This window comes from Candidatus Methanoperedens sp., assembly GCA_012026795.1.
Classification (GTDB): Archaea; Halobacteriota; Methanosarcinia; order Methanosarcinales; family Methanoperedenaceae; genus Methanoperedens.
Map to the genome: position 1 here is coordinate 1 of VEPM01000029.1, position 52,337 is coordinate 52,337.

The 52,337-nt window shown below is 40.1% G+C and carries 55 protein-coding genes and 2 tRNA genes; 31 read left to right on the plus strand and 26 right to left on the minus strand.

Going from position 1 to position 52,337, the window contains the following annotated elements:
- Together FIB07_13625 and FIB07_13630 are read right to left on the minus strand one after the other, a co-directional pair.
- On the minus strand, positions 1 to 590 hold a 590-nt coding region (locus tag FIB07_13625), incomplete at its 3' end, for an IS256 family transposase (protein NJD53895.1).
- Complete coding sequence (locus tag FIB07_13630; GenBank protein ID NJD53896.1) at positions 533 to 943, minus strand: hypothetical protein; 411 nt, start codon at positions 941 to 943, stop codon at positions 533 to 535. The genes FIB07_13630 and FIB07_13625, both read right to left, overlap by 58 nt.
- Before the next feature lie 492 nt (positions 944 to 1,435).
- Between FIB07_13630 and FIB07_13635 the strand changes: the two genes are divergently transcribed.
- From FIB07_13635 to FIB07_13645, 3 genes are all read left to right on the plus strand, one after another.
- A tRNA-His gene (locus tag FIB07_13635) sits at positions 1,436 to 1,511 on the plus strand.
- A 123-nt stretch (positions 1,512 to 1,634) separates the two neighbouring features.
- On the plus strand, positions 1,635 to 2,504 hold the full coding sequence (locus FIB07_13640; GenBank protein NJD53897.1) for a hypothetical protein: 870 nt from the start codon (positions 1,635 to 1,637) through the stop codon (positions 2,502 to 2,504).
- Positions 2,505 to 3,013: 509 nt separating this feature from the next.
- Positions 3,014 to 3,850 (plus strand): integrase, encoded by an 837-nt coding sequence (locus FIB07_13645; GenBank protein NJD53898.1) that lies wholly within the window; start codon positions 3,014 to 3,016, stop codon positions 3,848 to 3,850.
- A gap of 45 nt (positions 3,851 to 3,895) precedes the next feature.
- Here the strand turns inward: FIB07_13645 and FIB07_13650 are convergent, their stop codons facing one another.
- Positions 3,896 to 4,183, minus strand: a complete 288-nt coding sequence (locus tag FIB07_13650) for a hypothetical protein (protein ID NJD53899.1) — start codon at positions 4,181 to 4,183, stop codon at positions 3,896 to 3,898.
- 529 nt (positions 4,184 to 4,712) lie between these two features.
- On the opposite strand from FIB07_13650, the gene FIB07_13655 reads away from it, so the two are divergent.
- Both FIB07_13655 and FIB07_13660 read left to right on the plus strand, forming a co-directional pair.
- Complete coding sequence (locus tag FIB07_13655; protein ID NJD53900.1) at positions 4,713 to 4,961, plus strand: hypothetical protein; 249 nt, start codon at positions 4,713 to 4,715, stop codon at positions 4,959 to 4,961.
- On the plus strand, positions 4,961 to 6,403 hold the full coding sequence (locus FIB07_13660) for a menaquinone biosynthesis decarboxylase (protein ID NJD53901.1): 1,443 nt from the start codon (positions 4,961 to 4,963) through the stop codon (positions 6,401 to 6,403). The genes FIB07_13655 and FIB07_13660 overlap by 1 nt, the downstream gene beginning before the upstream one ends.
- 2 nt (positions 6,404 to 6,405) lie before the next feature.
- Here FIB07_13660 and FIB07_13665 read toward each other — a convergent pair whose 3' ends face one another.
- Entirely contained in the window at positions 6,406 to 7,197 is a 792-nt protein-coding gene (locus FIB07_13665; GenBank protein NJD53902.1) for a GTPase, read from the minus strand.
- A gap of 17 nt (positions 7,198 to 7,214) precedes the next feature.
- Here FIB07_13665 and FIB07_13670 point away from each other — a divergent pair, with 17 nt between their 5' ends.
- Positions 7,215 to 8,093: a 4-hydroxybenzoate octaprenyltransferase gene (locus FIB07_13670; protein NJD53903.1), complete on the plus strand. Its 879-nt coding sequence runs from the start codon at positions 7,215 to 7,217 to the stop codon at positions 8,091 to 8,093.
- 19 nt (positions 8,094 to 8,112) lie between these two features.
- Here the strand turns inward: FIB07_13670 and FIB07_13675 are convergent, their stop codons facing one another.
- On the minus strand, positions 8,113 to 8,589 hold the full coding sequence (locus FIB07_13675; protein NJD53904.1) for a hypothetical protein: 477 nt from the start codon (positions 8,587 to 8,589) through the stop codon (positions 8,113 to 8,115).
- A 770-nt stretch (positions 8,590 to 9,359) separates the two neighbouring features.
- On the opposite strand from FIB07_13675, the gene FIB07_13680 reads away from it, so the two are divergent.
- From FIB07_13680 to FIB07_13690, 3 genes are all read left to right on the plus strand, one after another.
- Positions 9,360 to 9,659, plus strand: coding sequence for a ribonuclease P (locus FIB07_13680; protein NJD53905.1), 300 nt, complete (start codon positions 9,360 to 9,362; stop codon positions 9,657 to 9,659).
- Between the two features lie 18 nt (positions 9,660 to 9,677).
- A complete protein-coding gene (locus FIB07_13685; protein NJD53906.1) occupies positions 9,678 to 10,220 on the plus strand; it encodes a DUF2179 domain-containing protein in 543 nt (180 codons plus the stop codon).
- A 62-nt stretch (positions 10,221 to 10,282) separates the two neighbouring features.
- Positions 10,283 to 12,346, plus strand: coding sequence for a thioredoxin domain-containing protein (locus FIB07_13690; protein ID NJD53907.1), 2,064 nt, complete (start codon positions 10,283 to 10,285; stop codon positions 12,344 to 12,346).
- Between the two features lie 5 nt (positions 12,347 to 12,351).
- Here the strand turns inward: FIB07_13690 and FIB07_13695 are convergent, their stop codons facing one another.
- The 5 genes from FIB07_13695 to FIB07_13715 form a co-directional block, all read right to left on the minus strand.
- On the minus strand, positions 12,352 to 14,022 hold the full coding sequence (locus FIB07_13695) for a PGF-pre-PGF domain-containing protein (GenBank protein ID NJD53908.1): 1,671 nt from the start codon (positions 14,020 to 14,022) through the stop codon (positions 12,352 to 12,354).
- A gap of 536 nt (positions 14,023 to 14,558) precedes the next feature.
- The gene (mqnC, locus tag FIB07_13700; GenBank protein ID NJD53909.1) at positions 14,559 to 15,656 is read right to left on the minus strand and encodes a dehypoxanthine futalosine cyclase; all 1,098 of its coding nucleotides are present in this window, start codon (positions 15,654 to 15,656) and stop codon (positions 14,559 to 14,561) included.
- Positions 15,657 to 15,660: 4 nt separating this feature from the next.
- Complete coding sequence (locus FIB07_13705; protein NJD53910.1) at positions 15,661 to 17,145, minus strand: dihydropteroate synthase-like protein; 1,485 nt, start codon at positions 17,143 to 17,145, stop codon at positions 15,661 to 15,663.
- 22 nt (positions 17,146 to 17,167) lie between these two features.
- Positions 17,168 to 17,827 carry an NAAT family transporter gene (locus tag FIB07_13710; GenBank protein ID NJD53911.1) on the minus strand — a complete coding sequence of 220 codons (660 nt, stop codon included), beginning with the start codon at positions 17,825 to 17,827 and terminating at the stop codon, positions 17,168 to 17,170.
- Positions 17,824 to 19,098: a bifunctional hexulose-6-phosphate synthase/ribonuclease regulator gene (locus FIB07_13715; GenBank protein NJD53912.1), complete on the minus strand. Its 1,275-nt coding sequence runs from the start codon at positions 19,096 to 19,098 to the stop codon at positions 17,824 to 17,826. Before FIB07_13715 ends, FIB07_13710 begins: the two co-directional genes overlap by 4 nt.
- A 251-nt stretch (positions 19,099 to 19,349) precedes the next feature.
- Between FIB07_13715 and FIB07_13720 the strand changes: the two genes are divergently transcribed.
- The 10 genes from FIB07_13720 to FIB07_13765 all read left to right on the plus strand — a co-directional run bounded on the left by FIB07_13720 (position 19,350) and on the right by FIB07_13765 (position 26,674).
- Positions 19,350 to 19,634 carry a 4Fe-4S dicluster domain-containing protein gene (locus FIB07_13720; protein ID NJD53913.1) on the plus strand — a complete coding sequence of 95 codons (285 nt, stop codon included), beginning with the start codon at positions 19,350 to 19,352 and terminating at the stop codon, positions 19,632 to 19,634.
- An 18-nt stretch (positions 19,635 to 19,652) separates the two neighbouring features.
- Positions 19,653 to 19,880: a heavy-metal-associated domain-containing protein gene (locus FIB07_13725; GenBank protein NJD53914.1), complete on the plus strand. Its 228-nt coding sequence runs from the start codon at positions 19,653 to 19,655 to the stop codon at positions 19,878 to 19,880.
- 85 nt (positions 19,881 to 19,965) lie between these two features.
- Positions 19,966 to 20,103, plus strand: a complete 138-nt coding sequence (locus tag FIB07_13730; GenBank protein ID NJD53915.1) for a hypothetical protein — start codon at positions 19,966 to 19,968, stop codon at positions 20,101 to 20,103.
- A 66-nt stretch (positions 20,104 to 20,169) separates the two neighbouring features.
- Positions 20,170 to 22,311, plus strand: coding sequence for a cadmium-translocating P-type ATPase (gene cadA, locus FIB07_13735; GenBank protein NJD53916.1), 2,142 nt, complete (start codon positions 20,170 to 20,172; stop codon positions 22,309 to 22,311).
- A gap of 22 nt (positions 22,312 to 22,333) precedes the next feature.
- Positions 22,334 to 22,969 (plus strand): class I SAM-dependent methyltransferase, encoded by a 636-nt coding sequence (locus FIB07_13740; protein ID NJD53917.1) that lies wholly within the window; start codon positions 22,334 to 22,336, stop codon positions 22,967 to 22,969.
- 390 nt (positions 22,970 to 23,359) lie between these two features.
- The gene (locus tag FIB07_13745; GenBank protein ID NJD53918.1) at positions 23,360 to 24,076 is read left to right on the plus strand and encodes an SAM-dependent methyltransferase; all 717 of its coding nucleotides are present in this window, start codon (positions 23,360 to 23,362) and stop codon (positions 24,074 to 24,076) included.
- A gap of 9 nt (positions 24,077 to 24,085) precedes the next feature.
- Complete coding sequence (locus FIB07_13750; protein NJD53919.1) at positions 24,086 to 24,421, plus strand: winged helix-turn-helix transcriptional regulator; 336 nt, start codon at positions 24,086 to 24,088, stop codon at positions 24,419 to 24,421.
- 2 nt (positions 24,422 to 24,423) lie between these two features.
- A complete protein-coding gene (locus tag FIB07_13755) occupies positions 24,424 to 24,741 on the plus strand; it encodes a DsrE family protein (protein ID NJD53920.1) in 318 nt (105 codons plus the stop codon).
- Between the two features lie 17 nt (positions 24,742 to 24,758).
- The gene (locus FIB07_13760; GenBank protein ID NJD53921.1) at positions 24,759 to 25,922 is read left to right on the plus strand and encodes a 2-hydroxyacyl-CoA dehydratase; all 1,164 of its coding nucleotides are present in this window, start codon (positions 24,759 to 24,761) and stop codon (positions 25,920 to 25,922) included.
- Positions 25,919 to 26,674 (plus strand): 2-hydroxyglutaryl-CoA dehydratase, encoded by a 756-nt coding sequence (locus FIB07_13765; protein ID NJD53922.1) that lies wholly within the window; start codon positions 25,919 to 25,921, stop codon positions 26,672 to 26,674. The genes FIB07_13760 and FIB07_13765 overlap by 4 nt, the downstream gene beginning before the upstream one ends.
- Positions 26,675 to 26,695: 21 nt before the next feature.
- On the opposite strand, the gene FIB07_13770 is transcribed toward FIB07_13765, so the two are convergent.
- Genes FIB07_13770 through FIB07_13780 form a run of 3 tightly spaced genes read right to left on the minus strand, consistent with a single transcriptional unit; the run spans position 26,696 to position 29,522 of the window.
- Complete coding sequence (locus FIB07_13770; protein NJD53923.1) at positions 26,696 to 27,895, minus strand: hypothetical protein; 1,200 nt, start codon at positions 27,893 to 27,895, stop codon at positions 26,696 to 26,698.
- The gene (locus FIB07_13775; protein NJD53924.1) at positions 27,885 to 28,697 is read right to left on the minus strand and encodes a hypothetical protein; all 813 of its coding nucleotides are present in this window, start codon (positions 28,695 to 28,697) and stop codon (positions 27,885 to 27,887) included. Before FIB07_13775 ends, FIB07_13770 begins: the two co-directional genes overlap by 11 nt.
- 18 nt (positions 28,698 to 28,715) lie before the next feature.
- Positions 28,716 to 29,522, minus strand: coding sequence for a PLDc_N domain-containing protein (locus FIB07_13780; protein NJD53925.1), 807 nt, complete (start codon positions 29,520 to 29,522; stop codon positions 28,716 to 28,718).
- A 90-nt stretch (positions 29,523 to 29,612) separates the two neighbouring features.
- Here FIB07_13780 and FIB07_13785 point away from each other — a divergent pair, with 90 nt between their 5' ends.
- Positions 29,613 to 30,332, plus strand: a complete 720-nt coding sequence (locus FIB07_13785; protein NJD53926.1) for a winged helix-turn-helix transcriptional regulator — start codon at positions 29,613 to 29,615, stop codon at positions 30,330 to 30,332.
- A gap of 19 nt (positions 30,333 to 30,351) precedes the next feature.
- Here the strand turns inward: FIB07_13785 and FIB07_13790 are convergent, their stop codons facing one another.
- A complete protein-coding gene (locus FIB07_13790; protein NJD53927.1) occupies positions 30,352 to 31,044 on the minus strand; it encodes a hypothetical protein in 693 nt (230 codons plus the stop codon).
- A 32-nt stretch (positions 31,045 to 31,076) separates the two neighbouring features.
- On the opposite strand from FIB07_13790, the gene FIB07_13795 reads away from it, so the two are divergent.
- From FIB07_13795 to FIB07_13820, 6 genes are all read left to right on the plus strand, one after another.
- Positions 31,077 to 32,087: a hypothetical protein gene (locus FIB07_13795; GenBank protein ID NJD53928.1), complete on the plus strand. Its 1,011-nt coding sequence runs from the start codon at positions 31,077 to 31,079 to the stop codon at positions 32,085 to 32,087.
- A gap of 195 nt (positions 32,088 to 32,282) precedes the next feature.
- Entirely contained in the window at positions 32,283 to 32,678 is a 396-nt protein-coding gene (locus FIB07_13800) for a sporulation protein (protein NJD53929.1), read from the plus strand.
- A 34-nt stretch (positions 32,679 to 32,712) separates the two neighbouring features.
- Positions 32,713 to 33,321 carry a DUF2953 domain-containing protein gene (locus FIB07_13805; GenBank protein ID NJD53930.1) on the plus strand — a complete coding sequence of 203 codons (609 nt, stop codon included), beginning with the start codon at positions 32,713 to 32,715 and terminating at the stop codon, positions 33,319 to 33,321.
- Positions 33,322 to 33,393: 72 nt separating this feature from the next.
- Positions 33,394 to 34,173 (plus strand): hypothetical protein, encoded by a 780-nt coding sequence (locus FIB07_13810; GenBank protein NJD53931.1) that lies wholly within the window; start codon positions 33,394 to 33,396, stop codon positions 34,171 to 34,173.
- 114 nt (positions 34,174 to 34,287) lie between these two features.
- Positions 34,288 to 35,586, plus strand: coding sequence for a DUF1015 domain-containing protein (locus FIB07_13815; GenBank protein ID NJD53932.1), 1,299 nt, complete (start codon positions 34,288 to 34,290; stop codon positions 35,584 to 35,586).
- A gap of 142 nt (positions 35,587 to 35,728) precedes the next feature.
- Positions 35,729 to 35,941, plus strand: coding sequence for a hypothetical protein (locus FIB07_13820; GenBank protein ID NJD53933.1), 213 nt, complete (start codon positions 35,729 to 35,731; stop codon positions 35,939 to 35,941).
- A gap of 57 nt (positions 35,942 to 35,998) precedes the next feature.
- Here FIB07_13820 and FIB07_13825 read toward each other — a convergent pair whose 3' ends face one another.
- Together FIB07_13825 and FIB07_13830 are read right to left on the minus strand one after the other, a co-directional pair.
- On the minus strand, positions 35,999 to 36,658 hold the full coding sequence (locus tag FIB07_13825; protein NJD53934.1) for a class I SAM-dependent methyltransferase: 660 nt from the start codon (positions 36,656 to 36,658) through the stop codon (positions 35,999 to 36,001).
- A gap of 58 nt (positions 36,659 to 36,716) precedes the next feature.
- Positions 36,717 to 36,790 (minus strand) — tRNA-Val (locus FIB07_13830).
- 99 nt (positions 36,791 to 36,889) lie between these two features.
- Here FIB07_13830 and FIB07_13835 point away from each other — a divergent pair.
- Complete coding sequence (locus FIB07_13835) at positions 36,890 to 37,132, plus strand: hypothetical protein (protein NJD53935.1); 243 nt, start codon at positions 36,890 to 36,892, stop codon at positions 37,130 to 37,132.
- 110 nt (positions 37,133 to 37,242) lie between these two features.
- Positions 37,243 to 38,151 (plus strand): hypothetical protein, encoded by a 909-nt coding sequence (locus FIB07_13840; GenBank protein NJD53936.1) that lies wholly within the window; start codon positions 37,243 to 37,245, stop codon positions 38,149 to 38,151.
- 35 nt (positions 38,152 to 38,186) lie between these two features.
- Here FIB07_13840 and FIB07_13845 read toward each other — a convergent pair whose 3' ends face one another.
- Positions 38,187 to 38,609 carry a CBS domain-containing protein gene (locus FIB07_13845; GenBank protein NJD53937.1) on the minus strand — a complete coding sequence of 141 codons (423 nt, stop codon included), beginning with the start codon at positions 38,607 to 38,609 and terminating at the stop codon, positions 38,187 to 38,189.
- A 166-nt stretch (positions 38,610 to 38,775) separates the two neighbouring features.
- Between FIB07_13845 and FIB07_13850 the strand changes: the two genes are divergently transcribed.
- Positions 38,776 to 39,333, plus strand: a complete 558-nt coding sequence (locus FIB07_13850) for a CBS domain-containing protein (protein ID NJD53938.1) — start codon at positions 38,776 to 38,778, stop codon at positions 39,331 to 39,333.
- 270 nt (positions 39,334 to 39,603) lie between these two features.
- Here the strand turns inward: FIB07_13850 and FIB07_13855 are convergent, their stop codons facing one another.
- A complete protein-coding gene (locus FIB07_13855; protein NJD53939.1) occupies positions 39,604 to 40,893 on the minus strand; it encodes an isopropylmalate synthase in 1,290 nt (429 codons plus the stop codon).
- A 146-nt stretch (positions 40,894 to 41,039) separates the two neighbouring features.
- On the opposite strand from FIB07_13855, the gene FIB07_13860 reads away from it, so the two are divergent.
- Positions 41,040 to 41,438, plus strand: coding sequence for a pyridoxamine 5'-phosphate oxidase (locus FIB07_13860; GenBank protein ID NJD53940.1), 399 nt, complete (start codon positions 41,040 to 41,042; stop codon positions 41,436 to 41,438).
- 139 nt (positions 41,439 to 41,577) lie between these two features.
- On the plus strand, positions 41,578 to 42,507 hold the full coding sequence (locus FIB07_13865; protein ID NJD53941.1) for a histone deacetylase: 930 nt from the start codon (positions 41,578 to 41,580) through the stop codon (positions 42,505 to 42,507).
- A gap of 492 nt (positions 42,508 to 42,999) precedes the next feature.
- Here the strand turns inward: FIB07_13865 and FIB07_13870 are convergent, their stop codons facing one another.
- The 8 genes from FIB07_13870 to FIB07_13905 all read right to left on the minus strand — a co-directional run bounded on the left by FIB07_13870 (position 43,000) and on the right by FIB07_13905 (position 50,503).
- Positions 43,000 to 43,353, minus strand: a complete 354-nt coding sequence (locus FIB07_13870; GenBank protein NJD53942.1) for a hypothetical protein — start codon at positions 43,351 to 43,353, stop codon at positions 43,000 to 43,002.
- 18 nt (positions 43,354 to 43,371) lie between these two features.
- Entirely contained in the window at positions 43,372 to 44,931 is a 1,560-nt protein-coding gene (locus FIB07_13875; GenBank protein ID NJD53943.1) for a hypothetical protein, read from the minus strand.
- On the minus strand, positions 44,924 to 45,382 hold the full coding sequence (locus FIB07_13880) for a hypothetical protein (protein ID NJD53944.1): 459 nt from the start codon (positions 45,380 to 45,382) through the stop codon (positions 44,924 to 44,926). Before FIB07_13880 ends, FIB07_13875 begins: the two co-directional genes overlap by 8 nt.
- 368 nt (positions 45,383 to 45,750) lie before the next feature.
- Positions 45,751 to 46,077: a hypothetical protein gene (locus FIB07_13885; GenBank protein NJD53945.1), complete on the minus strand. Its 327-nt coding sequence runs from the start codon at positions 46,075 to 46,077 to the stop codon at positions 45,751 to 45,753.
- A 4-nt stretch (positions 46,078 to 46,081) separates the two neighbouring features.
- The gene (locus tag FIB07_13890; GenBank protein ID NJD53946.1) at positions 46,082 to 47,404 is read right to left on the minus strand and encodes a hypothetical protein; all 1,323 of its coding nucleotides are present in this window, start codon (positions 47,402 to 47,404) and stop codon (positions 46,082 to 46,084) included.
- 542 nt (positions 47,405 to 47,946) lie between these two features.
- The gene (locus FIB07_13895; GenBank protein ID NJD53947.1) at positions 47,947 to 48,144 is read right to left on the minus strand and encodes a hypothetical protein; all 198 of its coding nucleotides are present in this window, start codon (positions 48,142 to 48,144) and stop codon (positions 47,947 to 47,949) included.
- A gap of 1,083 nt (positions 48,145 to 49,227) precedes the next feature.
- On the minus strand, positions 49,228 to 50,355 hold the full coding sequence (locus FIB07_13900; protein ID NJD53948.1) for a winged helix-turn-helix transcriptional regulator: 1,128 nt from the start codon (positions 50,353 to 50,355) through the stop codon (positions 49,228 to 49,230).
- A gap of 4 nt (positions 50,356 to 50,359) precedes the next feature.
- Positions 50,360 to 50,503, minus strand: coding sequence for a DUF2080 family transposase-associated protein (locus FIB07_13905; GenBank protein ID NJD53949.1), 144 nt, complete (start codon positions 50,501 to 50,503; stop codon positions 50,360 to 50,362).
- Positions 50,504 to 52,337 lie beyond the last annotated feature (1,834 nt).

The window sequence follows — 52,337 nt, forward strand, 5'->3', positions numbered from 1 at the left end:
TCCACATTTATTGCAAAGACGACATATGCTGTTTTCTTGATAACATGACCATCCTGGTTAACATTGAATACGATACCATCAAGGTAGATGATAGGATATAGTTCATTCAATTGCCTGCTCTGCCACTCCTTTGCAATTGGCAGGATCTTGTCAGTTATTCTCGTTACCATTTCGGCAGATACATCAAGGCCATATATTTTATTCATATGAGATTGGATATCCCGGTTGCTAACACCCTGAGCAAATAGAGAAGTGATCATCCCTTCAAGCTCGCTTGATATTGTTCTTTCATGTTTTTTGACAATGATGGGCTCAAATACGCCATTTGTGTCCCGTGGGATATTCAGTTCCATATTTCCAAATTGACTTTTGACGGTCTTTTTAGAATGGCCATTCCTGGAATTGTCAGTGTTCTTGTTTTTCCAATCATATCTGGAATAGCCAAGTTCATTGGTTATTTCTTCTTCCAAAGCTTCTTGAAGAACGCCTTTTATCTCGGCAATAAATGCATTCTCGATGCTTTTTCCATCTTTCAGATTATTTTCCCTAAGCCATTCTCTCGCTTGTTCTCTTGTAAACAATTTTGCCATTTTGCTCGACTCCTATTACTTTCTTTCAAGTTAATAGAAGTTTCAACAAAATCGGTTACACTCCCAGATATCTTATTAAATAAACTCTTTACTGAGGGGTGAACTCTCTGTTCAACATCTTTTCGTATCATGGTGGCTAATTGTACATTTGGCTTTTCTAAAAGAAGGGCTGACACTGCTACTTCGATGGCTCCTATTAGATGGGAGTCTGTTGCTCTCTCAATATCTGGCAACAGAGTAATTAATCGACCTAGTTCGTTCTGAATGGTGTCGTCAAGCTCCTTTTGAGTATTAGAGTTCACTTTATTGATCAATTGCTCAATTCTTTCGGAAATATTTTCTTTCTCTCTCATGTTTCTTTTTCCAAATTAAAGACGGACTATGCATTCTAATTTGCATTTGCATCGTGTATATATCATACCATTATAGGAGTAGTATACGCACCTATCACACATTTATATCCATTGTACTAATAAATTTTTTCTTTGATGTGCGCCTAAATTAGAATCGAAGAAAGTAGTTCTGTATTCCATCGTCTATGAGAGCATGAGAATAAGCGCGTGTTGCAGTCACCCCAAATCCCGTACAAATGTTACGAGGTCTGTAGATACGTTTTAACTATATATGATCTTATTGAATAATATAGTCTTAATTTATCAAACCCAAAAACTTACGATTATGCGTTTAATTCTATACAATATGGATTATATTGTATCACGCCAAAATTACCAATACGAATTGAAACCCCCCTAACATCCCCCATAATACTAAAAAGAGAATTATGGAACAAAACCTTTATCATTTACCGATACAATTACGGGATGCCCCCATCATTGAATCAATGTGCCTGGGTGGGGTAGCTGGTTATCCTATGGGACTGTGGATCCTACGACCCGGGTTCGAATCCCGGCCCGGGCCCCATTGTTTTTATTTAGAGCCCTGCATATGTCCGGATATAATATTTTAAGAATTCCCAGGCCAAAAAAACAATATATTTTCATTTTACTGGCAGTAATAATTTTATTTTTTATTTTGGGCAATAGCATGTTTAAAACACAGGAAATCCCGGAAAAACCAGAGCCATCGGTTTCAATAGGTTGTGACAGGGTATTATGGAAAGATACGGAAGAATTACTCGAAGCGACGATAAAGAACATAGATAACCCCTCTTTTGAATGGGAATCAGACGGCACAAATATCGGTAATGGCCAGAAAATTTTACAAAAATTTAAGGTTGGAGAGCATTTAATATTGCTCAATGTGACTTTTAATAACCAGACTCTCAATGCAAAAAAATCCATTATTGTCATTGAATCAGTTAATGGTGTTACTCTTCACGAATATGCAGCTTCAAAAAACCAGTGGGGATTCCAGATCATGTTCAAAGGAAAAAATATGGGAGTAAATGGGGTAATGGTTTCTGTAGATCCATTTCCTCCTTCGCAAGTAAATGCTTGCGGTGCAGTTTCAACAAAAGCACTTTATTCGGGAAATCATACCTGGAAGGCTGAATATCGTGGTGCTGTGATAGCATCCGGCACTTTCTATATCAAGGAAGCAAGCGAATTAAAGATCGACAGAATTGAAATCGCGCCCAGTTATTTTGCTGGTAGTGATGTTAAGGCAAAGATCATTCTTATGAACACAGGGTCTGCTGCGATCGCAGGATTCGAGACTAAGACGATTGCAATAAATAATGATTATGCCTGGATGGGAGATAAGGCGAAAAGAGAATATTCTAATCAATATAATGCAGATATCAAGCCTGGTGAATTATATGAACTCCCGATACAGATGACAATTCCAGAAAAAGTAAGTGGAATAAGACCGTCAGGAAAATATACTATAACAGTTAATTTATTATTACAGGGAAAGACGGTGGATACAAAAATTGTTACCACGCAAGTCAAATAGGTCATAATCTGGTCTATTAGTGCCTATCCGAAAAATCAATAAATAGTATATTTCCGAATTAACCGAGAGCACAGAGAGCACGGAGACGTACTTAAAAAATCTCTGTGCTCTCTGTGACCTCTGTGGTTTTGACTTTTCGGATCGGTTCTTAGTTCCTTTACGCAATTTTGTATGTTAATTTCCGTAACGGTATTTTTGCTCCGAAATCCCGTTACGGAAATTATACTGCAGATTCCCGTTACGCAATTGTCTAATTTACTTTCCGTAACGGGAAGTAAATACAACATTTTTATTTAAACCTCTTATTTTAATTTATAGGACACGTTCTATAATCTGGCAGAGATTAATCTATCCAGGGAAGTAATTACCAATCAAATATTTTGTTGCTTAAAAATTATTTGCGATTTTGAGGCAAAAAGTACCAAAAAAAAGGCAAAACAGCAAAAAGTGTATATAATGTTGATTATACGCAGTTTTTATATACCTGAAATGCCAAAAATAAGGGTATTATGCAGGATGAACTTCCAATACCATTGAAGAAACTTGAAACCGAGTTAAAGCTAAGGGGATTTTCCAGGCAGACCTCGAAGATGTATCTTTTCTATAACCGTAAGTTTCTTGAATTTATTAAAAAGAATCCGGAAGAAATAACAGACGAAGATATCAAGGAGTTCCTCGCATCAAAAATGTCAGATGATTCATTATCAAATTCCTCGATCGCGCTCATAAAAGCATCTCTTAAATTCTTCTATTCAGAGATGCTCGGGAAAAATATGTCTTTGATAAAGACGCCAAAAGCAACGAAAGAATTGCCAGTAGTATTGAGCCGCGAAGAAATAAGAAAACTTATCGACAATACGGAAAACATAAAGCACAAGCTTTTGATTGAACTCCTTTATTCCACAGGGTTAAGGCTTTCTGAATGCACAAATCTACAATACTCAAATCTTGATCTGAATGATGGTATCGGCTGGGTGCGCCTGGGAAAAGGAGCAAAGGACAGGATATTCATTATTTCAGAATTATTCAGGAAAGACCTTCTGGACTACATGGAAAAAACAAGGGCCAATGGCAAAGGATACATTTTTTCTGTAAATGGCAGGAAAATGTCGCCACGTGGCCTTCAGCACGCTATAAAAGTATCTGCTTTGCGCGCTGGAATCGAGAAACCGGTGCATGTACACACGCTCCGGCATTCTTTTGCCACGCATCTTCTTGAGAACGGCGTGGATATACGAAAAATCCAGAAGCTTCTCGGGCATTCGAATCTACAAACTACCCAGATATACACCCAGGTATCTTCAGATGAAATAAAGAAAATCAAAAGCCCGCTGGATATGCTGTGATTTTATAAAAAAATAAATAAAATTAAATAATATAATTTTATTTCATTACCATTTTATTTCGCCCCGGCTCTCATGCATCAATCTTTCTTTCTCTTTATTAATTTCCATTTCCCTGCGAGCAATTGCTTGCATTGCTTCACTCGGTTTGTAATTTACACTGATCCTGTGCTTCTGCTCTTTCGAATAAACAATATAGCCATAGCAAAGGAAGACCGCTGTTGCTATCGGGATAAGGAATACCCAGCCGGTCACAAAACTCATAAAAGCCAGACCTATCAATGAGGTAAAGCCATATTTCGGCTTTTTACTCTTGAACTTTTCATTTGTATTCATATTGAGCACCTTTTCTTATTATAACTTTCTTCTCTGAGGTTATAATCATTTCGTATAGGTACGAACAACTATATAATTTAATTTACATTGAATTGCGTAACGCAATATTTAAATTGATTCGCGTAACGGATTTAAAATATATCATTTAAAGGATCAGTTAGATAAAAATTTCCCATCCAATATGTAGGTTAGTGGGCAGAAAGGGGGATTATGGTGGTATATAAAAAAATTTCTCTGCCCACTACAATTCGCATATATACGAACAATAGTATTTATAGTTTACGGTTCTTGTAAACATGAGCATTTATTCTAAATAGGAGGTAGTGGGCTTTTGGGATTTATGGTGTATGACATCGAAAAAAAATTTTTCTCTGCCCACTACAATTCGTATATATGCGAACTAAAGTATTTATAGTTAACTGTCATAATTATAATGAGCATTAATACATGGACAGGATATCTCTGTCTGGAACAGGCTAAAATACCGTGACGGCATCTATATATATTCCCGTAACGCAATTAGCATAATATGACTGAACGTAAATATACCCGCTGGAAAAAATGCCTTATATGTAACGATTTTGTGAAACTCATGTTCCCGGAGGATGCAAGGGATATGCTCATGATTTACGAACCCGTAGAAGGAATGAGTGACGAATCCGGCAACTGGAAGAAAAAACAGATGGGATATATACACCGGTCATGTCTTTTAAAAGCTGCATCAATAAAGCCTAAATCCAATGAAGAAAGAAACAGCGGTATTTCAGAGGGCATATAGTGGCATTTAAGGATTTACGGGAATTCATTGAAATTCTCGAAAAACGGGGACTTCTGAAACGAATAAAAACAGAAGTAAGTGCTGAGCTTGAGATCACTGAAATTCTTGACAGATGTGTTAAAAAGAATGGCCCTGCACTTCTGTTTGAAAATGTAAAAGGCTTCAGGATACCTGTATTTGCCAATGCATTCGGTACAATGGAACGAATGTGCCTTGCACTTGATGTAAATGATCTTGATGAAATCGGAGCAAGGATACGCAAACTCATGGAATTTGAAGCCCCATCAGGGTTATGGGAAGGAATAAAGAAGCTTCCTGAGGTTGTTGAACTTACATCATTTGCCCCAAAATACGTAAAATCAGGCCCATGCAAGGAAATAATTCTTAAAGAAAGGTTTTCACTTGATGACCTTCCCATATTGAAATGCTGGCCGGAGGATGGCGGGCGCTTCATTACACTTCCTCTTGTATTCACAAGGAACCCAAAAACCCAAAAGCAGAACGTGGGAATGTACAGGATGCAGATCTATGACGGAAAGACCACAGGCATGCACTGGCATATCCATAAACACGGCGCAAGGGATTACGCTGATTCGGCAGGAAACGGAAAAATCGAGGTTGCGGTTGCTATCGGGGCAGATCCTTCTGTTGTATATTCGGCAACTGCGCCGCTTCCCGATAATATCGATGAGATGATGTTTGCAGGATTCCTGCGCAAAAAGAACGTGGAGCTTGTTAAATGTGAAACAGTTGACCTTTATGTTCCTTCACATGCCGAAATTATCCTTGAAGGATATGTGGATGAAAAAGAGCGCCGCACAGAAGGGCCTTTTGGCGACCACACAGGATATTATTCACTTGCAGATAAATTCCCGGTGTTCCATGTAACATGCATTACACACCGCAAGAATCCGATCTACCATGCGACCGTTGTGGGAATACCGCCAATGGAAGACGCATATCTGGGGAAAGCAACCGAAAGGATCTTCCTTCCTCTCATGAAAGCCCAGCTTCCTGAAATTGTCGATGTGAACCTGCCTGTTGAAGCTGTTTTCCATAACCTGTGCATCGTGTCAATAAAAAAGCGGTATCCCGGGCACGCAAAAAAAGTCATGTTCGCACTCTGGGGAATGGGGCAGATGATGTTCGCAAAGACCATAATCGTTCTTGATGATGATGTAAATGTGCAGGATATGAGAGAAGTTCTCTGGGCAACGACCACGCGAATGGACCCTGCAATGGACGTTACGATAATCGATAAAGCGCCGACTGATACGCTTGACCATGCTTCGCCCCTACCCAACCTTGGCTCAAAAATGGGAATTGACGCCACGCGAAAAGGACCGGGAGAAGGATTCAACAGGGAATGGCCTGATGCTTTGAAAATGGATCCGGCAGTAAAAGCACGGGTGGATAACATCTGGAAAGAACTTGGATTATAAAATTAATCCTTGCCCAGGTCTTCCCCTCCATGATATATCTGCTGCACTGTATTGTATATGTCTTCCATGCCTGATCCATAAGTCGAAGAAACCGGAATAATATTCTGGCTTGCCCCAAATGATTTGAGCGCTGAAAGGAATTCAATACTTAGCTGGCTTTGCATCGTAGGTACCTCCTTATGGATATCATCTTCAAGATCCATAATATTCCTGCTCCAGTTAATTATTTTCTCGCGTTCATCATCTTTTAGCAGATCTGATTTTGGAAGGATATTCAAGAATGGGACATTGAACCTCATCTGGACAGAAGCAGCCTGGAGCATCAATGAAATAAATCCGGATGGCGTTTTTGAAATTATGGGATCATACAGGAAACCGATGATCGACTGGTCGGCACCAAGAGCATCAATAAGGAATTTCCCGGACTGGCGAAGAACAAATAGTTCCATCTGCCCTGGCGTGTCAAAAATGACATAATCGGAATCATAGCTTTCAATTATCTCTTTCATCTCATCAATATTCAAAGTAAGAAGATCTGCTGCAATGATCTGGGCTCCGTTTGGCCCGACCCCGTATTCCTTTATTACATCGCCCAGTCTTACCCAGTCACGGATATCCACATCAGGGGCATAAGGGGCATTTTCAATGCCTGGATCAAGATTTACCGTAATTGCATCAAAATCCTGGTCTTCCATCCATCCGAAAAAAGCGTTCGTAAGTGAAGACTTGCCGCTTCCCGCCGAGCCGATAAAATAAAGATTGATCATTGCTATCAGGTAGTAAATACAGGTCAAAAGAGAAAAGATTTTTGATGTTAAAAAAATTGAAATTATATGCAAATTTTGTTGTGTTGAAGCATACGCTTTTTGCCATCCCTTTTGCTTATCTTGGCGCAATCCTGGCAAGTAAAGGTATTCCTGAACTTGGGGTTTTGTTTTGGGTCGGGCTTGCGTTCCTGGGGGCGCGAAGTGCCGCGATGGCGCTGAATAACCTCATTGATAAGGATATTGATGCAAAAAACCCGAGGACAGTAAATCGCGAGCTGCCTGCTGGCAAGATAACATTATTTGAAGTATGGGGATTAATAATCATATCCTACTTTTTCCTGTTTTACTCTGCCTATAAATTGAATCCACTGTGCCTTTTGCTTGCGCCCATCATTCCTGTTACCTCAATAATATATCCATATCTTAAAAGGTCTCTTCCGATATCGCATTTTGTCCTGGGCATGAACCTTGGTTATGCGCCTGTAGGAGGATGGCTTGCAGTAACGGGAATATTTAAGTTCCCATTCGGCACACCAGAAATTGCCATGCTTCTGCTTCTATTTGCTGTTACATTCTGGGTAGCGGGTTTTGATATTATTTATTCGCTCCAGGATATTGATTTTGATATCAGGAATAAGCTGTATTCCGTGCCAGCTGTTTTCGGTGTAAAGAGGGCGCTTGATATGTCATTTTTATCGCATATTCTGATGCTTATACTTCTGATAGCATTGATGTTCGTGCTCAATCTTGGGGTTATTTTCAAAGTGGGGCTGATTATTATTGCTGCTCTTATATGGTATGAGCATACGCTTGTTAAAGCGGATAACTTTACCAATGTTCCTGTGGCGTTCTTTAATGTGAATGCGGCAGTGAGTTTGAGCATGCTGGCATTTACGGTATTGGATATATTGATACGTTACTAAAGAATTCGATTAGAAGATTTTAAATCTCTTCATTTGTTTTTGTTTCATATTTTGATAATGATGGTATGTTATCTTTAACAAAAGTATAATATGTGAATCTTCCTTCCTTTCGTTTAATAAAATGACCCCTTTCTTGTTCTTCAATTTTTTTCATTGCATTTTCGATTTTACTATATAAGCTATAATATGCTTTTTTCCATTCCTCTTTACTGAGGTTTGGATAGAATTTTTTTCGAACCAATTCTGTTCCAAATTCAAAATTAATTTGCGTTTTGAATAAATTTATTAATTCTTCAATGCTAGGATGTTTTAATTCTCTTGTTTCTTCAACTAAATTAATTTCTTTAGCAATATCTTCGGTTTGCTTTTTTGTTTCATATATTTTTTTTCTTTCAATTTTAATCCCAGTTATAGACTCAAATATCTTTTCTACATCTGAGTCGCTTTTTTCTAGACGATATTTATTATTGTTAAATTCAAATATTATATGTGCCATTTTATCATCTCTCTCGCATAAAGGAATGGGGTTAATACCATTCCCTCATAGGCTCTGAATACACTAACTTTCTCAGTGTATATAAGCCTACAAATCCTACTATGAGTAATTTCGCTGAAATCGGGATTGGTAGATTCCATAATAAACCAATGACTCCTAGCTGTATTAGAACCCATAGTGAAAATTCAACACTATTTTTCATACATACTCCTTTTAACGCCATTGCCCGCCAGCGTCTGCGGTATTTTCTTACTCAACACTGGAATTTGCAGTATTAACCGAAAAGTATATAATTAGCAAGGTCAATAGTATGTTGCACATAACTAATGACGTATCTAACGATACCTCACGGGGTTGCTCTGCAATCCCATTTTTTTGGTTAGGGATTGTTATTCCCAAACTAACTACCATCTCATTCCATATAAAGCTAATGGTTAAACTTGTTTTGTTTTAATTCCCAGAAACAATCCATTCACTCTTCTTTCTTTATTAGTTAGCCTCTCTATCTTTATCCTAGTTAGTCTCTAATTACTCTTTAGTTAATCTTTCTACTCTTTAGTTAGTCTCTAATTACTCTTTAGTTAGTCTCTAATTACTCTTTAGTTAGTCTCTAATTACTCTTTAGTTAGTCTCTAATTACTCTTTAGTTAGTCTCTAATTACTCTCTAATTACTCTTTAGTTAGTCTCTAATTACTCTCTAATTAGTTTCTCTTCTCTCTATCTATTTTTTTATGAAACATTATTTGTAATCCAACGCCAATTATGCCCCATGCGCAAAAAACAGAAAGACTGGTCAAAGGACATGGCATTTCAGCGCATGATCCGGCTTTTTGAACTGGCTCATATTGAATTCGAGAAATATCCTGCTCGCAGCAACCGTTATGTCCAACTTGCAAGGAAAATAGGGATGAGGTACAGGGTCAGGATGCCCCCTGGGTTGAAGAGGCAAATATGCAAGCACTGCCATACGTATTTAGTCCAGGGCGTTACTGCACGGACAAGGCTTCAGGGCACTCACATATCTATTACATGCACATCGTGCGGAAAGCAGATGAGATTTCCGTACTGAAAATCAGAACAGTGAAATATGGAAAACATCATAAATTCAGAAACATTTTCATTAATTGTCCTTCCAATCCTGATTTTTTTGGCTCGCATCGTAGATGTTACATTCGGGACTATCAGGATAATATTTGTTTCAAGAGGTCTGAAGTGGCTTGCCCCGATTTTTGGTTTTTTTGAAATAATGATATGGCTCTTTGCAATCGGCCAGGTTTTCAGCAATATGACAAATATTACTTATTATGTAGCATATGCGGGAGGTTTTGCCTGTGGAAACTTCGTAGGTATCTGGATAGAAGAGAAAATGGCAATAGGTACCCTGGTCGTTCGAATTATTACACAAAAAGATGGATTTCAGTTGTTGGAATTTTTAAAATCCGAAGGTTTTGGTGTTACGAGCATTGATGCAGAGGGAGCGAGAGGAAAAGTAAAAATCGTTTATACTATCATTAAGAGGCGGGACCTTCAACAGGTTGTCGGCATTATCAAAAGATTTAATCCCAGGGCGTTTTATTCAATAGAAGAAGTCAGGTCGGCAGCCGAAGGCATATTTCCACCTGGAAAATGATTCCAATGTTAAACCTGTTCAATTGAGAAGATTTTAATTATTGGGACGCTAAATTAGACTTAATGAGTGAAGAGGTTGGTAAAAGAAAAGCGAACCGATTGATCGGTGAAAAAAGTCCCTACCTTTTGCAGCATGCATATAATCCCGTGAACTGGTACCCGTGGGGTGAAGAAGCTTTTGATAAAGCCAGGACTGAAGATAAGCCTGTTTTTCTCTCTATTGGATATTCCACATGTCACTGGTGTCATGTAATGGAAAAGGAATCTTTTGAGGATAATGATGTCGCAGCATTAATGAATGACTCCTTTGTGAGTATCAAAGTTGACAGGGAAGAAAGACCGGATATCGATAGCATATATATGGCAGTCTGCCAGGCAATGACAGGAAGCGGGGGATGGCCGCTTAATTTATTACTTACACCTGACAGGAAACCATTTCACGCTATGACCTATATACCGAAAGAAAGCAGGTTCGGCCGGGTTGGTATGCTGGACATGATACCCCAGGTCAAAGAACTCTGGAACTTGCGGAGGGATGAAGTTGAAAAAGCCGCAAACCATAATGTAAATGCTCTCAAGCCTGCATCAGGATCCCTTACAGGAGAAAGACTTACTGAAGAAATACTTCATATTGCCTATGAACAGCTTCTGGGAATGTTCGATGAAGAACACGGCGGTTTTGGTCATGCGCCCAAGTTCCCGGCACCTCACAACCTCATGTTCCTTCTTCGCTACTGGAAACGCACAGGAGACAGGATGGCTCTTATGATGGTTGAAAAGACCCTTTCAGGCATGCGTATGGGAGGAATTTATGACCATGTGGGATCTGGTTTTCACCGCTATTCCGTTGATCAGAGATGGCTTGTTCCGCATTTTGAAAAAATGCTTTATGACCAGTCTTTGCTGGCAATGGCTTATACCGAGGCTTACCAGGCGACAGGAAAAAAAGAATACGAAAATACATGCCGGGAAGTTTTTACCTACGTATTGAGGGATATGACCTCACCTGAGGGAGGATTTTTCTCAGGCGAAGATGCTGACAGCGAAGGTGAAGAAGGAAAATTTTACCTCTGGACTGAGAATGAGATACGGCAGGTTCTCACGGATGAAGAGTACATATCAGTTAAGAAATTATTCAATATCAAGGTAAACGGAAATTTCCCGGAAGGAGATGGACGAAATATTTTTTATTTATCAAAACCTGTTAACGAATCTGGTTTACAGTCATCAGACATTGAAAAGAGCATCAAGACCTCAAGACGTAAATTGTTCAAAGCACGTGAAAAACGTATACATCCCGGCAAGGATGACAAGATCCTGACAGACTGGAATGGATTGATGATAGCAGCCCTGGCTAAAGCTTCCCGGGCTTTTGACGAACCCGGATATGCAAAAGCTGCTCAGAATGCTGCGGATTTTATTCTTTCCACAATGCGTAACTCAAATGATGGTCTTTATCACCGTTACAGGGAAGGTGAAGCAGCAATTAAGGGCTTTTTAGATGATTATGCGTTCCTGGTCTGGGGACTGCTCGAACTTTACGAGACAACTTTCGAGATCCGCTACCTGAAGGCAGCTCTTGAATTCAATGAATATCTGCTTACACATTTCTGGGATATGGAGGCTGGTGGATTTTTCCTTACTTCAGATAATACCGAGAATATTCTCATGAGGAAAAAAGACATCTATGACGGAGCAATTCCGTCAGGGAATTCGGTAGCGATGTTGAACCTTATACGGCTTTCCAGGATCAGGGCTGACCCGGAACTTGAAAGAAAAGCTGAAGCTATCGGAAAGGCATTCTCCCTGAGAGTTGGGCAGGCACCTGCTGGTTATACCATGCTTATGTCAGCACTTGATTTCATCCTGGGGCCATCGAGTGAAGTTGTAATTGCAGGGGACTTGCAGGCAGATGATACGATGGATATGCTAAAGGCACTCAGGAAAGAATTTATTCCGAATAAGGTTGTAATTTTGCGGCCTGATGACGAAAGTGAAATCACAAAGATTGCTGATTATACAAAAAACCTTTCAAGCAAGGGAGGCAAAGCCGTTGCATATGTATGCCGGAATTTTAGCTGCAAATTGCCTGTAACTGATCCGGGGGAAATGCTGGAATTGTTGTGAAGTATCTATTTTCTCACCCATAAGAAGTACAATGCAACTATAACAATATTTATAATTAATATGATCAATATTATAGACCATGTCGCGATCCCTGACGATCCAATCCGGGTAATGACCGCTGTTTGTGCAGGTTGTGATGGTTTGTCATCATGATCTGGCGCTTTGACCTGAGGCTGTTGTGGGGTTTCAAGAAGTGATCTGTTGTCAGCAGGTTTTGCTACACTTATCTTCGCAGCTATAGCAAACGGTGAGAATGTAATTGTCTTTCCTTCAAAAAATGTGTTTGCGTTGTCTTTTGACAATACCCTGGTTTCAAGTTCTATCCAGCTATCTCCGTTCCATTTCATTAATACGATATCGCTGCTTGTAACATTATTCGTTCTTATCCAATTATTATCTACCTTGAATTTAATGAGGGCTTCCTTTATGTTCCTTGATGTTGCATAGCCCGGTGTCCCCACCCAGATATTGATATTTTTATAAACAAGACCATTCGGCGGAGCCTTAACAAGGCTGGAAGTGCCTTTCAGTACTTCCTCTAAGGCCGTTATCATATCCATAGAGGTGTTGCCAGTTATATTGACGGACATTACAGGACTCTTTGCATGTGTAAACCTGAAGGAAGTGACCACATTCCTGAACATTGGCTGGTCACTCCGTTCAATCAACTCAATATTATTCCTGTTCTCTCTGGATGAACCGCCCCCGCCCTTACTGTTATCATCGCTGCTCAGGGGTGTATTGGCTGGCAGGGAATATGTAACATTTACTGATGTTTCGACCGGGGTTACGGAGGAATCCTGATTATCGGTTGGGGGTGTTGTTGATACGGCCGGAGCAGTTGTGTCCACTACATTGACCGTTCTTGTAATCTCTGTCGCTGCATTATCCGAGGAATCCTTCACTTTATAGGTAATGATGTAGGTTCCTTTGACTGCGGTATTGACCGTTCCGGTCATTATTGCCGTGAAACCTGTATCGTAGTTGTCTGTAACCGTGACTCCGGCATCAGTATAGGTTGAATCCACAGGCACTATCTCCGGATTGTTGCCCTTAAGAGTTATTACCGGCTTTGTTGTATCCTGGACTGTAACTGTGAATTCAGAGGGAGTTGCCGCGTTGCTATTGGCGTCGGTCTTTGTACAGGTCACCTGTGTTACTCCGAGAGGGAATGTTCCTGTGTACTTATCGCATATTGATGACAGATCGCCATCGACTATATCATGGGACATTGGAGGAACAATGGTGACTGTAGCTCCTGATGGGCTTGTTGCCTCAGCAACTATTGGTGTAACTGCATCAATAGTTGGTGGAGTGGTATCAACCACATTTACAGTTCTTGTTTTCTGATCAACTGTATTTTTATCTGGATCTGTTATATAATATGTAACAGTATATACTCCAACGACTGCTGTGTTTACAGGGTTGACTGTCACTAAGGAGGAGGTAATATCGTTATCAGCATATGAGGCGATTGCTCCGGCGTCGATATATGAAGAGCCTGCTTCAACGGTTACCGGATCAAAACCAAGTAGAGTGATGACCGGGTTTTTATCTGATTTATCTGAGGGAGGCGCACCCGCCACGGATACCAGAACAAGAAAAATGGTCAATAACATTATAATAGATTTAAGAGAGATTATACCTGGATATTTCCAATCATCATCTACCTTCATATTAGCATACCTTTTTTTACAATCCGGTTTAGTTATACTCAGGAAGTATATTAAACTATAACTCTGCAATTTTTTGGCGATAGCTGGAACAGATATGAAAAAATGAATTATTTTTGAATCTCAAAAAGAACCGGATACTTTAGAATTTTGATATGATTAGCTGAAATATAAAGTTCTTCAATTTTTTTTCCAATGATACCAGCTTTTAATAATTGGACTCTTTCTTTAGAAGTTTCAAGCATATTAATTTACCCCCTATTTTCTTAGGATGTTAACTATCCGTATACTATAAACGTTGACTTCACACACACCCTTGGTTTGTCAACCTTTACCCGTTTTATGATATAACGATACTATGCTTGTAGATAAATATTTCGATATAATTTGAAATTATCAAATAGTTTAAAGAAAATTGTGAGGTTGGGTAAAAAAACAAATTTTGGATAGGATAGGTCTTTTGCCACTAACCCCAACCTCATGCTAAGTCTGTTTTGACATAGTAATAAAGCTTATTGTCCATAATGAAGAAACTTGTTTCAATACCGTTCAATTATATTATACAATGTATCTCTTTTTGCAACAGGACGCCCTAATTTCCTGGCAGCATGGATAAATTCGTCAATGTTCTTACTGTGAAAAGGCACACCTGCGGCACGGACAACATTTTCCTCGATCATTGTCCCGCCAAGGTCATTTGCGCCAAAACCCAGTGCCATTTGTGCAACATCGATGCCCTGGGTCACCCAGGAAGCCTGGATATTCCGAATGTGGCCATCAAGAAGAATTCTTGATACAGCAACTATTTTGAGGTAATCTATCCCGGTTGAAGTCCCATTCAATCCTGTATTCCCGGATTGGAAAGTCCAGGGTATAAATGCCGTAAAACCATGATACTTTTTCTGCATATCCCGCACCCTGATTATATGTTTTATCCTTTCCTCCGGGGTTTCCTCATGCCCGAAGACCATTGTAGCAGTTGCCGGGATACCCAGTGAGTGCGCTATTAGCATTACTTCCTGCCATTTCTTCCACCCGATCTTTTTTGGAGAAACGGAATCCCTTACCCTGTCATCAAGGATCTCTGCTCCGCCTCCTGGTATTGAATCAAGTCCCGCCTCATGAAGGCGTAAGATCGTTTCTTTTATCCCGGCTCCATATAACTTTGAGATATGCACGATCTCAGGAGGAGAAAAAGCATGCATCTGGACGTTGAATTTTTTCTTAACCTCTTTTAGCATTTTTTCATAATATTCAATGGGAATATCAGGATTCAATCCGCCCTGTATGAGTATCTGGGTCGCCCCAAGCTTTATGGCTTCATCAACTTTTTCAAGTATCTTCCCAATGCTTAATACGTAGGCATCTTTTGCATCCTGTTCACGATAAAAAGCACAGAACTTGCATCTGGATGTGCAGATATTCGTATAATTTATGTTGCGGTCAATAACAAATGTGACAAGATCCCCTGTGCTTTTTTTTCGCAAAGTATCTGCGGCTGCTCCTAATAAATTAAGGTCATTACATTCAAGCAGTTTTTTTCCTGCATCCAGATCAAGTGATCCGTATCCGCATCCGTTATTCACCGCTCGATCGAGAATTTCGATAATTTCGGTGTCATCGGATAATTGTTTTATTATATCAAAATTTGTCATCCTGGGAATAGCTCCTCCTGAATTTCAATGCGATTTCAGCTTTCATAAGCTCTCTCCCCAGATAAGCAGCATGGTCAAGACGTGAGATAAGTCCGCGTTCGATAATGGTATCCAGTATATCCTTTGCTGTCGACCCGGCTATCGGATTATCTCTGTCAATAATATTCCTTACTATTATTTTTCCAGGGATTACCTTACAGTTACAGATACTATCATCTGTCAACTCTATCTTAAAACATCCGGCCGGGTCAAGCTGCCATTTTTCACTGCCTTTTGCTTCTATAACGGATTCCGGCATTAATCCGAATTCCCGCCTGCGCTTTTCTTTAATAGTGAGCATATCAACCCCAAGGTCCTTTGGCGCACTTCTCCTGTCCCTTGAAAGCATCATCATCATTGAAGCAGTCTTTAATTCGTTGACACTGTTATGAGCTTTATGGCTGAATTCCGGTGTAAATAAGATGTTTGCATCAAGCTCCATTGCAACACTTGTTAGGATCGCATGGATCCCGATAGAATCAGCATCAATAAGCTCAGTCACATTACCCAGGCCGAAGAATAAGGGTGTAGTCCTGTCGCGGTTCCTGAATTCATAATATCTGTTAATCGACTGTGTAAGACCATGACCTGCAGGTTCAAGAACAGGATCAGCGATGATATTCTGGATCCCAAGGTCACGCGCAAATTTCATGTTCCGGAAAAGACTTTCAATATCACCTGTCTGATCAGGAATTATGACTGAAGCCGTGTGATGCCGGATTATTTTATCCTTTACTTTGTCGATATTTTTTGAATTAAGGCTCAACACAATATCTATTCCTGCATCAACAGCCTCATTTATCAGATCAGGATCAAGTGTATCGATGGAGAGTGGAACATCAGTTACGGATCTTGCAGTTTCAACAGCGGCCCTGACCTTGCTGGTTGATGCGTCCAGTGAAATCCCCAGGTCAATAATATCCGCCCCGCATTCTACAAAATAAATAATTTTATCTATAAGCTCATTCCTGCTCATCGAACCGGCATCCACAATCTCAGCCATCACCTTCATGCGGGAATTCCCTCCGATCTTCACTGATTTTAAGAATAAAGGCGAATCCGCTGTTTGTTCCAGTTCAAAAACCCTCCGGAGAGCATTGGAATGCTTTTTCCCGGTCAATAGCTCGCATGCAGGTGTACTTGATGAAAAATCCAGCCCTGAAAACGAAAGTACAAAACCAAGATCCACTGCATGCTTTGGTCCAAGTCTTACCGGGATACCAATCTCTTTTTCAAGCCCCTGAAAATCACCTTTTGCCAGGCCGGGAATAAGTATCAGGTCATATTTTTTTGGAGGAAGGAAACGCCTCAGTAAAGCAGGAGTTGTAAATGCTGCGACCTCGATATCAAGAACAAGGACATCGGCCCTGCCATTGACAGATGCTTTTACAGTATTATCTGCAAGCTTTCCAGTAACTACCAGGATATTCATTTTTCTCATTTAGCCTTTACTTTTAACCTTTTAGCTTAAGCTCATAAATATTCCATATCCCGTCAGCGATAAATCCGACTGCTATGGCCCCGAGGAAAAGACCCATAAGCCGCGTCATCACAAGCATGCCTGTCATTCCTACGACTTTTCTAAAATGATCTGAAGATCTGAAAATCAGGAACGTAATAATAAATATAATTATTATTGCACCAACTTCAATTAATATCACTTCTTGCAGATTGAGAGAATAATCCTCAATTCCTTTTGTTAAATACAGGATTATTGTCGTTATAGCACCTGGTCCTGTCAGCATAGGCATGGCCATTGGAAAAATTGAGATGTTTTCCCTGTGTACAGCTTCAGATAATTCTTCGGATGTAATACTTTCTCTTGATGTCCTTGCAAAAAGCATGTCCATAGCGACAAGGAAAAGTAGAATCCCACCTGCAACCCTGAGGGAATCCACAGTAATTCCGAAAAATTCCATTATATAATTCCCTGATACCGTAAATATTATCGCAATGATACAGGCAATAAATGCAGAACGCTGTGCTACATAATTCTTATCCTCTTCTTTCATGTTGGCTGTCATGGAAATGAATGCCATGACTCCGCTGACCGGGTTTATGATTGAGAATAATGCAGTGAAAACAGAGATAAAGAATGTGGTCTCAGAGGTCATTTCTTCTCCCATTTTTCAAGATATAATACTTCAGATAGCGTTTTTCCCTTTTTTATCTCATCACGTATTCGCCGCTCGTTCTTTTCAACCTCAGCAGCCCGCCTTGCTATCTCATACGCCCGTTCCCGTGGTATTACGACAACGCCATTATCGTCACCTGCTATGAAATCCCCCGGTCTTACGGTCTGCCCCCCGCATTGTATTTCGGCATTTATCTCCCCGAAACCTTTCGGCTCGCCTGCATTCGGGACAATTGATGTCGCAAAAACAGGAAAATTAAGCCGCCTGATGTCATCAACATCTCTTACCGCGCCATCTATTACAACGCCTGCCACGCCCTTATTGATGCTGCTCAATGTTGCAAGTTCTCCCCACGGGGCTACATGGGTACTGCTGTTATTGATAACGATAACATCACCGGGAAGTGCAATATTTATTGCTTCTACGGGTTTTGCCCAATCTCCGGGAAATGTCTGTACTGTGACAGCTTTTCCCACTGCTTTTGTCCCCTTGCAGATCGAATGTATATCTTTCATTGCGCCTTTCCTGTGCATGGCATCCGAGATATTTGGGGTTGAGACATGTTTTAGAAGTTCGGTGGTTTTCTCATCGATGGATTTTTCCGGCTCAATTGATAATTGCGGTAAATCCAGACTTTCGCGGATCGCTCTTGCAGATGCTGTAACATTGGATGACCGGACAATATTTCCTCCGACGATGATAATACCTGCACCTGATAATACTGCTGCAGCTGCGCTCTTTGCATCAATCCCACCTGCGACCGCAATGGGTACACTTATCTTAAGCGATTTAAGAATGGAAAGAGGATCTTCGCCCATCATCTGCTGGTCGATCCCGACATGAATATTTATATAATCAATACCGAGTTCTGCAAGCTCTTTAGCTCTTTTTGCCGGACTTTTTGCAGAAATCAGGTCGGCCATTATTTTAACTCCATATTTGCGCGCTGATCGTATGGCATCCTGGATCGTGGAATCATCAGCACTACCAAGCAGGATAACGACATCAGCCCCGGCTTTGGCTGCCATTTCCACTTCCATTGCCCCTGTATCTACCGTTTTCATATCAGCCAGTATAACCCTGTCAGGAAAAGCTGCTTTTAGTTTCCTTAAAGCATCCATACCTTCGCTTTTGATCAAAGGTGTTCCAGCTTCTATCCAGTCAGCGCCACCATCTATCGCTTCTCTGGCGATCTGGATAGCGCGTTCAGTCTCCAAAACATCAAGAGCCACCTGTAGTACCGGTTTGATATAGATCACCTTTTCATAAATTAGTGTATGTGAATAAAGATTTAATGGTCAAAACAAATGTTATGTATGCAATTTGGAATGCCTTATGGAATAAAAGAAAAATATGTAAGACGACCAAAGATTATTTATAATCGAACAAAAGAAAAGTCAGGGAAATGTTTGAAGGAATACTTTCTTGCGAGTTGTAAAAAACAATAATATGAATCTGGGAACTGCAAATCCAGTAACATTGAAACGGTGAGTGCATAGAAATGAAGAGTTGCTGCTGTGAACTTGGTGATGCTGCATATTATCAGGGTGAAACAAAGTCCGGTGAGAAATGGACACCTGCTTTTATCGAATATGTTGATAAAGAGAAATGCAACGGCTGCGGTATGTGCGTGAAAGTCTGTTCGAGAGGGGTTTACGAGATCCATGAATTAAATGGCAGAAAAATCTCAGTCGTTTTAAACTCTGGTAACTGTGTGGGAGATGGGAGCTGCCACATGGTATGCAAGCCGAAAGCAATGGTATGCTTACCAAGGAGAATGCAGTAACTTAAAAGCAGTAGCAAAATGAGGCACAATATGGAAAAAATAATCCTTGATATCGCTGGAATGCGCTGCGGTGCATGCGCTATAGGTATAGAACTTGCGCTTTCAAAAAAGAAGGGCATAAAAAGTGCAAAAATCTCTTTGAACGAGAGAATGGCAGTTGTGGAGTATGAACCGACAACAGTTACAGCATCAGATATATCAAAGGCCGTAAGCGATATAGGATACATTGCAACAGCAAGAAGATAAAAGTGGCTTGATGAAGCAACATTTCGAGACTTCTACCGATTATTTCACGTAATCATGCGTCATCCATGATTTTAAAAATATAGTAATGTCTGCCACCCATACGCATTTTAGTGACAGGTGTGCCGAGTGGGTGATTCTTCAGGGAGATGGTGAGAGTATAAAACAGTTTGTAGAACGCATTTCAGCGATAAAGGATGTTATGATCTGCCGCTGTTCTGTCTGATATTTATTAACTTTCGGCCAGTTTTTTAGCACAATCTACTTTTAAAAGTTTGAACTATAAGCCCGTATGGTTGAGCTAAAAGACTGTGAATTAAGAATTAACGGCATGGATTGCCCTTCATGTGCTATGAACGTGGAGAATGCTGTCAGGAAACTGAACGGTATCGACCAAGTAAACGTAAATTTCATTACAGGTAAAGCAGCGATAAAGTACGACCCGTCCCTCATCAACACATCAGAAATCAGAGAGGCGATTGAAAAAGCCGGATATACCGCTCTTGAAGATGGGAATGATGATCACGAAGTAAGCTGTTCCTCATGTTCAACCGATATTTTTGAGGAAAAACTTCCTCTCTGGAAACAAAGGAATATACGTATTATTGCACTTTCGTCCATGTTACTGGTTCTTGGGCTTTCCATAGAATACGTAACGGGATCGACAGCTTTATCTCACATTCTCTTCCTGTTCGTGGGAGTAATTTCGGGATACAGCATAGCTAAAAAGGGCATATCTTCTCTCCTGAAAAAACGCCTTGATATGAATTTCCTGATGACAATTGCTGCCGTGGGTGCTTTCTCCATTGGCTACGGGGAAGAGGGAGCATCTGTGCTTTATCTGTTCTTCATTGCAGAGTTCCTAGAAGACTATGCAGGCGAAAGGGCGAGGAAATCAATTGGGGCGCTTGTTAAGCTTGCGCCTGAGACTGCCATTGTAATAAGGGACGAAAAAGAGGTCAACATGCATGTCCATGATGTGAATATCAATGATATTGCAGCTGTTAGACCGGGTGAGAAGATACCCCTTGATGGTATTGTGATTAAGGGAGAATCAAGCATTAATCAGGCCGCTATCACCGGAGAATCAATGCCTGTCCATAAAAAGATAGGAGATTCAGTATATGCAGGGACGCTGAATGAACACGGCTATCTTGAAATAATAGTCACAAAAAGGTCGCAAGACACAGTACTTTCAAAAATAGTCAAGTTGGTTGAGGAGGCTGAACTAAAAAAATCCCATACCGAGAAGTTCGTTGATAAATTTGCCCGCTATTATACCCCTGTGGTGATCTTCCTGGCAGTGAGTGTGGCGGTTGTTCCAAGCCTTGTTTTCGGTAAGCCTTTTGATGAATGGCTTTACAAAGCCCTGGTTCTTTTAGTTATTTCCTGTCCATGCGCCCTTGCAATTTCTACGCCTGTATCCATGATATCAGGAATAACAGGTGCTGCAAAGAATGGGGTCTTAATAAAAGGCGGAAATTACATCGAAGGGATGGCTAAGGCAAAGGTTTTTGTTTTTGATAAGACAGGCACCCTGACGGAAGGAAGACCGGTGGTAACAGATGTACTGGAGATTAATAATTATTCAGCTAATGAAATATTGGAGATAGCCACTTCTATAGAGTCGTTATCCGAGCATCCTCTTGCAAGGGCAGTTGTTGCGAAGGCTGAATTTGGGGGCTTGAGTCTAAAATCTGCCAGCGAATTTAAGGCAATTCCAGGTAAGGGTGTAAAAGGAAACATAGATGGAAAAATGTATTACATCGGCAGTCCTGCTATGTTTTCCGGGCTATCAATCCCTTTTCCGCAAGCAAAAGTCAGAGAACTCGAAGAAGAGGGTAAGACAGCAATACTTTTAGGGAATCGGGAATGCATGGGAATTATTGCAATAATGGATAAAATACGCGATACTGCACCCGAAACCATAATCATGCTAAAGAAGATAGGGATGAGGGTGGTGATGCTGACAGGAGACAATGAGAGAATTGCAAGGACGATAGCGAATAAGCTTGGGATCGATGAATACCATGCCGGTCTTCTTCCTGAAGATAAGGTAAGGATTGTTGAAGAGCTGGATCAGAAATATGGTAAGGTTGCAATGGTGGGTGATGGAGTGAACGATGCACCTGCGCTGGCGAAGTCGAGTGTTGGCATTGCGATGGGGGCTATAGGCAGCGATGTTGCACTTGAGACCGCTGACATAGCGTTAATGCATGATGATATATCTAAACTGCCTTATTTATTGAAGCTCAGCAGAAAAACACTTGGGATAGTTAAGGAGAATATCTTTACATCAATCGCAATAAAGGGAAGCTTTGCTGTTCTTGCTTTTCCTGGCATCGTGACTCTCTGGATGGCAGTGGCGTTTGGAGATATGGGCCTGTCACTTCTTGTGATAGTGAACGCGATGCGGCTATCGTTGTTGAAATGACACTGTTTATTTGGAAAATAGAATGACCAAAAATAGTGCTAAGGTATTTGATAAAAATTGGGAAGATTATGAAGATTGGTTTGAGAGACATAAAAGTATTCATTTCTCAGAACTTAAAGCCCTGAAAAAAGTTATTCCTGAGGGTTTTGGTCTGGAGGCTGGTGTTGGGAGTGGGAGGTTTGCTCAACCTCTTGGAGTCAAAATAGGCATTGATCCCTCAAGAAATATGCTGAAGCTTGCAAAAAAACGAGGTATACAGGTAATTTTAGGAGAAGGTGAAAACCTGCCATTCAAGGATTTTACATTTGATTTTGTTCTCGTGGTTGTTACCCTTTGTTTTGCAGAAAAACCGATACACGTGTTGAATGAAGCAAGCAGGGTTTTAAAGAAAGGTGGCAGCTTAATTATTGGAGAGATCAATAAAGATAGTCGGTTAGGAAGGCTCTATGAAGCTAAAAGGGAGGAAAGTGAATTTTACAAAATATCGACATTTTATTCAGGTAACGAAATTATTGGAATGTTCAATGAGGTAGGAATAAGATATTTAGAATCATATCAAACCCTTCTGCAACCTTTCGCTTTTCCTGAATTAGAGGAAGAGCCTGAAAAAGGATTTGATAAAGGTGGATTCATTGTTATTGAAGGAATGAAGAAATAAACAATTGAACTGAAAAAGACATTAGGCTTATTCGATGCGCTGAATATCTTGCAGCTACCCTGAGCGTTCTTTTGACAACGCTACTTGGATTATCCCGTGTTTCTTTTGCCATGGCAAGTATCGGATTACTAACCTGTGTCTTGTTGCTGTTTTTCTTTGCGCGGGATGCATGGATAACAGGTAGCGTCGCTCTTCTGGCAGGTATAGTGTACTATCTGATCAAAACCCCTAAACAAATTCAAATATAAAATGAACATAAGATTCATATATATGAATATTCATACATTATAATATGATTTTAATAAACTATTTGCAGTGGGGTTTGCTTATACTCCGAAAAAGCGCAAACCGCAATGCTGCTAACGACTTCTTGATTTAAAGGAGGAAATAATGGAAAATAAAAAAACTGAGAACTGTATGATATGCGGCGAAGAACTTGCTTATTTAACATCGGCTATTCCTGTAACGTGCATCTATTGCGGGAAAGCAGAATCTGCCAACATCCATTGCCCGTCTGGTCATTATGTATGCAATGAATGCCATGCAAGCGACTCAATAAAGATAATCACCCAGTTCTGTCTATCTTCAAGTTCAACAAACCCCATGGAAATGGCAAAGACAATTATGAAGCATCCAACCATGCCCATGCATGGGCCTGAGCATCATGCCATGATAGCAGCAGTGCTGGTCACTGCGTACAAAAATCTTACAGGCAAAGTGACGAATGAAGAAATCAAAGAAGCTATAAGACGCGGCGCTACTGTGCCTGGTGGCTATTGTGGTTTATATGGCACTGATGCGGCTGCTATTGCCACAGGCATTGCAATGAGCACCATACTGAAAGCCACACCGCTGACAGACCATGAAAGGCGAACTGCAAATATGATGACTTCAAGGGTACTTGCGGCAATAGCAAGTAACAGGGGAGCCAGATGTTGTAAACGGAGCACCTTTACTGCAATAGAATCTGCAAATCAATATTTTAAGGAAGTGCTTGGCGTTGAACTTGAACATATTCCGGTATCAAGACTCAAATGCGAGCATAGTTTCAGGAATAAGCAGTGCTCTATGGCTGATTGCAGGTTTTATGCAGGAAAGGTGCTTTAATATAGAAAATTGAACCGAGGTATAATGAATAAGAAAATTTATGAAATGCATGCGCAGATATGTAAAGTTTTCACAAGCCCAAAAAGGCTGGAGATAATAAACCTTCTCAGGGATGGAGAAAAAACCGTTAATGAACTGGCAGAACAGGCTGGCGTGCTCCAGGCAAACATTTCACAGCACCTCACCGTCCTGAGGCAGAATAATGTTGTTACTACGCGAAGGGATGGGGCAAATGTTTACTACAAAATTGCTAACCCGAAAATCTTGCAGGCATTTGATTTGATGAGGGAAGTACTTTTAGAGAAACTGGCAGAGAATGAGAAGTTAGCAAAGAGGTTATCATGAAAATAGGAATAATTATAAACACAAATGATCCGGAAACTGTATGGAATGCCTTTAGATTTGGCGTAACATCTTTAATTATAGAGCACGAGATAAAAGTGTTTCTCCTGGGTAAAGGTGTGGAGAGCGAACTTATTAAGAATGAAAAATTCAATGTGCAGGAACAGATCGGGCTGTTTGTAGAGCATAAAGGTCAGATATTTACATGCGGAACATGCCTGAAACTGAGGCAGATGAAGGGGAGCGAGGTCTGCCCGATATCTACAATGCATGATATGCTCCATATAGTCGAAGAATCGGACAAGGTTTTAGTATTTGGTTGATAAAGAAATAACATATGATGGATAAAATTGTAGAAAATATTGTTTTTATAAAGAGTTTGGACCTTTTCAAGGACGCTTTTCCCGAAAGGATAGATCAAATACTGAAGAATAAAGAAGAGGGCAAGAAAATAGTAGGAACACTGTGTCTTTATGTCCCGGATGAACTCATCTATGCTTGTGGTGTGGATCGGGTAATACTATGCGGCGGAAGAAGCGCCCCCATTGAGGCGGCAGAGCAATATTTGCCAAGAAACCTCTGTCCTCTGATCAAATCCTCTTTTGGCTCTGTAATTGACCAGAAATGCAGTAAGACTAAATCCTGTCCTCATTTTGGTCTGGTTGACCTGATTATCGCAGAGGCTACATGTGATGGAAAAAAGAAGATGTATGAACTCCTGAACCAGTACATCCCAATCCATGTCATGGATCTTCCGCAGAAACCTGAAAACCAAAACGCGCTGGAATACTATATTAAAGAACTGGAAAGCTTGAAATGCGTTCTGGAAAACCTGACAGGCAATAAAATTACTGACGCTAAACTCAGGAATGAAATAAAGTCTGCAAATGAAACAAGGAAATTGCTCCATGAACTCTATGAGTTAAGAAAAAGAGACTCGCCGCCAATCAGGGGAACAGAGATGCTAAAAGTTCTTCAGCAGATGCATTTTCTGTCGCCTGATGGGTTTAGAAAGAATCTTGTTTTACTGCTCGATGAGCTGAAAGTCAAGAAAAGAGAGAACTCCGGGCCGAGGATTATGATATCCGGCTGCCCGATGGCATCGGGAAATATGAAGGTTCCGGAAATTATTGAGAATCGTGGCGGGTTGATCGTGGTAGAGGAAAGCTGCACCGGAACAAGAGCATTCTGGGATTTAGTTGATGAGAATAAAGAGCTAATGAGAGCCCTGGCAGAGAGATATCTGAAGATCCCCTGTGCCTGCATGTATCCGAACGATCGAAGAATCGATCAGATCCTGAGGCTTGCCGGGGATTTCAATGTTGACGGGGTTGTATATTATACCCTTCAGTTCTGCCATGGATACAATGTTGAGAAATACAGGGTTGCAGAAGCTTTGAAAAAGTCAGGTATTCCGCTCCTTTCCATAGAATCGGATTACAGCGGGGCTGACACTGAACAGATAAAGACAAGAGTGGATGCCTTTCTGGAGATGCTTGAATGATATCTATTGGAATTGATTCAGGAGCTGCGACCACCAAGGCCGTTGTGCTTTGTGAAAATAAAATCACAGGATACGCCATTATACCTACAGGTTTTGATTTTAGGAAAGCGGGGGAGGCGGCGTACCAGGAAGTACTGTCAAAGAGCGGTATGGACGAGACCGGGATTGGAAAAATCCTGGCAACAGGATATGGCAGAAGCAGTATTGGTTTTGCAGATAAAACTATCAGCGAGATCACAGCCCATGCCAGGGGTGTTTGCTATCTTATCCCGGCAGCACATACGATAATCGATATTGGCGGCCAGGATAGCAAGGTGATCAGCATGGAGAATGGTAAAGTTGTGGATTTCCTGATGAATGACAGGTGTGCGGCTGGGACGGGTAAGTTCCTGGAATATACTGCAAAAGCTCTTGAAATATCTCTGGACGAGTTGGGAACGCTTGCTCAACTCTCAAAAAATCCGGCAAAGATCAGCAGCATGTGTACAGTATTCGCGGAATCTGAAGTTGTCAGCCTGAGGGCCCAACAGGTTAAAAAGGAAGATATAGCAGCGGGTCTTATTGAAAGTATCATCCAGCGAACTATAGTTATGGTTAAAAAGCTGGGGATAAAACCCGATGTGGCTTTTGTGGGCGGGGTTGCGAAAAACCCTGGAATAGTAAAGACATTGGAAAAGGTATTGGATATCAAAATAAAACTGCCGGAAGAGCCACAAATAACCGGTGCTTTAGGGGCTGCACTGCTTGCATAATTGTGGAGAAAACAATGCAAATTAAGGAATCTGTTTAGCCGGTATGGACGCATATCCGCTCTCCCCATTAATACTGCCTGGCTGCACGAAAATATACACTGCGATTATCCAGAGAACCACGAAGGCAAACAGGAGCAATAGAGCATAATATTGCCTGCTGTTTTTTGCAGTTTCTTCCATACCTTCTCCTTTCCTTATCCCCTTTTGGTAAACGAATGCCGAGATTATCAGCATCAGGAATGATGGAAGGAATAAAACCGCAATTTGCGATAAATACACAACAATCCGCACAAAAGATATTGCTGCCGATGAATATAGCAGGAGTTTATTTTCCCTGAGAATCCCGGCGATCCCGAAAAAGGAAAGGACCACGGGAATCACATAGTCAGGACGGAAATCACTGCATATTGTTCCGCCGCTGGTTGATGATGTGCGGTAAGTATAGCAGCCGTCGGCAATTAATACGATTTCTGAATACAGTGTTATGATCACGGCAACCAGCATGGATGCAACTGCCAGAACCAGGGCAGCCTTCTTAAGCCCCTTATCTACTGTTTCTTTTTTTATTTGCCTCCTGGTTCCGCTCCCATATACAAACACGGAGATCATAAATAGCAATGTAGAGACCAGGAACATTGGCCGTCTCAGGAATATTCCCATAAATACAGCTAATACTACGGATATTGCAGCCGGTGTGCTCAAAAAATCCTGGTTTCTCCTGCTTATTCCTGTCAAACCCAGAACAGGCAGGACTGCCAGAAGTAAAATAAGGAATATGAATTCAATATCAGAAAGTATCCATTTTCCTGATGAAAACTTTACATACAGCCACGATACTTCCGCAATACCTGCTGCAACGGCAGCAAATAAAGATGCTATCATTATTATTCTTGCAATTCCTTTTGATTTTTCATTAACTTCCACTTTTTCGAAATCACCCGGATACACGAAAATGGAGATTAAAAGTGGCAAGGAAGAAATAAAAAATAGCCCGCCGACAGTCATCATGCCAAGGGTCATAAGAGCAAGGGATATGAGTGCAGAGGCAATTAAAATCTCTTTTTTTCTCGAAAATATTCCGATTATTCCAAGAAGTGAAACGAAGGGGTAAAGGACAACTACTGGAGAGTACTGGAAGGTCGTTATATATACTGAAACCAGTAACGATGCTGCGAAAGATATGCAAGCCAAAATTAAAGCATTTTTCCGATTATTGTTCATATTTATCATTTTTTCTTCTTTTGTTAAAGGTCATAAAAGCGGCACCTGCTAAAAGAACGATGGCTCCTATAAATGGGAGTAAACCTGCCCTGAATATTAACGATATTGAAAGTGCCAGAACAAGAATGCTTCCGAGCCATGCCATAAATGCGCTTCGATAACAGCCTATAGCAGCAACCGTTGCTCCAGAGATAAGATACAGATAAAAAGGCTGATAAGTGCCCTGCCATGTCGTTTCCGTAATATGAGTTGCAGGATAATATCGAATTCCGGCTATCATTTCAAAATAGAATAAAAGAGAGGGCGCTGCTACCAGTATATACCCAGGCAAACCGTAAATTTTGGGGTTTCGCAATAGCGGCGCAAGCCGCCATTTCTTATTGATTAAGTAACCAATAAACAGGACAGGTAAGAAAAACATAATAAAATAGGTAGCAAGAACAGATAGCAAAATAATCCATGATGCAAAGGGTATCAAATCTCTGAAACTGCCATCCGTGGCATGAAAACCATCATCGGATATTGCAACAGTTATGTCAGACTCTCTAACTGGTATGTTAAAAATTGTGTAGTGAATGATTTTTATTTCCCATTCGGAATCGTATCTTATAAAACTTTTAACACTAATTCTCTGGATAGGACCTAACTCAATATCAGCGTCATCCACCGCCTTCGCTATTATTTCTTTTTCTTCCCCCACATATCCTGAATAATCATTTGGAATGTATATCGGGGACAGCATCCATAGGAATAATATAATAAAAATAATTGTCGCTAATTTTCTATTTCCGGAATTTTTCAAGTGTATATCCTCCCCTGATTACCGTGACATAGTAAAATCAACACTATTGCTCGTGCCATTCTGATTAACCACAAAGACAGGATATGTTTGAGTACCGGGTTTAAATTTGAGACCTAACCGAGGGCACACTGTGACCGGGGTTGTTTCAGGCAGAGGAAATGCGCATGCGCCTAACATATCTGGTATTACAAATTCAATAGTTCTGCCGTCACTTGATATAATATTGTTTATGTAACCGACTTGATAGCTCGCAGCAGGTGAATCCTCAGGGGCCAGCCTGAAGGCGACATTATTATCCCTGGTTGTAAAACCTGTACCGGTGATAACAACTTTTGTTCCGGTCGTTCCGGCATCGGGTTGGATTGCCATGATAGCCGGAAATGTGGTCGCATTGGATAGCAGTGTTTGATTAACCGGGGGCAATACAGGTGTTATGGGAGTGGGTGATATTGCTGGAATTTCAACGGATTGTGGTAATTTACCTGGAGGATACGGCTCGATAGAGAAAGTACTTCTTGTAGTTACCACAAATTGACCGGCTATAAAAAATATGACCATAACTACTGATGCTATTAAAACAATGCCAATAATCCTGTCCTGATGTGAATCCGTTTTTTTAATAAGGAAATAATAAATCATTGTCCCGATAAACCCTGTAAGAATTATAACCAGAATCCAGATGGGTTTTGCATTATTTCCACCGATTTTGAACTTATTATCCGGTCTCTTCAGGCAATCTATCAACATCCAGACCCAAAAAACAAACAACATTACTGCAGCAATGATTAAAAATACCTCGACTCCAATTATACCAAAGCCGCTCAATTTATCACCATGTAGTCTATTAAATTACAACACAGTTTATATAACAACACAGTTTATATATTTTCTGTAACAATCATCTACAAATCTGATATGAAACAATGGATAGCTTTAATATTGACCTTTTTTCTGGCTTTTAACTATGTTGCCAGAGCTGATACAGGGGGCTATACGGTTGAGCCTTATGCACCCCGGGATGGACTGATAGACTCAAGAGGCGCTGATGCAACCGTCACTTTCTGGGATCTTCCCATGTGGATTCAAATCGCCTGGATATCGGGTTTGATATTCGCTTTTCTGGGTTCATTCAAGATACTTCCCCTGGTTTCAGGTGGCTTTAAGAGAATTTTAAGGTCTAATGCACTTGATAACAAGAATCGGTTGAGTATGTATACTTTTATCAAGAAAAATCCTGGTGTCTATTTCAGAGAGCTTATTTCAGAGTTGAAAATCAATAAAGGCACTGCTGAGTACCATTTGAAAATACTGGAAATGGCAGGGTTGATAACAAGCGTTCAAAATAAAGCATACAAACGATATTTTTTAAATGACTCAACCTTCTCCAGTTCGGAACAGGCAGTGTTATCTGCTTTGAGAGAAAGCACACCAAGGAAGATCTTATTAACCCTTCTAAAAAATCCAGGATTATCATACAGGGAAATTGCCACTGTTATAGGAATCAGCCGGCCTACCGTAGCTTTTCATATGAAAACAATGGCAAAAAATGGACTTGTAAAATCGGAGCATGCAAGCGTTACCCTGAAACACCATATCTCGCCTGAAATCCTGCTGATTGTTCAGAAATACGTATAACTCCGGGAATGAGAAATAATTATCTCATCATCTGCGGGCTCTTTGGCAATGGTTTTACTTTCGATGCAGCTTCCCAGTCCGCTTCATAAATATGCAATGAATTACAGAAATCCACGACCTTGACGAGTTTGAGATTATTTGGCTCCAGTACTTCCCTTCTGATCATTGTAACAAGACCCACCATATTGCTGTTCCAGGCTGCAAAAAGGTCACGGGAGCGCCACATGCAGTGCATTTCGGCATTTCCCTCACCAATCACCCTTACCCAGATTCTTTGCAGGCAGGGCTGGTCTTCCGGAACAAAAAGGTCGCGCTCCGGTATCCATGTGATTGCCTGGCGCCTTCTTGAAACACCCTTTGGCAGAAGTTCTCTTATCGCTTTTAGCTGGTCAACATCCTTACCTCGCGAGGGATAATTTATGAGCCTGTCCATGTAATTATATTCAAAACCCTGTTTTTTCCAGTCATAATCCCTTTCCCACTGCCGCAGATACTCCTTCACATGCAATTCCTTTGTAGGGAATTGCGGGTGCAGCATGGGTTCTGCAAACGGTTCGCGAATTTCTATCACAGAACAGATATCCTTTGACATGGGGCCATACTCCGTTTTTATTTCCATGCCGTTTTTCATGACAAAATTCACAGCCTGCGCCCATGCATCCGCAAGACCGAATGCCTGAATAAGGTTTGTGGGTGGATATTTCATGCTCATCTGTATTTCCTGTATGTGATATTAGGCTTACGATGGGAAGTCTATTGCTTCACTTGATTAAAGGTCGGCTATACACTCAAAGTGAGGTAAAAATGTCAAAAGATCGTTTGTTGTTCATCGAAAATCTCCGGATTCCTCTTATAATTCTTGTGATTCTGGTTCACCTGGCAATAACATATGGAGCTCCTGTGGGTGATTGGTATTATCAGGAATTCAAAGCAGGAATGATTGAAAGTATCTTCTATGTATTTCTTCTTGCTGTAAGCCAGTCCTTTTTCATGGGCTTCTTTTTCCTGATTGCAGGCTATTTTACTCCAGGTTCTTATGATAGAAAGGGAGCCTGGCATTTTTTTAAGGACAGGCTGCTGAGGCTGGGCATACCCCTGCTATTCTATATCATTTTCATCGATCCACTTATAGTATACGTGCTGGCGTTATCTAAAGGCTTTACCGGTTCTTTTTTGGAATTTCTTGATTTATATATCGGTAATTATAAAGGTCTTGCCACCGGACCTTTATGGTTTGTTGAAACATTATTGATATTTGCCATTTTTTATAGCATCTGGCGCTGGCTGACAAAAAGGACAGATAGAGAGAGCAAAATTCCGGGAAATACTACCATAGCAATTTTTGCTTTTATTCTGGGGGTAGTTACATTCATTGTCAGGATATGGTTTCCAATAGGGTGGTATTTTGAGCTTCTTCATTTGCAGATTCCTTTCTTTCCTCAATATATCGCAATGTTCATCATCGGCTTGATTGCCTGCAGAGGAAACTGGTTTTTGCAAATATCTGAAAAGACTGGTAAATTGTGGTCATGGATTGCTATAGCTCTCCTGATGCTCTTTCCTGTTTTACTTTTCTTGTTTATGTATGCCGGAGATCCAGCCCTGCTTGCAGGAGGACTCTATTGGCAGGCTTTTACATACGCATTGTGGGAACAATTCCTCGGTGTAGCTATTATCATAGCATTAACAGTGTTATTTCGCAAGAAATACAACTATCAGGGCAGATTACTAAAATCGATGTCTGCAAGTGTATAACTGTATATATTTTTCATTCTCCTATCATTGTCTTGCTTGCACTCAGCCTCCGGGGTATAATGATAAGTCCCCTTCTTAAGTTTGTATTAGTCGCACCTCTTGCGGTAAGTCTTTGTTTCTTACTGAGCAGCTACATAAGGAAACTTCCGATTGCAAGAAGAATTTTGTAAATAGCTTTAAGTAGAAGCAAAGAAAATGAATAATTGGAGAGTGAATCAGATGAATTTAGATGAAACACTTAAAGTCCTGACTGAAAAAATCGCAAATATGATTTCCACAAAGACCGTCATCGGTGAGCATATAATTGTGGAAGGGCGCACAATAATCCCGGTTACCAGGGTAAGTTTCGGATTCGGGAGCGGTGTTGGCGAAGGAAAAGGAAAATCAGGCGACCAGGGCTCAGGAAGCGGAGGAGGCGCGGGAGCCAGCATCCAGCCGATTGCTTTTCTTGTAGTATCAAAGGAAGACGTACAATTGTTCGCTATTAAAGAGAAAGGTGTTATCGAACGAGTATCTGAAATAATCCCGCAGATAATGGAAAAATATAAACCAATGAAAGAAGAGTGCAATAAGGAAGAGTGCAGCGATTAAGAATTACAGGAAATCATAACTTAACAAGTTTTTGATGATCAATGCAATAATAATTGTTCTTTCTGTTATTGCAGTGGCGATGCTGCTATCCCCGGTGACTATCAGTATTAATTCAGCAAGGGCAGAAGGAAAAATAGATGGGTTTTTGAGCCTGGGCTGGATAGTGTTCCTATTAAGATATACATTAAAAGATAAGACAACAGAAGTCCTTGTTCTGGGGAGACGGGTATCTGGGTTGACACATAAAGAGAAACTTCCAGGGCTTAAAGAAATAGGAAAATCTAAGAAGGTAAAGAAATCAAGGCCGCATTTAGAGGATATTTTTTATCTTTTAAGACCGATATTACGGCTTTTAAAAAATTTATTTTATTCCCTCAGAATAAAATATCTTGATGCCAATATCATATTTGGGTTGGAAGATCCTGCCTATACTGGGATTATAACCGGGTTCCTGCATTCTATACTCTTTTCGTTACGGGCGGCACATACAATCAACTGGAATTCTGATTTCACAAGGCAGGTCTTAGAATGGGATATGAAAGCTGAAGCCGATATTAAACCAATTCAAATATTACAACATCTGACAAAGTTTATAGCTAACTGGCAGGTTTTGAAATCAGGTTTGCGGATTATCAGGAATTGATTTCATAATAAATAATAAATTCCTTTATTTTAACCTTTAGCCTTATATTATTAGAACGCTTATCATCTTGAAATTATCAAAAGGATACTGAAGGGATCTAAATTGGGCAAGAACGTTCTTCTTGATGATGGACGAAATATTGTAAAAAGGGCTGAAAACGCACAGGATAGAGGAGATCTTGAGCTGGCCAGGGAATTATATATCAGGGCAATTGCAAGATTCAAGAATGCAGCTGAAATTACCGATGATTTCAGTGAAATAAGTATTATCAGGAGCCTTATAGGTTATTATCAGAGCCGCCTGGCTTTGCTTCAAAGTAAGCTGGGTACCATTGAAGTCAAAAAACCCCGGGTAGATGAAAGCTCACAAAATGATATAACAGAGTTGTTAAAAGGAACAGGTGTAAATGAGAAGGTCTTTGAAGCGGTAATCAGAATTGCACTTGAAATAAGTACAGAAGGACGGGAAGGCCGTTCCATTGGTACAGCTTTCCTGCTGGGAGATTCGGAAAACGTCATGGCAAAATCCCGGCAGCTTATAATGAACCCTTTCCAGGGATACAAAAGAGAAGATAAATTGATAACAGACCCGGATATACGTGATAATATCAAAGAATTTGCACAATTGGATGGGGCCTTTGTGGTAACGGGAGATGGGGTTGTTGAAGCTGCCGGGCGCTACATTACCCTGGATACAGGAATGGTAAAATTGCAAAAAGGTCTTGGCACGCGCCACTCTTCAGTAGCAGCCATAACCCAGAGGACTGATTCAATCGGAGTGGTTATTTCACAAAGCGGCGGTACAATAAGGATTTTCAGGCAGGGTAAGATCGTTGCAACTGTGAGACCTTAAAAACCGGACTTTATTGCAAATGGCATTGTATAGTCTTGTATGGTCTCGAAACATTCATGTTCTATATTGACCTTTGAGAACCGAAAAAAAGAAGACCTTTAAGGATGCTCACTAATGGTACAAATTCGACCTTTTAAAGCAACAATACTTAATCCCCGGATGCAGGTAGATAAACTTATTTGTCCTGTTTATGATACCATAGACGCCGCAAATTACCAGAAATTCGCACGTGAGGCAAATAACATAATCCATGTTACAACCCGAAGGAAGGATATGGACAGGGATGAATTTATTGAATATGCAGCGAAAGAACTCGACCGTTTTATCAGTTCAAAAGTACTCGTAGAAAGAGAAAAACCTGCTCTTTATATTTACGGGATTATGTATTCTCTCACCCCTGAAATACTGGCTCTTCTTCCTGAAAAAGACAGAAAAAGCCTGTATTTTGTTTTCGGTCTTGTATCGCTTGTTAAAGTTGAAGAACTCGGAAAGGGAAATATCGTGGGGCATGAAAATATTTTTGAAGTAAATTCAAATGAACGCTACAGGTTGATGAAAGAAAGTATGATGAACTTTTCACCTATTGCTGCTGAATACAGCATGCCAGGTCATGATTTGAATAACCTTTTCGAGGAATACCTGGGTTTTAAGCGCCCGGACTTTGTGCCTGATCCGGATAAGCCTCCCGTTGTTGATGTCATCCTGGACGGCAGCCGTCATTTTTTATGGGAGATAACCGATGAAAAATTCATCCGGAAGATCAGGAAATTGACAAAAGATCTGAGGCTTCTCATACTTGACGGGCATCACAGGTATACAGCTTCAAATCTCCTGAAAGAAAGGGATAGTATTGAATATACGATGATGATGCTGATGGAAGGAGAGGATAAGGCTCTTTTACTTTTACCATGGCACCGGGCAATACGCAATTTCAATGAACAGGAACTTGCACAAAAAATAAGGGAGAATTTTTCAACAGACTGGGAAAGCGATACCAACGATGAGGAGTTCTATTCATGGCTCAGGAAACGCAGAAGTGAATTTGATGTTAAGCTCGGCATGTACGATGGAAAGAGATTCAGCATCCTCAGGGCTGATGAGAAAGCTGTTCATGATCTTTCAAGAGAAAAAAAAGAAATTGTTGGCCTGGATCTTATAGTTCTTCATGAATGGCTGATCAATCCTGTCATACAGGGAAAACCCGTAGATGATGTGTCTTTTAACGCAAGTCCTGCGCAAGCCATAAAGAGAGTGGACTCAAAGGAATATAAAGTTGCTTTTCTTTTGAATCCGTTCTCAATCAAAGACGTTGAGAGAAAAGCGTTTATAGAAGGGAAGAATTTTCCACAGAAGTCAACACTTTTCCTTCCCAAGGTGGCGGAAGGGATCGTTATGAGAAAAATAAAAAGCTAATTATTTTTGTTCATTATTTGAAAAATACAGACTAAAGCGGTTTATGGAGGAAGAAAACAATCACTTTATATAGAAATATATGCAACTACTAATTGAGGTATGGAATATGGTTGAGTTGAGTCAAAGTGAAATAAAGAAGACTATGGCAACGTCTTTGGGAACAGCATTTGGAATAGTTATTGGTATGGTCTGGACTCAGGTTGTACTCTCAGCATTCGCTACAGGTGGAATCCCTTTAACTACTACAGGCGGAACCTGGAGCCAATGGGGACTTTTTGTTATCACGGCTGTAGTTGTAACAGTTATATGTGTTATTGCAATAATAATGCTGGGCAGATGGGGAGGGAAGCAATAACATACCCATCTTATCCGATTTAAATCTATAGAATCAGCAGAGCTATTAACATTAAATTTATTTTAGCTTTAATATTATAAAATTTTTTTGATTCGAATAAATTATCTCAAATCCAAATTGCTTTGAGATCCAATCAAACGTTTTCATGCTGAAAAAACAAATGTGTGTTGGATCACTATGATACCACCAATTTTCAAAATCCTCTACATGGCCATGAAGTAATGTCATAACAGCAAGAAATCCTCCCTGTTTTAGAAGTGAATGTATTTTTGTCAACTCATTCCTGATATCCCTGAAATGCTCGAAAACCTCTGTAGAAATGACGAGGTCATATGATCTTACTGGAAAATCAGGATGGAAATAAAGGTCGTAGCCATCACAATCATATGCCTCTTGTTTCAGTAACTCAACCAGGACAGGTTCATCACCACACCCATAATCAAGTACTGAGCTTATGCCCGGGCAATATTGCTGTATAAGTTTTATTTTTTCCCGGAACATGTTCACATAACCTTCATTTGAAAGTATATTATTGTGAAGCGAATATCGCTTTTCTTCATCTGTGGGCGAAAGATGGAATTGTTCAGGTACAAAGATCAGGTCACATTCATTGCAGTGGAAATAAATTCGTTTACCAGGTTTTTTGTAATCATTTTTAAATGTTATGAGATAAAAAGTGGAATTATTACAAAGAGTACATTTTTCCGGTGAGATCATAAAGAATTATCTTTTTTAGAGAATATAATCGTTTCATTACTTGCATATTAAAATAATATGGGCCCGCGGAGATTCGAACTCCGGATCCCCGCCGTGTAAAGGCGATATCATAGCCGACTAGACCACGAGCCCAGCATGATGCTTAGATGTTGGTTGGGGTATATAGTTTTTTAGTTATAGTTCATAAAAAAACTTTAATATGGGATAAAACAATCTAAACTGGGTGAAATTATGTCTCTGGTAAATAATATAATTAAGATGTTAATTGGTATAGTAATTTTGATTATTGGTATTTTATGGTATACAGGAATAGCAGGATACCTCGGCTATCTGGATAAACTTATAGATCTATTGAAAGCCACTATTGGCCTTGTCCTTCTCTTTGTGGGTTTAATCATCGCATGGATGGGTTATGATGATTACAAGATGGATAAAGAAATGGATAAGGAAGAAAAGAAAGAGGAATCAAAGTAATATTAAAATTCCCGGCCATAACCGGGAACGTCATTTTGTTTGGATTGCATTTAATTTTTGTCAGAAATATTTAACTGAGAAGTTTGGTAAACTGAAAAGGATAAATGAATATGGTGGAAGATACAGGAAAAATCATCAGTAACGGCTTTGAAACATACACAAAAAATTTTAATATTTGCATACCTTTTATTCTCAATTTTTTTATTTCTTTCCTGCTGGTGGTACTTTTGGCCGGTTTCGGATTTGCAGGTATTTTCGGATCATCTTTATCAAACATTCAGAATGCCAAAAGTCCTGAGGAATTTGTTTCCATTCTGCTTCCACTCATTGGACAGCATATAGTGGAAATCGCTATAATAGTTATGATAATTGTCCTGATTCTTTTCTTCATCCAGGCATATTTCATTTCAGGAGCTATCGGTATGGCAATACAGGCTACTGAATCGGGAAAATCCAACTTGTCCATAATGAGGGATGCAGGAAAAAAGAATGTTATAAACATGTTCCTTGCAGAAATACTTTTCAGTTTACTTTCACTTGTCGGTATAATTTTCATCGTGCCTGGAGCAATGAATATTGATAGTTCTAAAATGCCAACTTCAGAAAATATCGGAGCTTTTGCTTTACTTGCAGGCGGATTTTTATTATGGGCAGCCTATTTAATTATCCTGAGCATCGTGCTGGCTGTTTTCAGATTTGCACTCGTCGCGGATAATCTGGGGCCACTAGAAAGCCTGACGGCCAGTTTATCTTTTTTTAAAAAGAATACGGTTGAAGTAATTCTATTATTCATATTTATTTTTGTTATAGCCCTGGTTTTTATTATAATTGACCAGATAATTGGACAAATCCCGATAATCTCAACAATATGGCCGTATATCAGCTTTTTAATTTCATTAGCAATTATCTCGCCACTTACAACTATCTGGTGGGTTCGGCTCTATATGTCCAGAACAAACAGGAAGCTCTATTTCGATGATCTTCTCGTTCATCCTAATGACATAATTAAAAGTAATTAGAGATGAAATTAGAGCCTGATTCAAAATTGCAAAATTTATCTTTCTGCTTTGGCAGCCTCACTGAGTATATTTGTCATACATGTATTGCATGTCCTGGCATGTTCTACAATATCGGCAACAGATATTATTCCAATAAGTTTCTCATTTTCCACAACCGGAACTCTCCTGTAACCCATATCTCCAATAATTTTTGAAGCCTCTTCTATTTCCATATCAGGATTGGCTGTAACAGGGCTCTCAGTCATGAATTCACTTACCTTGACTTTAGCCGGGTCTTTCCCCGCTGCTATTACCTTCGTAATGATTTGCCTGTCAACCACTATACCTGTTAAACGACCTTTGTCTGTAACAAGTACTGTTCCTATATTCTCTTCTTTCATCTTATCAGCAGCTTCCTTAGCAGTAGCTGAAGAATCTACTGTGACAGGATTTTTAGTCATTTTTTCACTAACTTTCATAAAATCACTCCTTATTAAGAAAAATGGATTGATTGTGATATATAGATTTCGGGGATCAGGAATTATACAATAGATTTATAAATATGAGCAGCAGTAATATTTACTAAAAACTAAAATGAGGTGTCAAAAATAATGTGTAATTCTTCAGGATTACCCATAGTGATTAATGTTTCTTCCAGCTCCGGATGATATAAAGAAATTGAGGCTTGAACTAAATCTGACCCAGCATGTACTCGCTTCACGTGCGGGTGTAAGCCAGCCTCTTATTGCCCGCATAGAATCGGGAGATGTTGATCCCAGGCTTTCAACGCTTCGTAAAATATTCAATGTTTTTGATGAGGCACGTAAAGAAAAGATCGACGTCAGGAAAATTATGCATCCTTCTGTTATTCATACAAGTTCAGATCGTTCAGTTGAGGAGGCTGCCAGGATCATGGAAGAACATGGGTATTCACAGATGCCTGTTATCGACAATGGCGTTCCTGTCGGGAGTATATCATCTGATCAGATAGTCCGCTCAATGACAGATCATGACCTCAGGAAAGTGTCACATCTTTTCGTCATAGACATCATGGGTGACTCTTTTCCTACGATTTCCCCGACAACAGATGCCAATACGGTTTCAAGGATACTTGAAAAGAATCCCGCGGTCCTGGTGTTAGAAATGGGTAAGGTTATAGGTGTTGTCACCAAACACGACATTATGAAGATGCTAAGGGTGTAAAAACTCAAACTATTTCAGAGCATAGCGCAAAATCAATTTGCGGGACAATAAGCCTATATACTTAGAAACCAATTATAAGTTTCCAGACCTACGAAATCTGGAAAATCGTGTTGATAGGTCCTTGCGGGAGAACGGCAACGCCAAATCGATGACCGTACAGACAACCCCAATGCGGTACACGCGATATTACCTGACACGAGGGTAACGGGGACGGACAACGGCAATAGCCAATGGGTGATATCCCTGAGTTAGTGTCAGGTTACAGCAAAATTATTTTTTCCGATTATACATTTTTTCGTTCAGGTTATGTTCATCAATAATCGATTCAAGCATAAAATACTTCTCGACAAATTTCTTCAGTTCTTCGTCGGAGATAGCTGATATGCGTTTCTCTTCATTATACAATTTCTGGATATCAGCCTGGATAGCCTTTACACGCGTATCATTCTTTTCGATCCTGATCTCAACGTGCATCAATTCATTAAGCGCCTCTTCAACCTTGAAACGAATTACTTCAAGCCCTGAAGAATCACCTATCATCAATTCCCTCTTCCCGCCAACGACCTCTGGAGGATAAGGTTCATACGTAAACGGGTTCTTGATGATCCCCGCAGCATGAATCCCGCTTTCGTGCGCAAAAATATTCTTCCCTACAACCGATTTGTTGCGCGGGACTCGTATTCCTATCTCACTTTCCATGAATCGCGCAAATTCAGTGATGGATTTTAAGTCATATTTCTCAAATCCCTCTACTCTCTCTATCAGGAAAAGAGCTATCTTTTCAAGCTCTGCATTCCCTGCACGCTCTCCTATCCCGAGGAAAGTAAGGCTTGACCAGTTTGCACCGTACCAGTATCCTGCAATGGAACACGCTACCGACATACCAAAATCATCGTGGATGTGGGTTTCGATATTTTTTGTTCCGATCTCCAAAAGCCGCTGTGTAATGTGAGGAATACCGTATGGCTCATCCACCCCTGGAAATGGTATTCCGAAGCCAACAGTATCGCAAAGCCGGATGATGCAATCAGGATCGATCTCAAGAAGTTTCCGGATAAGAGGGAATACGAAACCTTCGTTATCAGCGCGTGTCATGTCCTCTATATGCGCTCTTGTTTTGAGGCCATGGTCAACTGCATACTGTAATGCATCGGTATATTTCTGTTCGGCTTCTTCCCTGCTCTTAAGACCCATTTTGTCAATGACATGTGAATCCGAAACAGACATCAATATACCTGTTTCCTTGATTCCGTCCATGCTCAGGACAAAATCGATGTCCTTGGGATTTGCCCTTGCCCATCCTGTCACTTCAGGGAATTCATATCCCCTGTTAAGCATTTCCCTGGCAGCTTCCCTGTCCCGGTCGTTAAAGACAAAAGTTTCAAGTTTCTCGATCCCGATCTTATGAAGATATTCATATATTTCGGTCTTATGCCGTTTTTTCATCACAATTCCTGGCATTTGCGAGCCGTCCCGGATCGTACTGTCGCTTATAAAGATATCCTGTCCCATGGGCAGCTTGATTTTTGGTAAATCCTCGTATGATCTGTATATTTTCATGGGCTGACTGATTGTTATCAGGATTTATATTACTTGTGGTTTTTCATCTTTCAAATGACAGGGGAATCAAAATTGAACGAAATTAAATCAAATTTAATCAAAAACTTTATAATAAATGCAAACTAAACGAATAACGGTGATAATTTATGGTGAAAATGCCTTCAGATATAAAGGATATTGTCGCAAAGCAAAAACCGTTGCCTATAGCGACAGCAGATAAGAGTGGGAAACCCAACGTAGTATTTGTTACAATGTGGAAGATACTTGATGATGAAACAATATTATTTGTGGATAATTTCTTCAACAAGACACGAAAAAACATTGAAGCAAATCCCAATATGGCGATCGTTGCTTATGATGGCGACGCCAAGAAATCCTACCAGATAAAAGGAACTGTGGATATAGAGAATAAAGGGGAAAGGTTTGCAAGCGCCAGAGAAATGGCAGATTCGAAGAAATTACCAGGCAAGTCCGCACTCATATTCCATGTGAAAGAGATATACGACGCAACATATGGTCCGAATGCAGGGAAAAAACTTGCTTAAACACTAAACAGGTTTTTTCTATTTTCTTCTTACTCCATTGTCAAACATTAAGACCAGAACGGGCATTATTTACCATCCCGATTACCTGAAACATGATACAGGACTACATCCTGAGAGAAAAGAGCGATTGCTTTCAGTAATGGCCCACCTGAAAGAAACAGGTATGCTGGAGAAGCTGGAACTGGTCGAGCCAGGGCGTGCGCGAGTTGAAGAAATCGAGTATATACATCCTAAAGATTATATCGAAAAAGCCAGGAGATATTCCGAACTTGGGATGCCTCTTGACCCTGATACTGTTTTATCCGGGGATTCATATGAAGTAGCACTTCTTGCAGCGGGAGGGGCCATAACAGCTGTTGATTCTGTTATCGATGCACTTGATTCTTCATTCGCTCTTGTAAGACCGCCAGGGCATCACGCAACCCCAAACAGGGGAATGGGATTTTGCATATTCAACAATGTCGCCATTGCGGCTCGCCATGCCCGGAAAAGGGGTAAAAAGCGTGTGCTGATCGTGGACTGGGATGTGCATCACGGGAACGGGACACAGGATGCGTTTTACGATGATCCGTCGGTATTGTATTTTTCAACCCACCAGTATCCGCATTATCCTGGTACCGGATGGCTCGATGAAACAGGTACTGGCGATGGGGAGGGATATAACATTAATGTGCCTCTACCTGCAGGAACAGATGATTCAGGTTTCATCGCTGCATTTGAGGAGATACTTGTCCCGGCAGCTCGTGAATTCCATCCTGACATCGTGTTGATTTCAGCGGGTTTTGATGCATGCAATAAGGATGGGCTTGCCCAGATGCGAATGAGCGTGGAAGGTTTTTCTGTTCTGGCATCTGTTGTAAGATCGATTGCCAGGGAGAACTGCGGTGGAAAAGTAGCTGCGGTACTTGAAGGAGGTTACAATCTTGATCTTCTTGCGCATTGTGTTGCGGCAGTTCTGGATGTATTCATGGGAAAAGAAACGCAAAGAAAACAGTATGAGGTAACTCCCCAGGTAAGGGCCCGATTAGATGAAGTAAAGAAAATTCAGCGAAAATTCCGGGATCTTTAGAAATCAATGGATCAAGTCATCGATACATTAATACGTAAAACTCTTAAAACCAGCTTTTTATTATCTTGGCACCAGCCATTTTCCATCGATTTTTAAGTATTTCTCCTTGTGATCTAGCTCCACGGCACCCCTGGGTTTATAAACGAAACTTTCAATTTTCATTAATATATTAATCATTTGTATTTACCATTTTGAACTGATTGCCCGGAAATTAGCTCTAATATGCCTAGTAGAAAATCTAGCTCATGTTTCTATGTCATCGAAACATCTGACTCAATATCAGAGCTTTACAGAGCCGTTTGCAAGGTTTTAACGCCTTAGCAACACTATTAAATTACACTACTAGAAAATTGTGGCTTGAAGTCCTATTATCATTTGAAAATGCTGGTCTAATAGAATGATCATGCCAATTATATCCTTAAAATTCTCTATGTTAACGCCTTTGTAAACCTTTGCACTTGAATGAACGGGACTTATCTTAAAAAATAGAATTCACCAGTTTAAGGTGAATTTCATGAAGGGTAGGCCTATCGCCCCATAGCTGACTAAAAATAATATTTCCTGTTTTCTGCTCATCTTGTCCGGGAATAAATTGTAAACACAAACTCCGATGCCGAAAATCATCGCAAGTCTGATTAGTACAATGTTATCGACGTACAAGAATGTCATCAGAATACCTATGGTTTTAGCGACGATAAGCCCAGAAAATCCAAACTTCTTCAGTATCCATCTAACGATTGGGTTTCCCTCTTTACTCCCTCGTTTTAGGAAATAATATGTTGTCAGTACATCGCCCAGGCCAAATATGAGGCCAAAAAGGATAAGTTGATTGATTAGGGTAGCCATTTTAGTTTCCTCCTGTTATCATAACCACCCCAATCCCCACGAACTCAGGAACATCAAAGCAAACCCAACAAAGATTCCACTATCACTGGTTCCTTCACGGATACTCCAAATAAATATAGCAAACCCAATAATGAACATCCACTGGAGGATCTCTCGTCCAGTTTTATCCTTTCCCATATTTAGGAGATTAATGTTACTCCCAGCTGGAAGAGGAGGAAGCGATGTCTTGTTCACTGTAGGAGTGGGTGCTCCACCTCCACCTCCAGAACTTCCACCGGTGGACTGTGCGATCACAAAAAATGTTTGATTCCAGGTAGTGCTATTGGTATCTCCACTGTCATCCACGGCGTTAAATTCAGTGATCTGATATGCTCCCTGGTTCGCCGATCCAAATGCGAAGAACCAAAAGTCATCAGACCCATTGGTCATTGCATAAGTGAAGGGTATTGCCATATAAGAGATTATCACATTTGCTGAAGTTATATTGCCATCACTATCGTTGATTTTGACTGAAATTGTTGTTGCTCCAGTATTAGCAACAATTGAGGTAGAAGAGATCGATTTATTGCTGAATGTGAAGTTATAGTCGTTCACTGTAAAGTTCAGCCAGGTGATATTACTGCTCATAGTTTCTAGAGTAGATACCGTTTGTGCTGAAAAGTTATAATTACCTTTTGAAAGTCCGAAGAATGTTTTTGTTTCCACTCCCGCAGACACATTGGAGTCCCAGGAACTATTAGACCCAGTGTAATTTGTCAAATATATATGATCGAAACTCAGTGAGGTTGCATCCGTCCAGGTACATGTCGCCCAAGTTGCCCCATGAGAAGTACAGTCTGGGTCTGTTATGATATCGGGGATAAGATCAATGGTAAAATAAGATAAATTTGTGTATTCTGAATAATTATATCCGTCATACGATCTTACTGTCCAATTATACGTCCCTTCTGGTAGTATGACGTTGGTATTATTATATGAAATATTTGTCAGATAGAGACTTCCGTTTATTTCCAGATCATATGTTAATACATCGCTTTCATTATCAGTAGAAGACCATGCTAAATTAATAGTAGATGTAGTGTTATACAGACTATTATTTATCGGGGTCAAAAGAGTTGGTATTGTTGGAAGAGTATTGATATAGACTACCACTTCTGACGCTGCAGCTACCCAATTGCATCCTGCACTCCAGGATATTCCTAATACTTTTACCGAGAGTGGGAAGTAATCGCTTGTTAGAGCGCTCCCCAGAATTACCGGTGTCGGAACGTTAGCACTCTGCAGATCATAGGAGGATGATGTATGGTTATATAGCCAAAAATAAGACTGACTTCCGCCATCCTGATAGTATTGAAATACCGTGACATTTAGAATATTATTCTGATCGATAGTATTTGAATAATTCACATATTGGTAATTAAATACATTGCAGGGGGCTGAGATTACAGTATTAAGATTTGAATCATTTAGACGTGTATCTGTAGTATTAATTCCTGAAACCATGTGAGGGTCAGACCATGCAGAAGAAATTTCCACAGTAGCTAATAATACTAGAAAAATCAATATTATTTTATTCATTTTTTCCCTCCGCAAGGTAATATTTCTTTTCAAACTCTCTCGGCGTGAAACCATAACTATTAGCTATAACACTCATATAATAATTCGCTCGGAGTACCAGAGTATTGTTTGTAAGCTGCGATTGAAATATTTTGTATCTATGGACATCAGAGGAACCAAAATTGAATATTGCCCCTCCGCTGCTTACTTTCCCCGTGATACTTGATGTAGGAGTTGGTGTTGGTGTAGGAGTTGGTGTGGGTGTAGGAGTAATTTCAGGGGCATATTCTGTACATACTAGCGAATATTCCGGAACAGTCCAACAAAACCAACCGCTGCATTCAGTATGAGACCCTGTTTGTATCCATTTCCAAGACAAGCATTCTGCCGCACCAGCAGTAGCGGGACTAGATAATGCAATTAGTATGATTATGGCAAAACCATACATAACCGATTGAATATTTTTTTTCATTTATTTCCCTTCTTCTGATATTTTAACATTAGATCGCGGATTCCTTCTCGAATCGCTTCGGCTTTATCCGTAAAGATGTCCTCCTCAACTAGGGAATTTAATTCTCCCATTAACGTTTCTGATATATTCATGCAAAATCTTGGCATAAGGTAACATGTGCCATTCCGCTATATATATTCATCTTTTATATATAAAATCTGTAATCCTCTAACTATTTTTATTCTTTACATTGTCGAGCCCTGGAATTCAATTAATGCTAGATTCCAAGATGCATAGGTAGCTTCTGAACTACCAAACCCGAACGACTCTTTGGTCAACGATAAAAAATTAATGCAGGACTAAAATACAATAAAAAAGTCTCAAAACCTTTACGGTTCTGGGGGCAGATCTAAATTCATCGAGCTTGATCGCGGTTTGAATTCGTGAGGTTCATCTATCGGTTCCTCTTTCTTCCGAGATAATGTCTTTCGGCCCGTATCAATAAGGTAGCCCGTAAGACCCTGATCCATTAGGTTTAAGGCCTTTTTATCCTTCTCCTTCACTTGAAATCGTCGCTCTGATCCCAAATCTGCGACTCTTTGTTCCGTTTTCTCTTCACCGACTTTACCTAAATAAATGGCCTCAGTCTTACCATCTACTGTTCGGTAGTCGTAGACATACTTATTATTCCCTATTTCTCTGATTATCAAGGTCATAATCTCACCAAGGTCTCCATGATAAAACACCTTCAATAGCGCTTCCGACCCCCTGTATAATCAGGTAGGTCTGGATTATAATATACAGAATCACTATCCCGACCCAGAACATCCCGTTCTTATACCATCCTTTTGTGAAGGCCATGAATCCGAAAATGACCAAAATAGCACCCCAGAGAACTGGGGTCAAGTCAATCACTTCTTCGCAATTTTGGGTGCATGGAGCAGTTGGAGGGGTCTGAGTGACCGTTGGGAGTCCTGATTTATCGAGATCCTTACAGGAATATTTTCCCGATAGATAGTCCAGAGTTTTTCCATTACAATCCAGGATCACTTGCCAGCTCATTCCGTCCGTCCGACACTGACTTACAATGAGACCGTCAGCTCTTTGTTCTCCAGGAGTACAAGCCTTTGGAACTGTCATCGATATAGTGAAGTCTCTTGTGGCCATATTGGATGGCTTATTAACATCTGCTACGGTCATTGTAGCAGTTTTGGAAATTGCTGATGATGCTGATCCATGTCCTATCTGTACAGATATCATTCCAGAACCACCGGCTTCTACTGTGGTCCTTGCGGTCTGTGTGTTAGATGTCGGATAGAAAGTTCCAGTTGGGTCGGTAAATGTTGCGGAGAATGTCCCTGTGGCACTACCAATATTTCGGAAGGTAACTACTGCTACCCCGTTTGAATCTCCGCTGGCGAACGGGTTCACCACGATATTGGTTATTTCGGGTTTTCCTACCGGTATTAACACACCGAGTTTAGCCGCTTTTACCAGCCATGTGATTTGGGGTATTCCTATTCTGTGATCGGCTAAGGTTATCACTACATTCCCAGAACTAGCAGTGCCTGAGGTCTTCTCAGATACAACGGTGGCCGCATCATATCCAATCTGATCATTGCGAGACACCAGAGTGTCCACGACCGCATTATGTCGATTGATAATAGTTTGAATGTTAGAACAAGTACTTTCATAGCATGCACCTCCTGCAGGTGATTTCTGGACAGATCCCAAAGCTGCTTTTTCAGTAGCTAGAGACTGAGTATATGAATCATAATAATTAAATGTAGATATACTCCAGAAGTTATTATTTGGTTGAAACGTTGCGATATAATTAGCAGGGCTTGGATATCCTTGACCGGTCACCAAACTTCCAGTCCATTTTGCATTTGCCACCCATCCATTATAATCACTGAAATCAACCGAGCCTCCCAAATTGCTTCCTATGGTTTTGGTGATGGCCTGTCCATTGATCGAAACCGTAGCCTGTCCGCTCCAATCTATGGTTGGATTATCGATTCTACCATAAGATCCAACAGACACCAGATTCACAGCATAGGCATCATTCGCACCTAAAGGAGAGGGTAAATATAGGAAACACCAGGTTGTTCCGGAAGGGCAAGCTGCGGGAGTAGAACTTAACCATCCTGTTCTGCCGTAATGCGTGATAGAAAACTTATACAGAGATCCTTGATTTTGTATTGGATATCTCAAGGTTTCGCTGATATGTCCTACTTCCAGATGGAGAGGATACTGAACGGTCAAACCAGACATATAACTCTTGAAGGTCTGACTTGTGAGGGTAGTACCAACTACACTTTGACCTCCACCATCTGCAACTGTGTTAACGATAAAGTTGGCTGAAGCTAAATCATTATCATTGGAAATGGTTGTACTCGGGCTTATGCTAGTTACAGTCATTCCCGTGGATCCACCACTGATACTTAGAGGACGAAGATTGTTTTGGACTTGGGCTTTTATCTTATTTGCCCAATTCTGAATATCATCTAGGGGGGAAGCTGTAGCAACCCCAGCTAGACTTATGATAATTAAGGATATGATTAAGATGATTGGGATTTTTCGGTTCATATTTTTCCCTTCCCGGAGATTTTTTGATATTTCTGTCGAACTTCCTCGACCCGCTTTTTCCCAAGGTTTTTGACTTTTTCATCCGTTTGAGGATTTCCAACCCTCCCTAAGTAAGTGGCTTTGGTTTTTCCCGCCACTTTGGTATAATCATAAACATAACGGCTGTTACCGATTTCCCGTATTACCAGTGTCATATATAATCACCTATATACTACTGGCTTTTTCCCGTATATATAGGCCGTCCCGTCGGTGGCTAGTGAATTTAATATACGGGAATCCTTCCACATTCGGGAAAAATTTTCACTTTGCCGACTATTCAAGCAAAGCCGTATCCCCAGTTCTTAAAAACTGAGTGAACCTTTCCTTATGCATTCGTTGCCGACGATAATATAGAATTACCGTCAGGATTATGCCGAATGCTACTGAAATCCAAAGGTATACCTGAGCGTCATTCATCAAGAAGTGCTCCTTCGGATAAGTCGGGTATTCACAATTTCTAGTTCGTCGATCCTTTCTTTTAGTTCGCTGATCTCGAAAGTATGCTTTTCCTTCATAATTTGCATCTCATTCATCTGATCCTCTATGACCTGTTTCAGATGCAGTATCTCTTGATGCTGAGCCCTAATTGTCCTCTTATCGAGCTCCACCATAGAGTTATGCTGGTTTCGAGAAAGGTCATGCCCACATATCCAACACATTTTAACCAACTCTTGGCTTTACCGGGTCTCTTTTCATCTGTTCTAGGATACTCTTACCCTGATCCTGTGTTTTCCAGACAATGTGGAGCTCTTCACCATTTCGGAATAGCGTTAGAAGCTTTCCCAATACGCGCTTGCCTTTCACCGTACATTTATATTGGATTAGTTTGCCCTTTCGTCTACGCGCTCTCAAATATGGTCTATCATATTTCCTATTTAGGCCAGACAATCGGCTTTGGATTTGATCTTTTGGATAATCAGGAATCTCAGATGAAACTTCCAACGATGTTTTCCACGTATCCTTACACAGGAATAGAATTTGGAGTTTAAGCTTGTTAAAGCCTGTAAATCGTCTATGTGTATACATAGTAATCATTTCTATTGGGCTGTAGGTTTGATGATCTGTAGGCTTGAAGTATGGAGTTCTGTAGCTTGAAAAAAAGTCGATCAACTGGCAACCACGTAACTATCTCTCTATCGAATTCCCAGAACGCTTTCGGTAAGCTACCTACAGAAAAAAATAGTAAGCATTTTTCCGTTAATTCGGTAAGCAAACTTTGGATTGGATAACCGGACATTTTAAATGACATGGACTTGACCCTCTTCAGATACTTTAAGAACTTTCTTATCCCATAATGACTTAATATATCTAGAAAGATTACTTGGATCCATTTCTAGAGTTCTGGCTATCTCACTCTTATGAAGGTCAGGATGGTCTTTAACAAAAGCCAAAACCTTATTCTCATTAGGAGATAGTTTCACTTCACAGACATCCACTACGGCAGTAGAAGGACTAACAACTTCTTCGATATCTGCAGAGTCGGTATCAGCACTTACAGATTCTGACCCATCACTATCTGTTGGCGAATCTACAGATAGGGGTATAGTACTTACAACAATGGGAAGATTTTGAGGTTTCTCATTTAACAAATCGCTGGGTGACAAGGTATGGGTTACCTCTTTGCTTACAGTTTTGTGAGGACTCAGCTTTTTGTTCTTGAGGGTCTTGATTAAATCCAGTGGATATGAGGTTCCATCTGTGAAAATGCATTGACCTTTTTCCACTCTGACCGGAATTTCTATCAGATGATTTCGCTTAACTTTGATTAGTCCGATGGTAGTTTCTCCATCAATGCATCCGACATATGCGACTTCATTTTCATCCTCACCCATGAAAATCCATTCATAAGTGGTGACTGCTGCTGATAAAGCTGCTTTCTTCTCATTCAAATCCTTCCTTACTCTCTCCATATTTTCGAAATTAATAAGACACGAACCACATCGAGGTTGAACGGCTTTAGTAGCAATAAGTGAAGGGGGTACATGCATTTCGGATAGATGAGTGGACAGAATATCAGATACTCTTATGGTTTCCTCTCCGGTAGATTCTATCGTTTCCATATGATCACAGTAAGGACATTGAATTTCAAGATGGTGATTTATGTATTCCTTGGGTCTCTGTGTGCATTTTTGTCTTAGCAAGGAGTTTTCTTCATTTAATTTCTGATTATCCTTATGAAGATCCTCAAGTTCCCAATCTTTCTGATCGATTATTTTGGAGAACTGTAACTTTTCATTTTTCAGAGAGGTTTTTAGCTCATCTATAATTGAATTTGCTTTAGCGGTATGCGAATTCGCTTCTATGGCCTCCTTCCGACGGTTTTGGTATTCCTCTTCTGTGCGTGAATTTTGGCATAAAAAACACATAAGTTTAATCCTCCTCGGGAAGCAATATCACCATGACTTTTTTTCCAAGCCATTCTCTAGGGACGTATACATGCGCGTTTGACGAAGCATGCGGTCCCACTCTCTTTTCCACATAATTTTTTTCAGTTAATTGAAATTTTTTTTCCATATTTATCACCTTGTCGAGGAAAGAGGACAAACCACGAATAGGTAGATACGTATGATTTTGTCCTCAAAAACGTACACGTTCATACTCGTATTTAAAGACCATTACAAATGAGGTCGATGCTTTGTGGTTTTAGAAGAGAAATGCTTGGTAAAGGTAGGAATTCCACGGCCTAAGGTACCATTCGGCGACTTTCAAAGTCTAACCGGTAATTCCCTTTCAAAAATATTCAGGAGCATCTCTTTGACATTCAAAGAGTTATATGAGGGGTGTAATTTGTTGGATTAGGGTAACCGCATCAAAGTCGCAGTTTTCAGGCCATCACTTGAGAAAGATTGTATCGATATTATTCTTACAAATAACACTCTCAACAGTTCAGAAAGGCAATATAATCATCATTATCATCATCAGATAATTATTTATAAGCTGACTCACATTTATGCTATTTATGTCCTCTAGCAATAAAGAAAATCCGGGTATAATCCCTATGCTAAAAAAGCTTCTCAGTCCAGTCAATGCCCAACTCAAGAAAGACCTCAAGGGATATAAAATTTCAGAGCTTTACGGTTTTTTTGTGGGCTTAATTTTCATCATGAGCTTCGCAATAGGCGCACTCGTTACTTATAGCACAAATTCCATCCCTAACATAGTCACCTTCGGCGTAAATATACTAATATACGGACTTCTGGCCGGAATAGTACTCTTCTTCTTATTCGTTTATGTTTTCATACATCTATATACGGCCTGTTTCAAGACATCCGACACCTTGAAAGTAACGTTAGTTTGGCAGATAATAGCATTGACTATATCTATAATCTTAACTTTCGTTACTTATTCGACTAGCTATATTTATGGTGGTTTGTTGATTTTCTTCATTTTGCTCTTCATATATCCCTCCTTGGGTTTTCTGATCGGTCATCCAACAGAATCAACCAGTATAAAACAGACACTGCATAAAATATATTTAGTCATAACAATCCTCATAAACATAACACAGTTGATCTTACAATCCGCCCGTCTGTAGGGTAAATATGAAAGTTTACCCACCTCAAAAGCACTGACTCAAATGGAGTTCATCGCAGATATGAATCTAAAGTGTTTTTACAGAATCGATCAAAAAGTCCAATTTTTTCATTAATTTAAAATCATTGATTATCTCAATGGTTTTCATTAGGCTACAAAAGGTACGCAACCATATTGTTAAGGTAAAACTATGCCATTAGATCTAAAAACTCAATAGCAACCTTTTACAAAGCCTAAAATGGCCTTAAAATGGATAATTACTATCGGCAATAAAGGTCATAAGCAGAATTCTGACTGGGAATCAGATAGGGAGGATGGAAAAAGAAGTTAAAGATCATGTTTTTAGTAGAAATCTGGTTAAAAGGTGCTATTACGGACGGATTGGGACTTCAAAAAGAAGTTCTGCCAAATTACTCCCTTTATATAGTGAGGATATTTAACAGGCATTTTTCGAGTATTTCTCCAACTAGTTTCATACAAAGTGTAGGAAATTTAACATTTTAACCAATTTAACAGGAAAACTTATAAGAATATATTTTAAAAAATGTTTCTTTCACACAAAAATTGGAAAAATGGATGTATTGAGATATTTTTTAATTTTAACTTTTTTGCTATATGCTTATATTATATATGTTAAAATACTACTACTACTATACAAGGGCGTTAGAATTCATCATGTTAAAATTCCATTAAAATTCTGTTAAAATTCGTTAAATACGCCTTCAAGTTGAATTAAGCTCTTTTTCAAAAAATGCACTGACTGTATAAATTGCATCTAAAGGTGATTGGAAATCGCTATTGTCCAAAACTTCCA

Bases quoted from the DNA above. Each gene is read 5' to 3' on its own strand.
- FIB07_13630 (NJD53896.1), bottom strand. From the start codon at position 943: ATGAGAGAGAAAGAAAATATTTCCGAAAGAATTGAGCAATTGATCAAT.
- FIB07_13640 (NJD53897.1), top strand. From the start codon at position 1,635: ATGTTTAAAACACAGGAAATCCCGGAAAAACCAGAGCCATCGGTTTCA.
- FIB07_13645 (NJD53898.1), top strand. From the start codon at position 3,014: ATGCAGGATGAACTTCCAATACCATTGAAGAAACTTGAAACCGAGTTA.
- FIB07_13650 (NJD53899.1), bottom strand. From the start codon at position 4,183: ATGAATACAAATGAAAAGTTCAAGAGTAAAAAGCCGAAATATGGCTTT.
- FIB07_13655 (NJD53900.1), top strand. From the start codon at position 4,713: ATGACTGAACGTAAATATACCCGCTGGAAAAAATGCCTTATATGTAAC.
- FIB07_13670 (NJD53903.1), top strand. From the start codon at position 7,215: ATGTTAAAAAAATTGAAATTATATGCAAATTTTGTTGTGTTGAAGCAT.
- FIB07_13675 (NJD53904.1), bottom strand. From the start codon at position 8,589: ATGGCACATATAATATTTGAATTTAACAATAATAAATATCGTCTAGAA.
- FIB07_13680 (NJD53905.1), top strand. From the start codon at position 9,360: ATGCGCAAAAAACAGAAAGACTGGTCAAAGGACATGGCATTTCAGCGC.
- FIB07_13685 (NJD53906.1), top strand. From the start codon at position 9,678: ATGGAAAACATCATAAATTCAGAAACATTTTCATTAATTGTCCTTCCA.
- FIB07_13690 (NJD53907.1), top strand. From the start codon at position 10,283: ATGAGTGAAGAGGTTGGTAAAAGAAAAGCGAACCGATTGATCGGTGAA.
- FIB07_13695 (NJD53908.1), bottom strand. From the start codon at position 14,022: ATGAAGGTAGATGATGATTGGAAATATCCAGGTATAATCTCTCTTAAA.
- FIB07_13705 (NJD53910.1), bottom strand. From the start codon at position 17,145: ATGAATATCCTGGTAGTTACTGGAAAGCTTGCAGATAATACTGTAAAA.
- FIB07_13710 (NJD53911.1), bottom strand. From the start codon at position 17,827: ATGACCTCTGAGACCACATTCTTTATCTCTGTTTTCACTGCATTATTC.
- FIB07_13720 (NJD53913.1), top strand. From the start codon at position 19,350: ATGAAGAGTTGCTGCTGTGAACTTGGTGATGCTGCATATTATCAGGGT.
- FIB07_13725 (NJD53914.1), top strand. From the start codon at position 19,653: ATGAGGCACAATATGGAAAAAATAATCCTTGATATCGCTGGAATGCGC.
- FIB07_13730 (NJD53915.1), top strand. From the start codon at position 19,966: ATGTCTGCCACCCATACGCATTTTAGTGACAGGTGTGCCGAGTGGGTG.
- cadA (NJD53916.1), top strand. From the start codon at position 20,170: ATGGTTGAGCTAAAAGACTGTGAATTAAGAATTAACGGCATGGATTGC.
- FIB07_13740 (NJD53917.1), top strand. From the start codon at position 22,334: ATGACCAAAAATAGTGCTAAGGTATTTGATAAAAATTGGGAAGATTAT.
- FIB07_13745 (NJD53918.1), top strand. From the start codon at position 23,360: ATGGAAAATAAAAAAACTGAGAACTGTATGATATGCGGCGAAGAACTT.
- FIB07_13760 (NJD53921.1), top strand. From the start codon at position 24,759: ATGGATAAAATTGTAGAAAATATTGTTTTTATAAAGAGTTTGGACCTT.
- FIB07_13765 (NJD53922.1), top strand. From the start codon at position 25,919: ATGATATCTATTGGAATTGATTCAGGAGCTGCGACCACCAAGGCCGTT.
- FIB07_13770 (NJD53923.1), bottom strand. From the start codon at position 27,895: ATGAACAATAATCGGAAAAATGCTTTAATTTTGGCTTGCATATCTTTC.
- FIB07_13785 (NJD53926.1), top strand. From the start codon at position 29,613: ATGAAACAATGGATAGCTTTAATATTGACCTTTTTTCTGGCTTTTAAC.
- FIB07_13790 (NJD53927.1), bottom strand. From the start codon at position 31,044: ATGAGCATGAAATATCCACCCACAAACCTTATTCAGGCATTCGGTCTT.
- FIB07_13795 (NJD53928.1), top strand. From the start codon at position 31,077: ATGGGAAGTCTATTGCTTCACTTGATTAAAGGTCGGCTATACACTCAA.
- FIB07_13800 (NJD53929.1), top strand. From the start codon at position 32,283: ATGAATAATTGGAGAGTGAATCAGATGAATTTAGATGAAACACTTAAA.
- FIB07_13805 (NJD53930.1), top strand. From the start codon at position 32,713: ATGATCAATGCAATAATAATTGTTCTTTCTGTTATTGCAGTGGCGATG.
- FIB07_13815 (NJD53932.1), top strand. From the start codon at position 34,288: ATGGTACAAATTCGACCTTTTAAAGCAACAATACTTAATCCCCGGATG.
- FIB07_13820 (NJD53933.1), top strand. From the start codon at position 35,729: ATGGCAACGTCTTTGGGAACAGCATTTGGAATAGTTATTGGTATGGTC.
- FIB07_13825 (NJD53934.1), bottom strand. From the start codon at position 36,658: ATGATCTCACCGGAAAAATGTACTCTTTGTAATAATTCCACTTTTTAT.
- FIB07_13835 (NJD53935.1), top strand. From the start codon at position 36,890: ATGTCTCTGGTAAATAATATAATTAAGATGTTAATTGGTATAGTAATT.
- FIB07_13840 (NJD53936.1), top strand. From the start codon at position 37,243: ATGGTGGAAGATACAGGAAAAATCATCAGTAACGGCTTTGAAACATAC.
- FIB07_13845 (NJD53937.1), bottom strand. From the start codon at position 38,609: ATGAAAGTTAGTGAAAAAATGACTAAAAATCCTGTCACAGTAGATTCT.
- FIB07_13850 (NJD53938.1), top strand. From the start codon at position 38,776: ATGTTTCTTCCAGCTCCGGATGATATAAAGAAATTGAGGCTTGAACTA.
- FIB07_13855 (NJD53939.1), bottom strand. From the start codon at position 40,893: ATGAAAATATACAGATCATACGAGGATTTACCAAAAATCAAGCTGCCC.
- FIB07_13860 (NJD53940.1), top strand. From the start codon at position 41,040: ATGGTGAAAATGCCTTCAGATATAAAGGATATTGTCGCAAAGCAAAAA.
- FIB07_13865 (NJD53941.1), top strand. From the start codon at position 41,578: ATGGCCCACCTGAAAGAAACAGGTATGCTGGAGAAGCTGGAACTGGTC.
- FIB07_13870 (NJD53942.1), bottom strand. From the start codon at position 43,353: ATGGCTACCCTAATCAATCAACTTATCCTTTTTGGCCTCATATTTGGC.
- FIB07_13875 (NJD53943.1), bottom strand. From the start codon at position 44,931: ATGAATAAAATAATATTGATTTTTCTAGTATTATTAGCTACTGTGGAA.
- FIB07_13880 (NJD53944.1), bottom strand. From the start codon at position 45,382: ATGAAAAAAAATATTCAATCGGTTATGTATGGTTTTGCCATAATCATA.
- FIB07_13885 (NJD53945.1), bottom strand. From the start codon at position 46,077: ATGACCTTGATAATCAGAGAAATAGGGAATAATAAGTATGTCTACGAC.
- FIB07_13895 (NJD53947.1), bottom strand. From the start codon at position 48,144: ATGACACTGGTAATACGGGAAATCGGTAACAGCCGTTATGTTTATGAT.
- FIB07_13900 (NJD53948.1), bottom strand. From the start codon at position 50,355: ATGTGTTTTTTATGCCAAAATTCACGCACAGAAGAGGAATACCAAAAC.
- FIB07_13905 (NJD53949.1), bottom strand. From the start codon at position 50,503: ATGGAAAAAAAATTTCAATTAACTGAAAAAAATTATGTGGAAAAGAGA.